The sequence below is a fragment of the Mucilaginibacter sp. genome, from assembly GCF_028287845.1.
Classification (GTDB): Bacteria; Bacteroidota; Bacteroidia; order Sphingobacteriales; family Sphingobacteriaceae; genus Mucilaginibacter.
On sequence record NZ_JAQBOW010000103.1, the window covers coordinates 1 to 50,123 of the forward strand.

Genomic DNA, 50,123 nt, shown 5'->3' on the forward strand with positions numbered 1-50,123 from the left:
TTTCGGCTGGGTGGCAGAACAACTCCTTTGTTTAATAAATCCATCTATTTAGAAGGTTTTTCTGCTTATGGAACTAAGGATCATATATTCAAATATTACTTTGGCAGCACCTTTTCTTTTAATCAGAAACCTTATTACCAGTTTCCAAATGATTATTTGAAAGTTAGCTACCAGTATGATACTGACATACCGGGCCAAAACTTTTTAATTCAAAAGTCGCAAAGTATACTTTTATCAATTCGGCGGGGGACGAGTGATTTTTGGTTGTATAATAAAATTTTTAGAGTCGATTATGTAAAAGATTTTGAAAATCACTTTTCCTATAATGTTGAATTTAAGAACTGGAATCAGCAACCTGCAGGTGCACTTAATTATCAGATCAATAATCAGGCTAACAGCCCGGTACAAAATTTAACCACTACTGAATTTGATCTGGGTCTAAGATATGCACCTAATGAACATATTATGCAGGGCACCATGTACCGGCATACTATCTATAGTAAATACCCCATTTTCAACATGCAGATTAACCACGGATTCAGCGGAATACTTAACGGATCTTATAGTTATACGAACGTAAGCGCAAGTATCGGTAAGCGTTTTTACCTATCTCAGTTGGGTTATACTGACATTACCCTTCAGGGAGGGATTTTACTTGGCCAGGTTCCGTTCCCCTTGCTGAATATAATTCCGGCTAATCAAACCTACCTGTATGACCCTAACGCTTACAATATGATGAACTTTTTGGAGTTTGTGAGCGATCATTATGCCGGGTTAAACCTGACGCATAGTTTTGGAGGGTTCTTTTTAAATAAAGTGCCATTGATTGATCATCTTAAATGGAGAGAATATCTTTCGCTTAAAATTTTATATGGGGGCCTGCGCAATGAAAATAATCCGCGGTATACCGCCAATTTATATCAGTTCCCAGTTAGTTCAAGTGGCGTACCGGCAACTTATTCGCTCGGTAATACGCCTTATATAGAAGCAGGAGTGGGCATAGGAAATATATTTAAATTAGTACGGATCGATTTGATCCGCAGGTTTAATTATCTTGATCATCCCGGTATAACGCCTTATGGCCTCCGTTTCAGTTTTAGTCCCGATTTTTAATAAAAAAAATATGCCACCCCAAATCGTTCAGCTAATTAGCTCTTATAGCTATCTGGCTTTATTTCTACTAATTTATTTACAGGAAATAGGCGTTCCTATCCCCCTACCCAATGAGCTGTTGATGTTATTCGCGGGTTATTTATCTTTTAAAGGGATACTTTTTTTTCCGGCAGTGCTGCTATGCATCATTACCGCGGATTTTACGGGAACAATTACCTTATATCTGCTGTTTTACTTTTGCGGTAATTACCTAATGGCACATAAACCCAAATGGATTCCTTTATCCGATTCAACCCTTGATAGGTTACAGCAAAAAGTTACCCAGGGTGGCTGGTGGGCTGTATTTTTGTGCAGGATCACCCCTTTTATAAGGGGTTATACTTCAGTAGTTTCCGGCCTTTTGCGCTTAAAGCCGAAATGGTTTATGCCGATAGCGGGCATATCCTCCATCCTGGTGTGCGGAACCTATATAACACTTGGAGAAATATCCGGCCCTTATTGGAATGAAGTCGCAATTAAACTTAATCATTTCAGGTATGAGGCTCTCGGCTTAGTATTGTTGATTATCTCCATAATCGGCATAACCAGACTAAGCACTATCTTAAAAGAAAAAAAGAAGGCAAAAGAAAAACTGCAATATGAAAAGGACCGGTTCATCAGGCTGCATATGGTATCAGAAACCGCCTGGGTTACGCAGGGACAAGGCGTACATACTGCCTATATAGAATTAATGGAACTACTGGCCGGCGACCGGGATATTATTCTCACTGTAAACGGGGAAGGAAAAGGAAATATTTTCCACTCCCATACTTATGGGCCATACTATTTCTGGAAGGGATGGGCCTACAAAGGCAGGCGCATCCTTACCGCGCATGTAATACCGGATTCCAGTAAAGGCACTATTCCTTTTTGGAAACAACTATTTCCGCTAACCAGCCTGTACTTAAAAATGGTTTATTCTTTTGCCGATGTCGTGATCGCTATTTCACCTACGGTTGAAAAGGCGATTAAGGATTTAGGTGTAAAATCTGACATTGTACGAATATATAACCCCGTATTGACGGAAAACTGGGCAAGAACACCCGAAAACAGGCAAATAGGCAGGAAGCTTCTGGGGATTAAACCAAATGAAAAATTGATATTGGGGGTTGGGCAGTTGCAGGAAAGAAAAGGAGTAGAAGATTTTATTGATATGGCAATAGCCATGCCTGATCAAAAATTTGTATGGGTGGGTGGCCGCCCCTGGGGAATGTTCACCGAAGGCGTCCAGCGGATAAACAACCGGATCGAAAACGCCCCCGCCAATATTTTCTTTACCGGTTTAAAGGCAATTGAGGATATGCCGCCCCTATATGCCGCAGCTGATGTTTTTTTATTCCCGTCCTATCAGGAAAATTGCCCACTGGCACCTTTAGAAGCGGCGGCGGCAGGTTTGCCGGTGGTATACAGGGATATTAAGGAATATACTACCTTATACCGGGCACCTTATTTGAGGGCTACTGATACGGCCGCATTTATAAAAACCGCGCAGCGATTGATTGACGATCCGGACTATTACTGTGAGTCTGTTAAGACCTCCTGTCAGCTGATAGCAGAATTTGATAAAGAAAAAATAAAAAATGAATTGATAAGCCTTTACAGGCAAACGCTTGATAAATATTTTGAAGAAAATAAGTGGGGCAGTATATCAAGCACGTGGGCGAAACATTAGCCCACTATATTTTAAAATACTAATTATTTCGATAATGCGAGGACTTACTTTGGTGATTGGTATCCTTTATATCCCTTAAGTCTGAAAACATAATACTTTTTACAAACCATTCCGCTTCTGTACTCGGGAAATATCAGGGCCATATCATGAGTTTTAAAACTGTTAAATACCTTATTAGAGGTTTTATAGCTAAATAAATTTGAAGGACAAATATAATAAGCATCATCTCCGTACTTTAATGATTTCTTGTAATTATTCATCAAATAATATTGATGCAAATCCCAAATATTACCAAAACCATAAGTTTGTTGCCCCGTAGGATGGGCCATATAGAAGTCGACATGGGCTCCGGGAATCCAATTGGTAATAATTATGGGAGCTCCGACAGGCATTGTTTTTTTTGCTACATCACTTTTATATAAAGAATCGTATTTTATTCCGGCTGTTTTCCAGCCATATATATCTAAAGTCAAATCATTCGCGCCAACTTTCATTCCTTGCTTTTCTGCCGATAATGTGCCTGGAAAATAGTTGATGAGCATCAACTGGGAGATGGCTATAAAGATGGAATAGCCTATGGCTGATTTTAAAATAGTTGGTAGTTTGCCTGCTATGCTTTTTTCCCGGGAAGCCAATTTAATGGCCGGTAAAATTAATAATAGGCTAAATGCCGGACCGGGCCAATGTGGTAATGTCTCCCGAAAAAGAGATAAAAACACCAAAATCACAATCAGCGGTAAACCGCAAAACAACAATATTTGAATATGTTTTTTATCAACTGTTGAATTGCCTTTCAAGACCCAATAAATACCGCTAAAGACCAGAAAATAATGAATTGGGCCGGTAGAAAAAATTACTTCTGACAGGGTTTTCAAAAACATTCCCACATGCCACCCTGCCCCTGCCAGGCTTATCCGACTGCTATGAAATTTATAAGTAATAAAATCATGCTGAATGTTCCAGATAATAATAGGAGAAATAATAATGAAGGTAATGCCAAGTGATAAGTAAACGTATAAATTTTTGAGCCGGCTACGATCAAACACCAAAAGGTATGAACCTATTCCAAACCATAAAAAAACACCATGAACCTTGCTCATGATACATAGTCCTGATACTATACCAAATAAACACCAAAGCAAAGGGTATTTGGGGTGATCCGGAGGCATCTGAATAATCTTTACCAGCAGCAATACGCCAGATAGCCAAAATATCATTTGAGGGCTGTCTGGTAAAATAAAAACCCCAATTTCAATACTTGAATAAATGGAAGTTGTATAAAGCAATGCGGCAAACCAGCCGGTTCGTTCATCTTTAATTAGCGTGCCTAATTTAAAGATGAGCCAGGTACAAACAGCACAAGACATAACAGCGCCTAAACGAACGAAGAGCTCTGCATGTATTAAATTCATGGTTGTTAGCCGAATGAGCCAGGCAACCATAGGAGGGTGATCAAAATAGTTCCATTGAAGCTTTGTTGATAAAGCCCAATAATAAACCTCTACATTGCCCAATTCCAAAGAGGATGCAACAATAAGCCTTACCAGGGTAGAAATGGCGATTAACCAAAAAAGCTTTTTTTGATAATTCAAAATGACTTGATTTATCATCAATTATAATAAAACAATTTGAATGCTTTTTGAAGTTATGGATTTCATGGTTGCAATAATTCTATGACTCATCAAACCATTGCCTTATAAATAATTGAATTATAATATGTTTACACTTTTAAATATCTCCAAACAAAATCAAAATAGGTTGCAAAATAGTATATCATAAATGACGGTATACTATGGTTTGCTTTCAGTTCAGAATTTCTTCTTCTTGTAAACGATTAGCTTTTATCAATAAGAGCAAGATAATAGTTAAGCTTTTGTAGAATAATATCAACCGGCAGGTCTGCATTAGGATCAATTTGCGTGGATTCATATTTATCTTTTGGTTTAGTAACCTGCCTCTGTTCCTGCAAGCTTTTATCAAGGCAAAAGCCCAGCATGAGCTTTTTACGGTTAAGCCATAAGTAGCCTATTTTTTTTCCTTTATAAGTAAAGAAAGGTATCTGAAACTTGCGTTCATGGCAAATATCAGGATTGGCAAATAAAATAACATCCTTCAGCGCCAGCAGACAGCTTTGATACGGCTCGGGTTTAGACAGGTAATAAGACTCGAGTATAGTGTGCATCTCCATTAAAACAACAGTATTTTCATTTACCCAAAACAATTCATTATTACAAACTGCACTCCGGCTTGAAGGTCAACCACAACGGTTATACGGTACTAGGCCGAAAAACGCCTTTTCCGGTAGTAAAATAGGAAAATAAACTTGTTTTTATCCAATGCGTCCAACCCGGAGCACAGTCTTTGTAACACTCAACTTCGGGTGTAAGACCTTCATGCTTAAACTTCAGATCTGTTACGCCATTATTTTCAGTGACATCAAAAATTAACTTGGTGTTAGCCCATTCCTTTTTATCCGCATACCAGGGCATGTTGCAATCGGTAACTAACCAAACAACTCTTTTACCGGGAATTAATTCTGCAACGGTAAAGTTAAAGAAGGAATCCCCGCCCATTTTTACTATAAATTGATCATTTTGTTTTTCGGAATTTCCACTAAAGGTTACTCCCCACCACTCAGGTAACTTGCTGATCATTTTGATCGCCTCGTCCGCACTAATTTTTGCAGAAATACTGCTTATAAAATCGTTCTTTTCCATCTTATTTTATTTTTTATACAAAGATAGGGTCATGGCATCCCTAAGTATTGTACAAATCGGAACTCAGCTCTTATATTGTTTGGTTGAGAGCTCATTCGTGCTGTTTTGAAGATCGGTTGGGGTAGATCCGGTGAACCTTTTAAATGCCCTAATAAAATGAGATTGATCGTGGTAGTTATGGTAAATTTGTTCCTTTAGGTTTTGTAATTTAACACCAGTTGAATACGCGTGGTAAAATTGTTTAAATCGGACGATCTCGGAAAGGTTTTTGGCACCTGTCCCCAAATGCTCCGAGAATTTTCGATGAAGCCAGCGCGAACTATAACCTGTTTCCTTTTCAAGTTGTGTAACAGTCAGCAAACCATCAGCACCCAATATTCGACCGATACAATAATCATAGATAGGGTCAGCCACCGTTTTCTCCAACTGTTTGATCAAAAAATTTTGCAGAAGCTGCAATTTCAGATTTATAGAATTTGCTTCAACAAGTTGTGATTGAAGTTCTTCCGCGTGTTTGCCAATCAGGTCGGCCAGCTCTACAATTTGATTTTTGACCTCAGCGTACGATACGTTGAAAAAACGATATGCCCCGAGTGGGTTGAATTCTATAATTATTGTGCCAGTCTGCGCGTCTTCCTGGGAATCAAGAATGACAGGCAAATCAATCAGGCCCGTTAAACTTAGTTTATTTTCAGCTTGAATAAAGGTCTTATCGCCGATGCCGGCCACGATCCCGTTACGATAGGTAAGCGTTAATTTAAAATTTGCATTCGGGACGATCAGTTTTCTTTCCTTGGCGGGAAGACGGCCACTGCTTTCAAATACGTATATTTTTGCAACATACTGGCTTAGTAAAGGATGTGGCGTGATAGGAATGAATCGGAAATCTGTCATTTGTTTCTCCTCGCAAAGCATCAATGCTCATTAAAGATAAGAGTAAGAAATGCTTTCTCCAATTTTTATTGCAGAACGTATTTATAGGTGCTATAATTTAGTCATTTAGTTTTAATGAAACAAAAATAACCGGAACATTTCCCTATAACCATTTGTTATAAAGTGAGTTTACAGACCTACGATATAAACCACAAATAAGGAGGCGTCTGATGAAAAGTAAAAGTTTTTTTCCTACAGTTATATTCTTCATAATTTTAGGAATAGGTTTGGCAATAACCTACTCCATGAAAGAGGGTTCAACTCCGACCGAAAGTACTATTGCGGCTGCAATTGTCCTGATAATCGCCTCATTTATTTCTTCGGCGATTCAAATTGCTAATCCCTGGGAAAAAGCGGTGGTTCTGCGGCTGGGTAAATTTCAATCGCTAAGGGGGCCCGGGCTTTTTTTTATTATCCCAATCATAGATATGATACCCTACTGGATTGATACCAGGGTAATCTCCACCTCTTTTAAGGCAGAAAAAACGCTTACCAAAGACACGGTTCCGGTTGATGTAGACGCGGTATTATTTTGGAAAGTATTGGACCCGAAAAAAGCTGCACTTGAGGTGGCCGACTATAACAATGCCATCAACTGGGCTTCACAAACTGCTTTGCGGGATGTGATCGGGAAGACCATGCTTTCGGAAATGCTTGAGGGAAGGGACAAGATCAGCGATGTGCTGCAAAAAATTATCGACGAACGCACGGAACCATGGGGGATCAATGTCAATTCTGTTGAAGTTAAAGACGTTTTGATCCCTGCCTCATTAGAAAGTGCGATGTCCATGCAGGCCCAGGCAGAAAGAGAACGGCAGGCACGTGTAATTCTTGGTGATTCTGAACGACAAGTGGCTGAAAAATTTGCCGAAGCAGCCGAAGCTTATACCAACAACCCGGTAGCCTTGCATTTAAGGGCAATGAATATGCTCTATGAGGGATTGAAGCAAAACTCAACACTTGTAATTGTGCCTAGTTCGGCAATAGATACCATGCAGCTTGGCAACCTGGCAGGGATAACTGCACTGGCAACCGGGGTAGAACAGAAAAACTTAAACCAGAAAGGTAGCAAAAAATAAAGAGTAAAGGCTGCTTTTCAGCCCAGTTGCTCAACTTACTTACTAATTAATTAGCTAATATACCACTTCCTGACCTGAAATTTACTTAAGAATACAGCGTTCATTTGTGAATACTATCAAAAATGGCTGCAAACAAACACTATAAAAAATCATCACTCCTATTGCTCGCTTTTATCATGGGTTCGGCATTTAAACCTGCAGAAAAAACTGATGCTATTTTATTTACTCATGTAACATTCATAGACGGTAATGGTGGCAAACCGTTGTATAATGCGGATGTGCTGGTTAAAGGCAACAAAATAGCCGCTATAGGTAAAAACTTAAAAGCTAATAATGCTCGCATTATTGACCTGACAGGGAAAACAATAATACCCGCCCTAATCAGCGATCACGTTCATGTCGGATTGATTCGTGGGCCGGATAATAAAACCAATCCTTACACCCGAGACAGGATTGTAAGTGAGCTTAAAAAATATGAAAGCTATGGGGTAGGTACAATTATGGTGATGGGTACCGATAGACCAATTATGTTTGATGGCGGCATCCGGGATTCGTCAATGTCCGAACTGCTGCCAGGCGCACGCCTGCATTCTGCCGGTTATGGTTTTGGTATGCCCGGCGGTGCGCCGCCGGTAGAAATGGGTATGACTAAAGTTTACCGGCCATCTTCAGCAGCGCAAATTCCCCAGGAAATGGACAGCCTTGTACAGGTTAAGCCTGACCTGGTAAAATTATGGATCGATGATTTTAACGGTAAGTATAGCACCAAAATGTCACCTGCCATTTATAAAGCTATTATTGATGAGGCCCACAAAAAAGACCTGCGTGTTGCGGCCCATGTGTTTTATCTTTCGGATGCGAGGCAACTGATCAATGACGGTGCGAATATCATCGCACACAGCATCAGGGATAGCGTAATAGATGACGCGCTGATGCAAAAAATGAAAGCAAATCACGTGGTATATATCCCTACACTATCGCTGGATGAATATGCTTATATCTATGCCCGCAGGCCCGATTGGATCAATGATCCTTTCTTTAAAGCATCTCTGGAGCCGGGTGTGTATGAACTGATCACTTCTGAAAAATATCAGAATAACCTCAAAAACTCGCCCGCTTATGCCAAAAATATGGCTGCCTTTAGCATTGCCTTAAAGAACCTCAAAAAGATCTACGACGCCGGCATCCTGGTTTGCCTGGGTACAGATTCTGGTGCGATGATGTTACGGGCACAGGGATTTTCGGAACACCTGGAACTGGAGTTAATGGTACAGGCGGGGCTGACCCCGTTACAAGCGTTAACTGTTGCCACTAAAAATTCATCAGAGATGCTGCACATCGAAAAGCAATTTGGAACACTGCAAAAAGGAAAAATTGCAGACTTCATTATTCTGGATGGCAACCCTGCCGTTAATATTAAAAATACCCGCAAGATTTTAGCGGTATACAAATCCGGCAAGGAAGTGAGCAACGGGCCATTAAGTAATTAATAGTTACATTCTGATTGCTCCGAATGAACCAACCAATTATTTTCTCATTTAACACCTATCCGAGTATCGCACAATGCGATACCTTACCATTTTCAGCATACACTAACTCAAGCTAAATTCAATTAATAGCTTACGGACCTGCCTGCTCCTTCTTGTTTAAGGACTCCTAATTTCGTGAAGTTCTGAGCCAATTAATTATTTATTCAGCTCAAGTATAAGTAAAACATGAGCCGATTAGTGTTTTTAATCGACTCATATTATTAGATATGTCCATCAAATTAAGGAATAACCACAAGTCAATGGTCAATTAACAAAATTAGAAAACCCGCACTTGCGCTCTTAAAAGGGACTTTTAAGCATAAAAAAACCTCCTAGTAGTGCTAGGAGGTCTGATTTTTTGTGGTATCAGCTGGGATCGAACCAGCGACACAAGGATTTTCAGTCCTTTGCTCTACCGACTGAGCTATGATACCGACCGTTTAAGGACTGCAAATGTAGCCTTTTTTTTATTTATAGGTATTTTTTTTTTGAAAATTCTGCTGCTTAATACATAGGCCGTAATTAACTATGCAGTAAATCAAATAATTACAGCTCCAAAAAAAACAAAAGAGTATGTAAATGTTTACTGGTATATTAATAGTTGATAGATAAAACTATCTTTGAGTAAATTACTATGCACGCATAATGATTGCACAGATCATCTTTATCTTTATATTAATATCAGCCATTTACCTGTTTAGTAAAAACGCGGGTAAAATTAGGCGCAATATTTTGTTGGGGAAAAACACCAATCGGGCCGACCAACCCGCCAGGCGATGGATGGTGATGGCAAAAGTAGCCCTGGGGCAAACCAAAATGGTTAAGCGCCCGGTAGCCGCTATAATGCACTTCTTTATTTATATAGGCTTTATCATCATTAATCTTGAAGTTTTAGAGATAATGATAGATGGTGTATTTGGCTCGCACCGTATTTTTTCAAATCCTTTAGGTAGTTTATATGGTTTGCTGATAGGTGGATTTGAAATATTAGCCATATTGGTACTTATAGCCTGTGTAGTTTTCCTTACCCGTAGAAACCTGATCCGTTTAAAGCGTTTTAGCGGCGCAGAGATGACCGAATGGCCAAAATCTGATGCCAACTATATCCTCATTATTGAGATATGCTTAATGACCGCCTTTTTAACCATGAACGCTGCCGACTATAAGCTGCAAGCTTTACATTTTGGTCATTATATTAAAGCGGGGAGTTTCCCGGTAAGTAGTTTAATAGCTCCGCTCCTATCGGCAAATACAAATACATTGGCCATTACGGAGCGTGTTTGCTGGTGGCTGCATATTGTTGGGATACTGGCGTTTTTAAATTATCTGCCTTACTCCAAACATTTTCATATACTGCTAGCTTTCCCTAACACATGGTATTCAAACCTGGAGCCTAAGGGCGAGTTTACCAATATGGCAGCTGTTACTAATGAGGTAAAAGCAATGCTTGATCCATCGTTTGTACCCGAAGGCAACGGCGAACCGGCCCGCTTTGGTGCGAAGGATGTAACCGACCTCACCTGGAAAAACCTGATGGAAGCCTATACCTGCACCGAGTGCGGCCGGTGTACCTCTGTTTGTCCGGCTAATATTACGGGCAAGCTACTATCGCCCCGTAAAATTATGATGGATACCCGCGACCGTATAACCGAAGTGGGTAATAACATAGATAAACATGGCAAGGAACACCAGGATGGTAAATCCTTGCTGGATGATTACATAACCCGTGAAGAACTTTGGGCCTGCACCACCTGCAACGCTTGTGTGGAGGCCTGCCCCGTAAATATAAATCCGCTGGAAATTATAACCGAAATGCGCCGCTATATTGTTATGGAAGAATCGCAGGCACCTGCAAGTTTGAATAATATGTTTGGCAATGTTGAAAATAACAGCGCCCCGTGGAAATATAGTAACGCAGACAGATTTAATTGGGCGGAGAAATAGTCAGTATATCATTGGGTCATTAAGTCATTGTATCGCGACTTAATGACCCAATGACGCAATGACCTAATGACTAAAAGAATGACAGAAATAAAAGTCCCCACCATGGCCCAAATGGCTGCCGAAGGCAAACAGCCCGAAATATTATTTTGGGTTGGCTGTGCAGGCAGTTTTGATGAACGCGCGCAAAAAATAACCCGCGATATCTGCAAAATATTGCAGCATGTTGGGATGAGTTATGCCGTATTGGGTACCGAGGAAAGCTGCACCGGCGACCCTGCCAAGCGTGCGGGTAATGAATTTCTGTTCCAGATGCAGGCCATGACCAATATACAGGTGCTGGATGGTTACCATATTAAAAAGATAGTTACCGGTTGCCCGCATTGCTTTAATACCATAAAAAATGAGTATCCGGGTTTAGGTGGTAATTACGAGGTGATACACCACTCGCAACTGATACAACAGCTCATTGACGAAGGCAAACTAAAAGCCGAAGGTGGCGAAAGCTTCAAAGGTAAACGCATTACTTACCATGACCCTTGTTATTTAGGCAGGGGAAATAATATTTATGAAGCTCCGCGCAAAGCATTAGAAATATTAGATACCGAGTTGGTTGAAATGAAACGTTGTAAAAGCAACGGCTTATGCTGTGGCGCAGGCGGCGGGCAAATGTTTAAAGAACCCGAGAAAGGCAATAAAGACATCAATATGGAACGTATAGACGAGGTAATAGCTATTAACGCGCAAGTTGTTGCCGCCGCTTGTCCATTTTGCATGACAATGCTAAGCGATGGCGTAAAGAACCATGATAAGGACGATAAAATAGTGGTGTTGGATATAGCAGAGATAACCGCGAGAGCAAATGGATTATAATCCCTTCGTCTTAAAATAATTTAACGCGTTGCGCAAACTATCCAGCCTTTCGGGGTCCATGTTTTTTACCGGGATACTTAAGACCATAGCCATCGAATCTACATTACCTTTTTTGTCATTATAGGTTTGTACAATAATGTCATCTCCCTTGGCTTTTAACTGCAGGGTGCCATTACTAACCGTACCCACGTAATCTATATCATCTAATTTTTGCAGGAAGAAAGAGAAATATTCCTGCTTACCATTCTGGTAAACTTTACGCATACGGATAAACGAATCATCTGTTAATACCAGCTCCCATTTTTTTAATTTAACGTCGGATGATGCATCGAAGGATTGCGCCAAACATTTGTTACCCCAGCTTAACCAGTCCTGGTCGCCCATACCCGCGACAAAGCAAAAACTAATCAAAACGGTTAGTATGACAGAAAAAATAATTGCTATTTTTTTGATTTTTAGCAGAACTGATTTTACCATGACAACAAAACTCTGCCCCTAAGTTAATAAATTGGTAGCTTTGCAGATGCAATTTTCTGAAAATTCAAGAGTATGGGTATATCAGTCGGATAAAAAACTGGCTGATGGGGTTGTACAGCAAATTCAGCAACGCTTAAACAGCTTTACTGCCGAGTGGACAGCCCACAATAATCAGCTTAAGGCCAAAGCCGAAATACGCTATAATCGTTTCTTTATATTGATAGTTGACGAAACGCAGGCGGGCGCTAGCGGCTGTTCTATTGATAAGTCGGTTAATTTTATGAAGCAATTGGAGCAGGAATTTAACATCAGCCTGTTTGATCGTTTTAATTTAGCTTATCGCGATGCCGGTGAGGTACTCTCCTTACCCCGTCATGATTTTGAAGAACTGCTAAAACAAGGCAGCATCAATACAGATACCATTGTATACAACAACCTGGTACAAAACCTTACCGAGCTGGAAACCAAATGGGAAGTACCATTTAAGGATAGCTGGCACATACAATTGTTTAGGGATTTGGTGAGTTAATCTAAATCGGGCAAAAACGTTTGTAAATCTTGTGAGCGCTCTTTTAATTTTACAACTCGAAATGAGAAGTGGGTTCAGGTGGGTTCAGGTAGCTCTGGGTAGAAATGGTTTATAATTTGTTGTCCATATTTTTCATTATCTTGGTACTATGGAACAATACGATCATCGCATTGACACGTATATAGGCAAGAAACCTGCCTTTGCTCAACCAATATTACAGCATTTACGCGCGCTGGTACATTCTGTATCGCCGCAGATAACCGAGACCATAAAGTGGGGCCATCCGTTTTTTGAGTATAATAACGGTACGCTTGCCAATATGGCTTGCTTTAAAGAGCACCTGGCATTTGGCTTATGGAGCAGTACAGCCATTGTAGATACGCATGGCGTATTGCAACGCCCGGGCGAAAAAGAAGCTGCGGGAAATTTCGGGCGAATTACAAAACTGTCTGATCTGCCTGCTGATGATATCATGATAGATTTCATCAAACAGGGTATGGCATTTATTGAAAAAGGCGAAAAATCTCCGGCAAGAAAAGCGTCCGCAGCCAAACCACCTAAAGCAGAGATTGCTACGCCCGATTATTTTTTAGAAGCATTGGCAAAAGACGAGAAAGCCGCAGCTGCTTTCTACAATTTTAGTCCGTCGCATAAAAGAGAATACCTGGAATGGATAATCGACGCCAAAACAGAAGCTACCCGCCAAAAGCGTATAGAAACCGCTATGGAATGGATGACAGAAGGTAAATCAAGAAATTGGAAGTATAAGTAGGAAATACAACTTGTCATTTCGAGCGATAGCGAGAAATCTATAGACACGCAAATAGCAAGTGTATAGATTTCTCACTCGTACCTCGTATCGAAATGACAAGTTTTTTTATTGAATAAAACTCTCCAATATTTTAAACCCACCGGTAGTTTCCAGCTCTATTTTATCAATTGTTTTTGGCAGCAATATACACTCGCCCATTTTAACCGGATAGCTTTCGCCGTTATAGTTAATGGTGTACTCGCCGGCAACACATACATGTATTACAAACGAATCAAGATTGCTGTAATCTTTACTGATGTTTTCGGTAGCATCCAATACACTGGTAGTAAAATACGGGCATTTAACCAGTTGAACTGTTTCATCCTTTTCGGGCGTGTATTTGGTTTTATAGTTTCCGTAGTATTTATAATCTATTGCTGCTAAAGCTTCCTCGGTATGCAGCTCGCGTTTGTTGCCATTGGCATCAACACGGTCAAAATCATAAATACGGTAAGTTATATCAGATGTTTGCTGTATCTCGGCCAATAGTAAACCGGCTCCAATAGTATGTACACGTCCGGCAGGTAAAAAGAAAACATCACCAGCGTTTGCGGTTTCACGATTCAAGATGTCCATTAAATGGCCGCTGTTGAATTTTTCTAAATACTCTTCCTGAGTTAATTCTTTGTTGAAACCCGCAATTAGCGTAGAGCCGGGATCAGATTCAATAATATACCACATTTCGGTTTTACCGAAAGAGTTATGGCGCTTTTTAGCTAATTCATCATTAGGGTGAACCTGTATAGAAAGATCCTCGTTGGCATCAATAAACTTTACCAATAGCGGGAAGATATTACCGAAATGCGCATATACCTTTTTACCCACTAATTCTTCGCCATGTTTTTCTAACAAATCAGCTAATGATTCGCCAGCTAAAGCGCCGTTGGCAACTATCGAAACATCGGTTTTTACGCCTGATATTTCCCAGGTTTCTCCGCAGTTTGGTAGTGAGCCAAAATCTTTATGCAGGTAGGTTTTTATTTTTTGACCACCCCAAATTTTGTCTTTGTAAATGGTTTTGAATTTTAGCGGATATAATGCAGACATAGCAGATATAATTTTGTGCTAAGTTAGGTATTTTGGGTAAGCCTGAAACAAGGTTTTGCTAAAAATGTCAAATAATGTAGCTATCGTATAATGTGGAATATAGACATATTCAATAAATACAAAAAGCCCTGACTTGTGCCAGGGCTTTTAATATTTAGATATTAGGTTATACTTACTTACCTAACTTCTTTTTCAAATTTTCGTCAATAGCTTCCAAAAATTCTTCGGTGTATAAGTAATCTGTACCGTGCTCAACTTTTGGTTTAATGGTTATGGCCAAATCTTTGGTCATTTTACCGCTTTCAACAGTTTCAATACAAACCTCTTCTAAAGCCTTACAGAAATCAATCAGCTCTTGGTTACCGTCCAATAAACCACGGAACTCTAAACCACGTGTCCACGCGAAGATAGACGCGATAGGGTTAGTTGATGTAGGTCGGCCTGCCTGGTGCTCGCGGTAGTGACGGGTTACGGTACCATGTGCCGCTTCTGCTTCCATTACAGTACCATCCGGAGTAACTAAGGTCGAGGTCATTAAACCTAACGAGCCAAAACCTTGCGCAACGGTATCAGATTGTACGTCGCCATCGTAGTTTTTACAGGCCCATACAAAATTACCGTTCCATTTTAAGGCGGATGCAACCATGTCATCAATTAAACGATGCTCATAGGTAATGCCAGCGGCAGCAAACTTGGTTTTATAGTCTGCCTGGTATATCTCTTCGAAAATATCTTTAAAACGGCCATCATATTTTTTAAGGATGGTGTTTTTGGTTGATAGATACAAAGGCCAGCCTTTCATTAATGCCTGGTTAAAGCACGCGTGTGCAAAACCACGGATAGATTCATCGGTATTATACATTGCCAAAGCAACGCCATCGCCTTTAAAGTTAAACACTTCAAATGATTGCTCAGGACTGCCATCTTCCGGCGTAAATTTTATGGTTAGTTTACCTTTTCCTTTAGTTAAGAAATCGGTAGCACGATACTGGTCGCCAAAAGCATGACGGCCAATGCAAATAGGTGCTGTCCAGTTTGGTACCAAACGCGGCACATTGTTCATTACAATAGGCTCTCTAAAAACAGTACCATCTAATATATTACGGATAGTTCCGTTTGGCGATTTCCACATTTGCTTTAAGCCAAATTCTTCCACACGCTGCTCATCAGGCGTAATAGTAGCACATTTAATACCTACACCATATTGCTTAATGGCATTAGCGGCATCAATAGTTACCTGGTCATTAGTTTCATCGCGATATTCTAAACCGAGATCATAATACTTAATATCCAGATCCAGATAAGGAACTATCAGTTTATCTTTTATAAACTTCCAGATAATGCGGGTCATTTCATCGCCATCCAGCTCAACTACCGGATTATTTACTTTAATTTTTGACATACCAGGTGCTCTATTTTTTTTATTATTAATGGCACCAAATATATAAAAATTGATTTTACCATTTAGTTAATTACCTATTCAAAACTAACAAGTTGGTAAATTTTACGTTACTATTGTTTTATTAACGTTTGATTGCACTTTTATCATTATTAAAATTAAAAAAAAAGCAACTATTATTTTAAAGCATTGTTTACCATACTGTTTAAAGTTACCCTAATTATTGCCTGTAAGTAACATACTAACATATTTCTATATGATAAATTGTTTAAAAATTACTTTTATAACAGTATGTAGCTGTTTGCTTTGTTATTCGGCCAAAGCACAGGTAGGTAATGATTATGCCCAATATGATTTAGGTATTGGCCTGGACATAAACAAAGCATATACCGCTGCGCAAACCGTTACACCTACCAAATCAGTTCATTTTAATTTTAATTATAATTCAAGCCCGTATGTTAATTACGTGTTTGAATTGCAGTTTGGCGAATTAAAGGGTGGCGATTCCTTGACAACCAGTACAGGCAGGCAATTTACCAATAACTTCGCAGCGGTAATATTTAGGGCACAGCTGCAGGCCGGCGAAATAATAGATTATTCGCAAAGCAAATTTGCCAATGCTTTAAAAAATCTTTATGCATCTACAGGTGTAGGGCTTGTTATAAATCACATGAAAGAAATAAACAGAGCTTCTATTCTGGATCCCGGATTCTATACACCCGGCGACGACAATAGTAGCCAAATACTTATCCCGGTAAGGTTTGGGTATGAAATTAAATTTTTTAATAGATATGATCAGCCCGGCTTTAAAATAGACCTGGGGTACCAATATAATTTTATAATGGGTGATGGCCTTGACGGTTTTACTGTTAGTAATCAAAAAGATTCCTACTCTCAATACTCCATCGGGATAAAATTTGCTGTAGGTGGAGTTGTATCCTCTAAAAAAAGGATTAATTTTTGATATTTAAACTGTTTTGGCAGGATTTTTTCTATATGTTTTATGTATATTTAATAAAACATTAGCCACATGAGCAATAATCCATTTGATAACGAAAACGACGACAGGGACAAAAGTCTTAAGGACGAGCTTGGCGAAACAGTTGACAAAGATCAATTGCGTTTTAACGCCGATGATAATAGCTATGAACTTGATGTAAAAAGTGATGATCCGAATTATGACCATCCTGACCCTTATAACACCTCACAAAAAAATGGGGCCGATATCAGCTCAACCTATGATGAAGCTAATCCTTATGATGTGATGGATGAGTATATACCAAATGAGTCATTAGAAACAGATGTTGACCGATTAGGTATGCATATTGACGATGGCGAAAGTGTAATAGTTGACCCAATTGACGAAATGCTTTCGCATACGCCCGAGGATGACAGGGATGACCTGGACGAAGAGGGTTATCCAAAAAACGATACACCTAAATAACAATCGGTAAAATAAAAAAATCGTAGGGGCGCAATATTTTGCGTCTCTTTTTATTTAATCAGAAAACTTAATAAAAATAGAGCTTTTATCTGCATCAATCAAAATCAAGGTTAAATCGCTTTTTAAGCTCGGCCAATTGTGGGTTTTTGGCTGCCATATATTGATATTTCTCCTGGCTGGTATAGGGGCGCTTAACTCTTACCTGTTCGTCTATCCTGGTATTTACCTCTATACTATAGTTTTTAAGGGTACTGCGTAAGTAATTAAGCAAAGGTGGTTTTTCATCACGAAATTCTTTTTCCTGCGATTTGTTTTCAACTAATACCTCAAACTCATAGGGTTTAAGCATTTTTGGCACCTCGGATATAAATATAGTGAATAGGCTCATCTTGCCTTCGGCTTTTACAGTGGCGGCAAATGTGTTCCAATGCTTCAAAAAATCGTCGAAACTAAAATCTTCTCTGGCATCTCCTTTTTGGTATGGGTCTTCTTCTTCCGCTATTGTTTCCTGTGCAGCATTCAGGTCTTTTAATGAGGGTATCTTTGTAGTGGCCCCATTTAAATTAGGGATAAAAACAGTTTTGGGCTTCTCTGCAACGGGCGTTTCCTTTACAGTCCCGGAAATTTCTTTTACTGGTTCTGATATTTTTGGTGTAGTTGTATAAATAGCCGGGGTATCGCTCATTATCGGCACCTCGTTATTGATAGTACCTGTTTGAGGAGAATTTATTGCTGAGGTATCAGGTTTTTTTTTTAGCTGCCCGCTGTTATCGGGCATTACGGTTAGCGGCGTGGCAGCCAGGTTAAATACCGAGAGCAGGTGGCACATTTTAAGCAGAGCCAGTTCAACCTGCAAACGCTGGTTCTTGCTCAGTTTATAATTCAGGTCGCACTGGTTGGCAATATTCATGGCCGATAGCAGGAACGACACATTTGCCGCCTGCGATTGCTGCAGATATTTAGCTTTAATACCCTCGCTTACCTCTAATAACTTTAAAGTTGATGCATCCTTAGTTACCAGCAGGTTGCGAAAATGCTCTGACAGCCCTGATATAAAATGCGCGCCATCAAAGCCTTTGGTTAATATCTCATCAAAACATAACAAGGTTTTGGCCGTATTTTCTCCCAATAAGCTATCAGTTATGCTAAAATAATAATCGTAATCAAGTATATTCAGGTTATCAATAACCGAGCGATAGGTAACATTAGCATCAGAGAAACTCACGATCTGGTCAAACATGGATAAAGCGTCCCTTAAACCGCCATCAGCTTTTTGGGCGATAATGTGCAGGCCGTCAACCTCGTATTTAATGCTTTCTTTTTGTGCTATTGATGCCAGGTGATGAGCCATATCATCAACGCTGATACGGTTAAAATCAAATATCTGGCAACGCGAAAGTATGGTAGGCAATATTTTATGTTTCTCGGTAGTGGCCAATATAAATATGGCATAATGCGGTGGTTCTTCCAACGTTTTCAGGAAAGCGTTAAAAGCCGCCTGCGATAGCATGTGCACCTCATCAATAATATAAACCTTGTAACGCGCGCCTTGCGGCGGTATACGCACCTGCTCTATCAGGCTGCGGATATCATCAACCGAGTTATTTGAGGCCGCGTCTAATTCATGAACATTAAAAGAGTTACCATTTTGAAAAGACTGGCAAGTGCTGCAAACGCCGCAAGCCTCGCCGTTAGGCTGTAAGTTTTCGCAATTAATGGTTTTGGCAAGGATACGCGCGCAGGTAGTTTTACCCACGCCCCGCGGGCCACAGAACAAAAATGCCTGCGCCAGCTGATTATTCTTAATAGCGTTTTTTAACGTATTGGTTATATGTTGCTGACCAACAACGGTTTCGAAAGTAGCCGGGCGATATTTGCGTGCCGAAACGATAAAATTATCCACAGCTACTAAGTTAGCAAGAAATTGCTTTACCTGAAAGTATCAGAAAAGGATTGTTGATAAAATTGGAATTTTACTTTTCTCTTCCGCAGTCTGTGTCCTCGCAGACCGCTATTGTAAAGTTGTCTGTGAGGACACAGAAAACGAATTTTCTTTTTTATTGAAGATCATCATCCGGCAAATGATCGTCGTCCGGGTTTGGGTTGGTAATATCGTACCCATCATCTTCGCCGGGTTCATTTATATCATCATCTACCTGTATGGCATGCAGATCGTCAAGGTCGGCAGCCCGATCATCAAAATCTTCATCTTCCTCATCATCTTCTATGTCGCTTTCTACATCATCAAAATCATCTCCCGGCGATTGAAAATAGATGGTATCATACATAAATGTAGTGTGGTTTGCTTTTTGGCTTTCAAGATATTCAAACTCCATGGCAGTAATATTTTGTTAATTAAAAGACAACCGAACTTAGGCTAATGTTTTGTATAGAATGTTAATTTGGTATTTTATTTTTATTAACAAAAGTTAGCTATTACATCACCTATAATGGTAGCATTACTATAGTGTGTTATTTTACTACCATTTCTGTTGGATAATTAAAAATAACTTACTACATTTGCAACCCCGAATTATCGGGTAATTAATTAAAAATCAAAGTATAATAATGCAACAGTACGAAATCGTGATCGTTCTAACCCCGTTGTTATCAGAAGAAACTGCTAAAGAGGCAATAGCCAAATATAGCAAAACCTTAACTGATGGCGGAGCCGAAATTGTCCAGGAGGATAATTGGGGTTTGAGAAAATTAGCGTACCCTATCCAGAAAAAATCTACAGGGTACTATCACTTAACTGAATTTAAGGCTCCAGGTGAATTAATTAACAAATTGGAAATCGAGTTAAGGCGCGATGAGCGTGTTTTGCGTTTCCTTACCATTGCTTTGGATAAACATGCCGTTGCATACAATGACAAAAAACGCACAGGTGCCTTTAACAAGAAACCAGCTGCTAAAGTGGAGGAAACCAAATAATGGCAAACGATCAAATTAAATACGTTACCGCCCCTAAAGTAGAGGACAACCGTAAAAAATACTGCCGTTTTAAAAAGAATGGTATTAAGTATATTGATTACAAAGACGCTAACTTTTTATTAAAGTTTATTAATGACCAGGGTAAATTATTACCCCGCCGTTTAACCGGTACTTCATTAAAATTTCAGCGCAAAGTGGCCCAGGCCGTTAAACGCTCACGCCACATTGGTTTATTACCTTATGTTACAGACTCATTAAAATAATCAGGAGGTAAGAAAACATGGAAGTTATTTTAAAACAAGACATAAAAAACCTGGGCGATAAAGACGATGTAGTAACCGTTAAACCAGGATATGGCCGTAACTACCTTTTTCCTAAAGGTTATGCCATATTAGCTACTGTATCTGCACGTAAAGTTTTAGCCGAAAACCTAAAACAAGCGCAGTTTAAACAAGAAAAAATACGCAAGGATGCTGATGCAATTGCCGCCCGTTTAGAAGGTGTGAAGTTGACTATCGGCGCTAAAGCCGGCGAAACCGGTAAAATATTTGGTGCCATCAACACAATTCAAGTTGCTGATGCATTGAAGAAAGAAGGTTTTGAAGTTGACCGTCGTAGAATTACTTTTGACCAGGAACCAAAATTTGTTGGTGATTACACTGCAATTGTAAACCTGCATAAAGAAGTTAAGGTACAAGTACCTTTCTCTGTAGTAGCTGAGTAATTTCGGGTAACCGAATTATTATAGAATTTAAAGGTGTTTAGCATTGCTAAACACCTTTTTTTGTTTTCACAGCTCTTGTCATTCTGAGCGATAGCGAAGAATCTTCTACGCGCAATGAGTACGGCGCTCTATTATCAATTATATAAGATTCTTCGCTATCGCTCAGAATGACAGGCGGAATAATAAATTCCGAAATCGAAATTCCGAAATCCGAAATAATTAAGATATTTTCGCCCTATGAAAGGTCTCGGCAAACTCATCTGGCGCATTGTTAAACTAACCCTGATTCTTTTCATTGGGATCACTGTGTTTTGGGTTATTATATACCGCTTTATAAACCCGCCTGTAACATGGCTAATGCTTACCCGTGGGTTTGAGCAAAGAGCCGCCGGCAAACCCTGGAAGATAGACAAGCAATGGCGCGACTTTGATGATATTGCCGACCCCATGAAACGCGCCGCCGTAGCCGCCGAAGATCAATTGTTCCTGGATCATTTTGGTTTTGATTTTAAAGCGATGGAACGGGCCATTGATAAAAACTCGCATTCGCATAAGCTCATAGGTGGCAGTACCATTTCACAACAAACGGCTAAAAACGTTTTTTTATGGCCGGGGAGATCATACATACGCAAAGGATTTGAGGCTTACTTTACCTTACTGATAGAAGCTTTCTGGAGCAAACGCCGCATTATGGAAGTTTATCTGAACGAAATTGAAATGGGCGACGGTATATATGGCGTAGAAGCAGCAGCGCAGGCATATTATCATAAAGACGCTTTCGACTTAAACCGCCAGCAAGCGGCTGCGATAGCCTCAATTTTCCCTGATCCGCTAAAATGGTCGCCAACCGACCCGACAGATTATGTGAGGCACAGACAGTATTTGATTATGAAGAATATGCGCAGGTTAGGGCCGATGGATTTTTAACCCCCTAATGGGGGAACAATAGCGAAGTAGCCTAATGACCAATGACGTAAGACTAATGACTATTTAATCTTTCACAAATCTCTCTTATAGATTTCCTTATCGGCTTAAACTCAATATTAACAGCGGCTTTAATTTTTGAGTTATCAAAATCACGTACCTGTGTAGACGACTTAGCAGCGATCTTATCCAACGCCGGCGATTTGCGTGTAATGAAAGCGATAACAGCCGCGCCGCGCCAGGCTATTTCCATCATCCAGGCTTTGGCTAATATGGCGGGTGGGGGCATGTTAAAACCTTTGGCTATTTCGGCAGTGATATCTTTGTAACTCCAATTCTCGGCATTAATAATGTAACGCTCTGCGGTAGTATCGCTTTCCATCAGTGCTATCATACATTTGGCCACATCTTCTACATCAACAAACCCTGCAGTACCTTCTGTATAAAACTTAAGTCCTTTACGTACCGTTTCAAACAATTGTCCGCTACCTAAGGTCCCGGCGTTGGCACCAATAATTAGTGACGGATTAACAATTACCGCATTCAATCCTTCGGCAATACCGCGCCACACTTCCATCTCGCTTTCCAGTTTTGATATGGCATAGCCATCATTTTCGGTAGACGATTCGAGGTGATGGTTCTCTGTTATCAGTTCGCCGGGCTTGGCGTGCCCTATGGCAGCTATAGAGCTTACGTGTACCAGCTTTATATCCCTGTCTAGACATAAGTTAACCAGGTTGGCCGTACCGGCAACATTGGTACTTATCATGGGCTCTTTATCGGCTTGCTTTAACGATACCCAGGCCGCGCAATGATAAACCTGCGTTACACCCTGCAGTGCATCCTCCAGCGCGAAAATATCCAGCATATCCGCATCAGCCCACTCTATCTGGCTATAAGGCACCAATAATAACGGAATAATAGAATTAGCGCGTTTGGTACAGCGTATCTGCTCACCTTTTTCGGCCAATTGCTTAGCCAGTTCTGATCCTAAAAAACCTGTTGCCCCTGTTATTAATATCATTTTAGATGTGCAGATACGTAGATGTGCAAATGTGCAGATAGATGCTCGGATATGCAAATGCGTGTATGTTTCATCTTGTTTCACTACTTCTAAAAAGTCTGTTTCACAGATAATTGATTGTCAGTATTTAACATTAAAAACATACATAAAAATACTGACGAATAAGTTGTTACATTTTGTTACATCACTTTTTCACAATAAACTCATAAACAATATTTTAAGTCAAAATCTTGTTTCACTTGTTACATTTTGTTTCACCATTTCGTGAAACAAACAATACCACTCAGTTGCATCCGTACACTTGCACATCTGCGCATCTATCTGCATATTTGCACATACGCACATCATTACATGTCCTTATCCGATTTCTTTACACCTATCGACCTTAAAAAGATCATTCCTAAAAATGGTTATTATACCAGTCATTTAGGTAGTAAGATAGATCATTACGTGGTTAACTTCCCTGAACTGGAACAAATGCATATTGCCATCATTGGTGTGCAGGAAGACCGTAATGCCATAAATAATCCCGGCTGTTCTTTAGGGCCAGATTATGTGCGCGAAAAACTATACCTGTTAAACGAAGGGTCATACGACACTAAAATTGTTGATCTGGGTAACATCCGCCAGGGCGAAACCGTTACCGATACTTATTTCGCGCTTAAAACCGTAGTTGCCGAGCTGATTAAAATGGATATTATCCCCGTGATTATAGGCGGTGGCCAGGATCTTACCTATGCTCAATACCTGGGCTATGAAACTTTAGAACAAAAGGTTGATTTGGTTATTGTGGATTCGCACTTTGACCTTGAGGACGACGAAAATATAGATAGTATTGAAACAACCTCAACATCGTATCTAAATAAAGTGTTTTTACACGAGCCTAATTACCTGTTTAACTACAGCAACCTGGGCTATCAAACTTTTTTTGCCAGCCAGGATAGCCTGCGGGTAATGGAGAAGCTTTATTTTGATGTACATCGTTTAGGCGAGCTAAGCTATAATGTTACGGTTACAGAGCCTATCATTCGTAATGCCAATATGGTAAGCTTTGATATGGGCGCCATTCGCGCGTCGGATGCTATGGGTAATGCCAATGCTACACCCAATGGTTTTTATGGTGAGGAGGCCTGCCAGATATGCCGTTACGCGGGCTTCAATGACAAGCTAACCTCTATAGGTTTTTATGAGTTTAACCCGGCTTATGACAGTAATGGCCAAACCGCTATGCTGTTATCGCAAATGATATGGTATTTTATTGATGGCGTTTATAACCGTAAAAAAGATTTCCCGCTTAATCCAAAATCGCAATACCTTATCTATAAAACCAGCCTGAAACATGATGCGCACGAGCTGGTATTTGTAAAAAGCAAAAAATCCGACCGTTGGTGGATGCAGGTACCTTATCCGACAGGTGGCTCAAAAAATGCACGTTTTCATTTGGTACCCTGCCGATACGAGGATTATAAAATTGCAACATCCGGCGAAATGCCCGATCTTTGGTGGCGCACATATCAAAAATTAAACTAACAGGCAATGCTTAAGCTATTTATACGTTAATCATCCTATATAGTATTCAATTTAATTCATGAAGAAATTATTTTTTTTAGCAATGGCTTTATTGCCATCAATCGTATTTTCACAAACACTAACTCAGAATTTTACAGTAAAAGGTAAAGTTGGTAATATAAATTCTCCTGCCGAGGCTTTCTTGTTTTACCAGATTGGTGCTAACCGGGTTATTGATTCGTCAATGGTTGTTAACGGTAACTTCAGTATTTCGGGCTTTATATCCAATCCGGTAAATGCTTATTTAATAATTGATCATAAAGGCGTGGGACTTCAAAAATTAGATAAAAATCCTGACGTAATAACTTTCTTTTTAGACAAAAGCAACATAGCTATAACCACCGCCCGCGATTCTGTATATACCGCTAAAGTTACCGGTTCTGTAATAAATGATGAGAATAACGATCTTGCCCTTCAGTTAAAACCAATTAACGAGGAAGCTAAAAAACTGGATGACGAACGAAATACTGCCATCAAAAACAAACAAAATACACCTGGTTTTCAACGCGATATTGAAGCAAAAGGCAAGGCCTTGCAGGATAAACAAAAATCTATCCTGCAAAATTTTATTGTAACCCATCCTAACAGCTATCTGAGCTTACTTGCGTTAAACGCGCTGGGTAAACAAGGAAAGGCCCCTGCAGAGATGGAAAGTCTGTTTAATGCTTTAACCCCTGCAATAAAGGATATGGAGACAGCTAAAATGCTGAAAAAATCTATCGATGATTCGAAAATTATAGCCATTGGCTCAATTGCTCCAGATTTCATACAAACCGATACAGGTAGAAACCCTATAAGGCTTTCATCTTTTAGGGGCAAGTATGTATTAATAGATTTCTGGGCATCGTGGTGCGGCCCGTGCCGCATGGAAAACCCTAATGTAGTTAAGGCTTATAACAAGTATAAAAATAAAAACTTTACCATTATCGGGGTTTCGTTAGACAGGGCCGATGGTAAAGCTGATTGGATAAATGCCATAAAAAAAGATAAGCTGGAGTGGACACAGGTATCCGATCTGAAATACTGGAGCAACCTGGTGGCTGTATCTTATTTTATTACCTCTATCCCTGCAAACTTCCTTCTAGATCCTAATGGAAAAATCATTGCCAAAGACCTGCGCGGCAGCGACCTGGAAGATAAATTAGCAGAGTTGTTTGGGAAGATATAAATTATTTCGCAACGCGCTTTCACACGCGTCATAGCGAGGAACGAAGCAATCTCTACGTAGGATATTCAACAGTGGAGGTTGCTTTTTTTATACAGCACAATAAGTATTTTTCATAATTAATTAGCGTGTGCAGTGATGGCTTATCGCCGCTTACTGCAAATACTTTCCAACTATAGGCATCCTTCTGCCCATGCCAAATGCCTTTGGTGATACCCTTAAAATCGGCGGGGTTTGATACCGCTTATGCTCTGCCAAATTAATAAGCTTTATTGCACGATGCACGGTTTGTTCGTCATAACCCATTTTAATAATCTCGGCTGCCGAGCAGCGGTGCTCAATATACTCGGCCAATATTTTATCCAGTATATCGTATTCAGGTAATGAGTCAGAGTCTTTTTGTCCGGGCCTTAACTCGGCAGATGGGGGTTTAATAATGGAGTTTTCAGGGATAATTTCACGATCCTTATTAATATGTCGCGCCAGCTCAAAAACCTGTGTTTTATAAACATCACCAATAACAGATATGCCGCCGCACATATCGCCATATAAAGTACCATAGCCTACCGCGGCTTCGCTTTTGTTGGATGTGTTTAGCAGGATGAAGCCAAACTTATTACACATAGCCATCAACAATACCGCACGACTGCGCGATTGTATATTCTCCTCGGCAATATTAAATGGCAGGTCCTTAAATTGCGGACTTAACGCGGTTTCAAATGCTTCGGTAATATTTTTTATGGCGACGGTTTCGCTCATACAACCCAGGTTACTTACCAGGTCCTCGGCATCTTTTAAGGAGTGGTCGCTTGAGAATTTAGAAGGCAATAATACAGCCATTACATTTTCTGCACCCAACGCCTCGGCAGCCAGCGCGCACACCACAGCCGAATCAATACCACCTGATAAACCTAAGATAGCACGGGTAAATCCCGATTTATAAAAATAATCCTGTATGCCTAAAATAAGCGCCTGGTGTATTTGCGCAATATCACTTTCCCGTTCTTTTTTAATGGTCGACCGATGATCAAAAGAAACAGCTCCCTTATCATCCAACGTATAATAGGTTAAGCATTCTTCAAAGTAAGGCAGCTCATCAATCAGGTTACCGCCATTATCAAATACTAATGATCCGCCGTCAAAAATAAGCTCTGTTTGCGCGCCAACGTGGTTAACATAAAATAAAGGCAAATTATAGCGTGCAGCATTATCTTTTAAAATAGCAATACGCTCTTCATCATGGTTATAAGCAAATGGAGAAGCGGCAATATTTATCATTACATCAGGCTGCTGCTTCATCAGCGTATCCATTGGCCTGGTTATGTATAACGGGTTTTCAATAGTGTTCCACAAATCTTCGCAAATAGTTAAGGCTATTTTATGTCCCTTAAACTCAATGCAATTAAATTCGGTCGATGGTTCAAAATAGCGGTACTCATCAAAAATATCATAATTAGGCAGCAGCGCTTTATTTACAATGGCTTTAACTTTTCCGTTTTCAATAAAATATGCAGAGTTATTAAGGTCCTTGCCCTCTGTTTTGTTATTAGGAATAGGCAGGCCAATTATACAGGCAATATCAGTACATACAGCGGCAATTTTTTGGGCCGCGGCAGCGCATTGGCTAATAAACTCGCTAAATTCTAAAAAATCACGCGCGGGGTATCCGCAAACACATAACTCGGCAAATACAACCAGGTCTGCACCATTCTGCCGTGCCTTTTGTATATTTTGGATGATTTTAGCCGTGTTCGACTCAAAATTACCTACGTGATAGTTAAGCTGGGCTAATGCTATTTTCATCAGAATGATTTGTTTTTAAATGGTGATGAAGCTATCATGAGTTTTTTGTAATTGCATCTCATGATGGTTTCATATATAATATTACAAGTACTTAACTTGCATCTAAATGCAAATAATAAATTATTTTTGTTGAAAGTATAAAAATGATACCAACCAATTACAAGTTCAAACAAATTTATTTATTTTTTATTGCCGGTTTACTGTTAACAGCTTGCAGCCGCAATAAAAAAATTGAAGTTAGCAATATACCAATTGAAGTTAAAATTGAGCGCTTCGATCATGATTTTGACGCCATGCGTACAAAACCAATGCTACAGCAGGCAAATTTCATGCAAAAAAAGTACGGCATTTTTTACCGCGACTATGTTGAACAGATATTGGAAGCAGGCAGCACTGCCGATACCGGCTATTTTAATGTATTAAAACCTGTATTTGCAGGACAAGCGTATTTAGACGTAAAGCATGACGTTGATGAAGCTTACCCGAACCTTGATAAACAAGAAACCGAGCTTACTGATGCCTTTAAGCGCATCAAGTACTTTTATCCCAAAAAAAATATACCAAAAGTATATGCTTACTTCTCTGGCTTTAAGGCACAAACAGCTGTTGGAAACGGATACTTTGGCATTGGGCTGGATTTGTTTTTGGGCGCTAATTCGCGGTTTTACCCTTCATTGACTGAAGTCTTCCCGCGTTATATATCCAGAAGGTTCACGCCTGATAATATTACCCCCCGTGTTATTGAAGGCATGGCCCGCGAGGATATGTTCCCCGAAAGTGACAATGACAAAACCTTATTATCTAAAATGATATACAGCGGTAAAATATTATATTTTATTGATCAAATTTTACCCGATGTGGCCGATACAATTAAAATTGGCTATACAACTAAACAATTAAATTGGTGCACTAATTCGCAATCAATTATATGGGGTTATTTTTTAGAACAAAATTTATTATACGAAACCGATTACGAGAAATTGCAGACTTATTTAGGCGAAGCGCCTTTTACGCCGCAATTAGGCGAGCGTAATGAATCGGCACCCAAATTGGGTATATGGACAGGCTGGCAAATTGTGAAACAATATATGGAGAAGCATCCCGAGGTGACCCTGCAACAACTAATGGTTAATAATGATGCACAAAAAATATTGAATGATGCTAAATATCATCCCAAATGATATACATCAACAGCTATAAGCAAAAAAAGCGTCCCGATTTCCGGAACGCTTTTTTTATATATTGAAATGTAAATTACTTAATTATAGTAAATATTGCTTTAAGACCCATACCTGCGCCAATTGCCAATATAAGATTGGCTACTGCCGAAGCATGTTTAAAATCAGCGAAGCGTAAATAAACGCCTGCCAAACCTATAACTATCGCTATAACTAAAAATATGTAATGGCGCTCTGAATTTGCTTCCTGCATTGAGTTCATATCCTGCTGTTTTTTTTGTTGGTACAAAAATAGAAATGTTTAGGTAATTTTCTAATAAGATTTTTAATTTAACTAAAATTTACGAAGTTTTAAAAAATTCTTAAATTTCCTTTTACACCTCACCTTCCCGCTTCCTTAAAAACCATTCGGCTCCTAACAAAGCTACTATCAGCACAAATATCCATTTAACATCTATCAGGTCGCTGTAGTGTTTGTCTTCGTATACCAGCGTCTTAATGTTTTCGTTTTGCTTTATCAGGTTCACCAATTTATTAATTTGTGTGGGTTGCAGCATTTCGCCGCCGCTTTGTTTAGCTATATTTCTAAGCAGCTGATGGTTGGCCGCGCTTTGGCGGATCTCTAAATTAAGCGGCTTAACAGTTAACTGCCCGCTGGCGTTAAACAAGCGGTTACCCAATTTGGTGTTAGCTGTGTAAGTATATTCGCCAACCGGCAATGTCCCGGCATCCAGCTGGTAGCTTTGCCCGTTCCGGGTAAATAAAAAACTGTAGTTTTTACCGTCGGTAGTTTTAAGGTCTATTTTTACATCGGGGGTGTTGGTTAGCTCAAGCGCGTCATTATATAGCTCGGCATTTAGCAATACATTCTCCCCCTCATCAAAAATATTTTTAGATGGATAGGCCCTAAAGCGCTGCCTGTTGGCATTTGCCGTAAGATATTGTATGCTTTGGTTAAATAATTCTTCCAGCGCATGGTGATTGCCGTAGGTTTGATACTCTGTTAATTGCCAGCGCCATAAACCCTCGGCAGTAAGCACGCCTATGCGCCTGCCATTGTCATCCCCAAATAAAAGTAAAGGATAGCTTGTTGCTACCGATCCTATTTTTTGCTTAAACAACACACCATTAGCAACCGCAGCAGTATAACTGCCAAATGGTGCCAATAAAGGCGGCATCCTGCTTAATTTTTGCAGAGTAGAGTCTGATAAGGTAAATGATGAAAAATCAGGCACGGGCTGGGCAAACGTTTCCTGCATCTCTTGCCGGGCAGTGCTTATCCGGATTAGCTTTTGCCGCGCATTAAAATTAAAAACATCAGCCTGCGCACCCAACATATACCAAATTGGTGTTTTGCCTTTGGCGATAAAATCCTTCAACGCGCCAAAGCTAATTGCAGATGGCTGATAAAGTATAACCAAACTATAATCACTCAGCTTTGATGAACCGATGTCGGCTGTTAGGCTTGTTTTAACTTCGTAATTCTTATTGCTTTCTATGGCCTGCCGTATTACGCTGATATCCGGATGCGGACCATCATACAGCAGCAATATCTTTTGTTTGGCATCCAGTACCTCTACATAAATAGTCTCCGAATTATTTTGAGTAGACAGCTCATTTTTAACCGGTGTTATACCGATGTTAAATTTATGGATGCCTTTCCTATCAGCATTTAACTTAATAGTAAGCAGCTTTTTAAATCCGTCGCTATTAACTGCAATGATCTGCGAGTTTACCTGCCGGCCATCTTCGGTAACGGTTAGGTGCATGGTTTCGCCTTTACTTTGCCAGGCCTCGGCCAAAACCTCTATCTCAAAATCATTGCCTAAAAAAGCGGTTTTGTTGTAGTTAACGTTGCCTATTAACAAATCGCGTTTAGCAATAGTATCGCCAAGCGCGACAGTGTAGATGTTAGTTTTAAAATTGCGCGCCTCGTATTGCGGGTCGCTGCCCTGGTTGTAGGAACCATCCGTAGCTAATATTAACGCACCTATGTTTTGGTTTACAAACCTGTCATTCAACTGGTGCAGCGCGGCGGCTATGTTGGTTTGCCTGGCATTAAAGCTTTTGGACAGGCCGCTATTAAGGTCGTGCCCAAAATTAAATTCCTGCACCTCGTAGCCATCGCCTAATTGTTGTTTGAGCTTGCCCAATTCATTAATAAATTGCGAAGTATTAAAACCTTTAGGTTCGAAGGTATTTACCGATTCTGAATTATCCTGCGCTATTAAAATAAGCGGCTTTTGGGGCTTGTAGTTGGTAGACCTTACCAATGGCGATACCAGCAGCAGCGCAATAAAAAACACAGCAATCGCCCTTACGGCAGATAAAATATAGCGAAACTTATCAGCCAGATGCACCGGCCGGCGGTACATCACCCAGGCATATAATATACCCAACAGCAGGCATACCGGCGCCCACCATCCCGAAATTGTTCCCCAGGTGATTGAAAATAAAAACAGCATATCTGTATTTCAAATATGCTGTTTTTTTATTGTAAAGGATAAAAGTAATCCTGTAAAATACTTAATACTAATCTCTAACTACAACATACCCCCATCAACAGGGATAACCTGCCCGGTGATGTAAGTTGCCATATCTGACGCCAGGAAAACACAGGCATTGGCTACATCTGTGGTTTCGCCGGCGCGTTTAAGCGGGATAACTTGTGCCCAGCCTTCAACAACTTTAGGGTCAAGCACCTCGGTCATTTCTGTACGGATAAAGCCCGGGGCAATAACATTAGTACGTATATTACGTGAGCCCAGTTCTTTAGCTATTGATTTGGAGAAGCCAATAATACCCGCTTTTGAAGCCGCGTAATTAGCCTGCCCCGCGTTACCATCAACCCCAACTACCGAGCTCATGTTAATAAACACGCCATCGCGGTTCTTCATCATAATTTTTGATGCCGCCTTGGTTATGTTAAAAACAGATTTTAAGTTAACCTCTAAAACATCGTCCCACTGCTCTTCGGTCATGCGCATCAGCAAACCATCTTTGGTAATACCGGCGTTGTTTACTACAATATGTAAAGTGCCAAAATCGGCTATAATATCATTGATGAGTTTTTCTGCCTCGTCAAATTTTGACGCGTCAGAGCGGTAGCCCTTTATTTGGGTGCCAAAGCTTTGTAGTTCCTGCTCCAGAGCCTGTCCTTTTTCAACAGATGATAAATAAGTAAAAGCCACATTAGCACCATGCTCTGCAAACTTCTCTGCTATTTTGCGTCCAATACCTTTTGACGCTCCGGTTATTAACGCGGTTTTTCCTTCTAATAATTTCATAAACTTTTTAACAAACAGTTTTGGGGCGTGAAGATAAGTATTTAGTATGAAAAGTTAATGAATGAGGATAATGGTATTGATAAACAGAAATAGACATGCAACAATTTCATTGCGGACAATGCCTTATTTATTAAATTTTATTAATTTGGCACTAACCATTATAACAACAAATTAATATCCGGCTCATGAAAAATAATCACCTATCCAGGCGCATGTTTATTGGCAGCAGTGCAGTTGCCGCTACAGGAGCGCTGTTGTTGCCTAAAATATCTTTTGCCCGCACAATTTTTAGCGGGGCCGACAAACCTAATTCGCTGGTGGGCGGTGTGCTGATAGGGGTAACAACCTACTCTTACGGCCAAATGAAAAACGTTACTGCCGAGGACATGCTGCAATATTGTTTACAAGACAACATCAGCGGGGTTGAGCTGCGGGGCGATGCTGCCGAGTTAACCGCGGGTGCGCCAAAACGCATAGCCGGGCAGTCGGGAGCCGACTTTGCTAAAGCCATGGCCGACTGGCGCGCCAGTGTATCAATGGATAAATTTAAAGCGATACGCAAAATGTATGATGACGCGGGTGTAAATATCTACGCTTACAAACCTGTGGTTTTTGGGGTTAACAATACTGATGAAGAAATTGAGTACGCCTTTAATGCCGGTAAAGCGCTTGGCGCAACGCACTGTAATTGTGAAATGCCGGACAGTGATGCCCAAACCAAACGCATTGGCGAACTGGCTGCCAAACATAAAATGCGCGTAGGGTATCATGCCCATACCAACGCCACGCCTACCTTATGGGACACCGCCATGAGCCAGTCTGAATACAACTGTATTAACCTGGATATTGGCCATTATGTAGCCGGTACCAGCACCAGCCCTATTCCGTTTATTGAGAAAAACCATGCTCGCATAACCAGCATGCACATTAAGGACCGCAAATTTAATAACGGCCCAAATAGGCCCTGGGGTGAAGGTGATACGCCAATTAAAGATGTACTGTTGTTAATGAAGAAAAATCATTACAAGTTCCCTGCTACTATTGAGTTGGAATATAAGATCCCTGCCGGATCTGATGATGTAAAAGAGGTTTTGATATGCCGCAATTTTGCAGCGGATATTTTGAAGGGATAAATCATCCTTACAACCTGTCTTTAATTACCAGCGTGCTTGCAATTACATCATGCAGGCATTGCTGTTGCTTGTTAAAATAGCAGTACAGGTAACCCATAAATAAAGTAAGGACAGAGAATATCTTGGCTGCATTCCTGCCGATGGCATGAGCGGGGGTTAACCTGTTGCCCTGCATATCGCAAACTTTTAATCCCGCCAATTGCTTGCCATAGGTGGCCTGTTTGACCAAGCTTTCCATAACTACCTGGTAAATAAACTTTACTACGGGTATCACCCCTAGCAGGCTGAAAGCAAAAGCCAACCCTACCACCATATTGGTTATAAATAAAGAAATTATAAACGCCGTGATGATACAAACTCCGGATACAAAGAACCAATCTAACGCGGCTGCTATAAGCCGCTGATCAAAGCTGCCGTAGTATTGAATAAGCACTTGTTTTTGAAAGCCGAATAGCTGACGCAGTTCAGCAACCTCGTGGGCCTCTTTGTAATCGTCCATATCGGGAGTCTTTACAAAGTCGCCGGGTTTTATCTTGCGTTCTTTCAGCTCGTTTAAAGTAAAAGGACCTTCGGGTTTACCGTTTATAACAAGTGTGTACATACTCATCGCGAACTAAAATTAAGATTAATCTTCCACACTAATTGCGGTTGATATTATCTTCTCTATATTTGCCTCAAGTTCTTTACTTTATTTCAACAGATAGGTTCCCGGTTATTTAGAGACCGGGATTAAAAAGGAACCGTGTGTAAATCACGGGCTGTCGCGCAACTGTAAGTAACATATAAAGGTTGATGCCTTACCCAAAATGTCCATTATTCGTATTAAAAGCGGATGAGAAGGACGGCATCAACGTTACAAGCCAGGATATTTGCCATTTGTTTAAGACAATGCTTTCGCGTAATGAAGCAGTAGTCAGAGCACGAAAAAAAGGAATTTATAGGGGTGTTGTATGCCCGTATATTTGCTGCGCGTGTCTTTTATTACCATTTCCACGAAAGCATACCGAAAACCGTAAGGAGCATTAAGTCAAATTAATGTTTAACCAAAAAAGTTTTATGCGTATGCTCAAAAACAATCTCGGCTACCCACGTGTGGGGGCCAATCGTGAACTCAAAAAAGCCAGTGAACAATACTGGGCCGGCAAGACCGGAAAACAAGAATTATTTGCCGCCGCCCGCGCCATCCGCGAGCAAAATTGTCTACTGCAGCAAGAGGCGGGTATCGACCTTATTCCCTGCAATGATTTTAGTTATTACGATCAGGTGCTGGATACCTCGCTTATGCTGGGCGTCATTCCGCAGCGGTACACGCAGGTACTAAGCAAAAACCCCGACAACTCAGAGATCGATCTGTATTTTGCCATGGCCCGCGGTTATCAAAAAGATGGCCTGGATATTACCGCCATGGAAATGACCAAATGGTTTGATACCAATTATCATTACATCGTGCCCGAATTTACGGCGAACCAGCAGTTTAGGATATTCTCTGACAAAGTGTTCGAAGAATTTAACGTGGTCAAAAAAGTAATCGGCAGCAATCCAAAAACGGTATTAATAGGCCCGGTAACTTACCTGCTTTTAGGCAAAGAAAAAGAACAGGGTTTTGAAAAGATCGACCTGATCAAAAACCTGGTACCGGTTTATATCGAAATCCTGAAAAAGCTAAAAAGTTACGGTGCCGAATGGGTGCAATTAGATGAGCCTTTCCTGGCGCTTGATTTGACCCAAAAAGAAAAAGAGGCTTATATATATGCTTATAAAGAGATAAGAAAAGCAACCGGCGGCTTAAACCTAATGGTAGCTACTTATTTCGAAAGCCTGCACGAAAACACACAGCTTGCAGTTAACCTGCCTATTAATGCTTTACATGTTGATTTGGTGCGTGCCCCGAAGCAATTAGATAAAATTTTAAGCCTGATACCTGATAGCCTAACGCTTTCTTTAGGCGTAGTTGATGGCCGTAATATCTGGAAGAATGATTATATGCGTTCATTAGGCTATATCAAAAATGCTATTGCGGCTATTGGCACCGATAGGGTGATGATAGCGCCAAGTTGCTCATTATTACATACGCCTTTTGATTTAGAGCTTGAAACTGCCATCAACCCCGAAATTAAAAACTGGATGGCGTTTGCCAAACAAAAATTGAATGAGGTTAACGAGTTGGCCCAGATCATAGACGGGAATAACGATTTGCTGCAAGCTAATTTAAAAGCCATATCAAGCCGTAATATTTCTAAGTTGATCCATAAGCCAGCGGTTAAATTACGCACCATGGCTATTACCGATGAGGATGCCAATCGCGTTAGCAAATTTGCCGAAAGACAGCAAATACAGCAGCAAACATTTGGGTTGCCACTTTTCCCTACAACTACCATTGGGTCTTTCCCGCAAACGGATGATATCCGCCAGCTACGTGCTAAATTGAAAAAAGGTAACCTTACCCAAGCCCAATATGATACTGAAATTGAAAAAGCCACCGTTGATGCCATTCGCTGGCAGGAAGAAATTGGGCTTGATGTATTGGTGCATGGCGAGTTTGAGCGTAACGATATGGTAGAATACTTCGGCGAGTTGCTGGACGGATTTTTATTCACCAAAAATGGCTGGGTACAAAGCTATGGCAGCCGCTGCGTTAAGCCGCCGGTTATTTATGGTGATGTAAGCCGTCCGGCGGATATGACCGTTAAATGGACGAGCTTCGCCCAAGCCAATACCCATAAATTGATGAAAGGGATGTTGACAGGTCCGGTTACCATACTGCAGTGGAGTTTTGTACGGGATGACCAACCACGGTCGGTTACAACCAACCAGATAGCTTTGGCTATTCGCGACGAGGTGGTTGCGTTGGAGCAAGCAGGCATTAAAGTGATTCAGATAGACGAACCAGCTATACGCGAGGGCCTGCCTTTACGCAAAGCGGACTGGGCCGCTTATTTGGATTGGGCGGTTAAAGCGTTCCGAATATCTGCCGCAGGCGTAAAAGACGAAACGCAGATACATACCCACATGTGCTACAGCGAGTTTAATGATATTATTAAACACATTGCCGATATGGATGCCGATGTGATCACGATAGAAACCTCCCGCTCGCAAATGGAACTATTGGAAGCTTTTGCCGATTTTAAATACCCTGCCGAAATTGGCCCGGGTGTTTATGATATCCATTCGCCACGTGTGCCTACGGTTGAGGAGATGGTAAGCTTATTGGAGAAAGCTGCTGCCCTGTTACCTGTGGGCAACATCTGGGTGAACCCTGATTGCGGCCTTAAAACCCGCAAATGGCCGGAAACTAAAGTCGCCCTGCAAAACATGGTTGACGCCGCCAAAGCTGCCCGCGAAATTTTTAGCAAGCAGCCTGTTAATTAATAATTTCAAGTTAATAGTGAGCCGTACGGAGAGATTCGTGCGGCTTTTTTGTTTACCTCATATCTCAGTAATTGTCATTTCGAACGAGTTACGAGGAGAAATCTTATACAAGCGGCAATAAGCATGGCGTATAAGATTTCTCACTATCGTTCGATGACAAATTATATTGGTTCAGAATGTTAATACACATACGCCAACGGCCCATCCTTCGATACCAACACCGACCAACCCGGTTTGGAGCCTGATGTGATCGATGCGATGAATTTTCCACGTATAGAAATGCCAACTTCTATCAAACCGTCATTTAATGATTCTGTCCATTCGCAACGAATATCACTTTCGCTTTCTACGGGTTTTATAGCGGCATTTTTTGCCAGGTATTCGATTGGATTTAGAAAAGGCATATCTTCTTCTCGCCAAAAAGAAACCTCCGGGGCTTCCTGCTGGTTATATAACCAAACATCGCCAATAATGTCTTCGCCTTCGTATAGGTAGGCGTAAGCAACCCGCCCGTCGTCCTTTATCACTATAGAATAATGACGGTCAAATTCGCAATGGATTTTTAAGGAAAATGTTGACATATTAGTTTATACTATTCAAAAATGGCAGGCAGACGCCTTAAAATAATAATACACATCATTAGGAGGCTCCCATGGAGCCTTTTCTAACTTTATAGCTTTCTATAAACAGGCGACTCCTCCGGAGTCAAATGCCCGCTTTGTTTTAGCAAATATTGGCTCCGGAGGAGCTCCCTGTTTGTAGAAAGGCAAGACAAACTCTATTTTGGCTCCTATTAGAAACTCCTTATATAGGCGATACGTTTTAAGTTATTTTTATGTACTTGCTCGTTTTTTTATCCGTTTATCCGTTTATCCGTTTATCCCCATCGCTTCCCTATACTCACCCTGCAAAGCCAGCAAACAAGCCGCGCACATACAACCCTCATAATTCTCACTGATGTATTGCACCTCGTTTAAAGTAAGCTGTACCACGCTGCACTGGCATTTGGTGTAAGCGTTTGCTTTACATTCAATGCGCGCGCCGCAACGATCGCAGGATATGATTTCGTGTTTGGTCATTGTTTTTTAGTCCATGGACCATAGTCGATGAAAGAAAGTCCATAGTCGATAGTCCATGGTTGCTATTGGCAAATATAACGCAAAAAGACTATGGTGAGAAAGTCCATAGTCTATGGTCCATGGTTGGTATTAAACAAATCCTAACGCAAAAGACCATAGCCATTGTCAGTTTGAATTTCTTCTTTTGACAAGAACTATGGTCTTGATATGTTAACTATGGTCTATCGACCATGGACTATCGACTAATTATCCGGAGCAGGTAACGCAACCTTCTTCCATGGAGCAGGTTGGTCCTGCCGGTATTTCGTCGGCAACCTGGTCAACCATCTCTGGTATAACCGGATCCATGTTTTTACCACCCTGGTTCTCTACGGTAAACTTAACAGCTTGCGAAGCAGCCTGTGTACGTAGGTAATACATGCCGGTTTTTAAACCTTTCTTCCATGCGTAGAAGTGCATTGAAGTTAATTTGGATGCGTTTGGCGAATTGATGAACAAGTTTAATGACTGCGACTGGCAGATATAAGCACCCCTATCGGCAGCCATATCTATAATATCGCGCATTTTGATCTCCCAAACGGTTTTGTACAAGTCTTTCAATTCTTGCGGAATTTCGGCAATACCCTGTATAGAACCATTTGCGGTGATAATCTTATCCTTCATTGTGTTATCCCATAGGCCACGGTTCACTAAATCGCGCAGCAAATGTTTGTTTACAATAATAAATTCGCCGCTTAATACTCTGCGGGTGTAGATGTTTGAGGTATAAGGCTCAAAACACTCGTTGTTACCCAATATTTGCGAGGTTGATGCAGTTGGCATTGGTGCAACCAATAAAGAGTTACGTACACCATGATTCATTACATCTAAACGCAGGTTTTCCCAATCCCAACGGTTACTGGTTGGTTTTACTTTCCACAAATCAAACTGGAACAGGCCTTTTGACAATGGCGAACCTTTAAAGGTTTCGTATGGTCCTTCTTTTATAGCCAGATCTTTTGAAGCGGTCATTGAAGCAAAGTAGATAGTTTCAAATATATCTATATTGAGTTGCTTAGCTTCGGGGCTTTCAAAAGGCATGCGTAATAGTATGAACGCGTCGGCCAATCCCTGTACACCCAATCCAACCGGGCGATGCCTCATGTTTGAATAGCGGGCTTCTTCAACCGGGTAATAATTATGATCAATAACTTTATTCAGGTTTAAGGTAGCCTGGTAGGTTACTTCATATAATTTTTCATGATCAAAAGCGCCATTGATAACAAAGCGTGGCAATGCCAATGATGCCAAGTTACAAACAGCTATTTCGTCAGGAGAAGTATACTCCAAAATCTCGGTACATAAGTTTGAACTTTTGATGGTACCTAAATTTTGCTGATTTGATTTGCTGTTAGCTGCATCTTTATATAACAAATAAGGCGTACCGGTTTCTACCTGGGCATCTAACACCGCGAACCAAAGTTCCTGTGCTTTTATCACCTTGCGGGCACGGCCCTCTTTTTCGTATTTTTTATATAGCTTTTCAAAGTCTTTACCAAAGCAATCGGCCAAACCCGGTGCTTCATGCGGGCAGAATAAGCTCCAGTCCTCATTAGCCTCAACCCGTTGCATAAACAAATCGGATACCCAAAGGGCGTAGAACAAGTCGCGGGCGCGCATTTCTTCTTTACCGTGGTTTTTACGCAAGTCTAAAAATTCAAATATATCCGCGTGCCATGGCTCTAAATAGATAGCGAAAGCTCCTTTACGTTTGCCGCCACCCTGATCAACATAACGGGCGGTATCATTAAATACACGCAGCATAGGGATAATACCATTGCTTGTACCATTAGTACCGCTGATATATGAACCTGTTGCACGTACATTGTGTATGCTTAAACCAATACCACCGGCGCTTTGTGAAATTTTAGCGGTTTGTTTTAAAGTATCATATATACCATCAATACTGTCATCCTTCATGGTTAACAAAAAGCATGATGACATTTGTGGTTTTGGCGTACCTGCATTAAATAAGGTAGGTGTACCATGTGTAAACCAACGCTCGCTCATCAGGTGATAAGTTTTTATCGCGCTTGCTATGTCTTCTTTATGAATACCCACCGCTACGCGCATATACAAATGCTGCGGGCGCTCGGCTATTTTACCATCTAGTTTTAACAGGTATGATTTCTCCAAAGTTTTAAAGCCGAAGTAATCAAAACCAAAATCACGATCGTATATAATGCTGCTATCCAGTTCTTCAGCATTTTTTTCAATTATTTCCCAAACATCATCAGCCAGTAACGATGCATTTTTTCCGTTTTTGCTGTCGACATAGTTGTACAACAGGCGCATGGTTTCTGAGAATGATTTGATGGTGTTTTTATGCAGGTTAGAAACCGCTATACGCGATGCCAGTAACGCGTAATCGGGGTGTTTCGTAGTTAACGACGCGGCAGTTTCGGCTGCAAGGTTATCCAGCTCAGAGGTGGTTACACCATCAAACAAACCTTCAATAACCTTTTTCGCCACATCAACCGGGTCAACCAGCGAGGGGTTTAAACCATAGCACAGTTTTTCAATACGTGCGGTTATTTTGTCAAATTTAACTGACTCTTGCTTACCATCTCTTTTTACTACATACATAATTTTGGCATTTAATGGTTAGTACTGGATACCAACCGGTTATTATTTATTACTGGATATTATTCTTAGTACTTAGCAGCTAGTATCAAGTATCAAGACATTAGCTATTTATTCTGTCGTAGTAATATCAATCTTGATACTTGATACTCACTACTTGATACTTTCTAGAAATCTTCGTCTAACGAAAACGATTTATTTTCCTGGTTATTTAATACACCGCTTTTTTGATAATCGCCTACCCTCTTTTCGAAAAAGTTGGTTTTGCCCTGCAGCGATATCATCTCCATAAAATCAAATGGATTGCTTGCGCCATATACTTTATCATAACCTAACTCGCCTAACCATCTATCGGCAACAAACTCAATATACTGGCTCATCATTTTGGCGTTCATACCAATCAAACTAACCGGAAGCGCGTCGCTAATAAATTCTTTTTCTATTTCAACCGCGTCTGTTATAATAGCCGTTGCTGCTTCTTTTGATAATTTATTATCCAGCATACGGTATAACAAGCAGGCAAATTCGCAGTGCATGCCTTCGTCGCGGGATATCAGCTCATTGCTAAAGGTGAGGCCCGGCATTAAGCCGCGTTTCTTTAACCAGAATATAGAGCAGAAACTACCAGAGAAGAATATTCCTTCAACCGCCGCGAAAGCAATTAAGCGTTCTGCAAATGTGCCGTTGTTTATCCAGCGTAATGCCCACTCTGCTTTTTTACCTACACAGGGTACGGTATCAATAGCGTGAAACAAACGATCCTTTTCGGCGGGGTCTTTTATGTAAGTATCAATTAACAGCGCATAGGTTTCAGAGTGGATATTCTCCATCATGATCTGGAAACCGTAGAAACAACGAGCTTCTGGCAATTGCACCTCGCTCATAAAATTTACAGCCAGGTTTTCGTTCACAATACCATCGCTTGCCGCGAAAAATGCAAGAATGTGCGACACGAAATGCTTTTCGCCTGAGTTAAGATTTTCCCAATGTTTCAAATCATCGGAAAGATCAATTTCTTCAGCAGTCCAAAAACTTGCTTCACATTTTTTATACATCTCCCAAATAGCGGGATATTTAATAGGGAGAATAACAAAGCGATCCTTGTTCTCTTTCAATAATAATTCTGTTTCTTCCGCCATGTGTTACAATTTTTAATATTTCAACTTCTAAAGTTTTTAAAACCTGCTACTGGTAATTTTAGCCGACAATGCCGCCGGGTAGTTGTTGTTAAATAATGATAAATACATTCCTATCACCTCCAACTACTCTAAACAATCACCCTCACTAATCCCTACTAAACTACTTAACAGTGTACATCAGCCCATGATTTCATCATGGTTTTCCATTTTTACAGGCAAGGATCACCGATAATTTGGATAGCTTTAAAGAACTTATAATCCAAAGATATGGTTTGTGATTTTTCATTGTTAGTGATAGTTTTACACATCCCCTATAAGTTATAAACAAAATTTTTGTGGAGAGTAGAAACTGGTGATTAGTAGCCTGTTAAAACAGCATTACCGAATTATAAATTAATAGACTAAATATTTGTTATGCTTTTGGAACAAATTTCATAGAAACAGAATTAACGCAGTGGCGGGTGTTCTTTGGGGTTAAAAATTCGCCCTCAAATACGTGCCCCAGGTGGGCGTCGCAATTAGCGCAAACAATTTCCACCCGACGTCCGTCCGCATCCGGTACGCGTTTAACAGCGCCCGGTATTTCATCATCAAAGCTTGGCCATCCGCAATGCGATTCAAACTTCGTTTCAGAAGTATATAATGGCGTATCGCATCTTTTGCAAACGTATAAACCCTCTGCTTTATTATTTAATAACGACCCGGTAAATGGCCGCTCTGTTCCTTTATGCAATATCACCCATTCTTCATCGGGTGTTAAATTATTGTATTCCATATTAATTATTAATTAAGTGAAATATTAGTTTCGCACTCATACAATATACGACAAATTAAGGGGATTGATTGTTTTGAAACGGATGTTGACACAGGTTTGACCTAAACAAAATTGGTGTCATGTTCGCTATTTATTTACTCACAACCTCCAAATGATACTCCTGTATCAACCCCGGTGTTTCCGGTGTTAGAGTAAACGCTACGCGGATGTTTGCTTTTTCGCCTTGCATAATAAAGTAGCCGCGCATTTGGTTTTCGGCCACTATTGGGCCTACGTTAACCATTTTACCTGCTTTAGCAAATGCATCTGTGGCGGCAATTTTTAACTGATCGGGAAAGTAATCCATAAAAAAGTTCATGGCAAATATGCCACTGGCTTTTGCGGTATTCCAGTCGGCAATTACTTTTAGCAGATCACTTTTGCGCTGCTCTAAAATAGCAGAAGCCGGTAATTGCCTTGTTTTTATTCCCGAAAGCGCAAGCAAGGTATCCAGCACCTGATTATTGGGCACCCCGGCCCTTGCGTAGGTTAAATTCGCGAAGCAAACTATTCCGATGCCATATTCGGGCATGATGTTCCACTGGCTGCCAAAGCCCGGCAAACCGCCGGTATGACCAATGTAAATGCGGTTATCGCAATCTTTTTCCCAACGTAAACCATAGCAATAAGCCGTAACATTAGGGCATGGCCTGCCGGTTGTTGTTTTTGCATTTGATGATAGCGCGTTTACGTCCCACGGGTATTGCATTTCTCGGATAGAGCTGCGTTTTATGGGGCCGGTCTCAGCATCATCCCTTGGCGGCCAGGCATCCAGGTGCGCAGCCATGTATTTACTAAAGTCTTCTATAGTAGTTATTAAACCACCCATAGCGCCGTAAGAGCCATCATGCAGTAAAGGCTGTTCTACCCATTTATTATCCAGCCAGCGGTAGCCGTGTGCCAGCTTATTTTTAGGCACTTTGGTATATTCCCAATAAGTATGGGTCATGCCCAGGGGTTTTAAAATATATTCGGTTATATAATCCTCATAAGTTTTGCCTGATACTTTTTTGATGATGTACCCCAAAGTTGCAAAGCCCAAATTACTATACTCATAGCCCAAACCCGGATTGTTGGAAAAAGATATACCTTTTTTGTAAAGCGCTATCAATTCGTCGTCGCTATCAGCCAGTTGCCTGTCGCCCCATGGATTATCTTCCGGATAGCCGGATGTATGGGTCAATAAGTTTTTTATGGTGATGGGTGTAGCGTCTTTGGTTAGATATTTCAATCCCTTCATTTCGGGGATATATAGATAAGCCGGATCATCCAGCTTCAACTTACCTTCATCACGAAGCTTTAATATGGCCATGGCTGTTAAGCTTTTGGTCATGGAAGCAATACGGAAATCTGAGCTGGCATCTGCCGGTATCTTTGCGTCAATATCGGTATAACCTATCCCACCGCTGTGTACCAGCTTGCCATCAACCACAATACCATAAGCCATGCCGGGCCAATGGTTCTTTTCGGCATAGTCTTTATATAGTTTATCTATTATAGCATAGGTTGATTCTATCTTTTTCAGACGGTCGGCATCCGCAAATACCGCAGGCTTGTAAGACTGTGCGGACGCTATTAAACTAACTACCGATAAGGTAATTGCAGCAATAAGTTGAGGTAGATTTTTAACTGTCATAAAGTACGCGATTGAGATATTCCAAGATACAAAATTTAATTATTGATTGATGGGATGAGTGAATTAGTGAATAAATTTTTTTGAACCATGATTTGTAAGATTTCAGGATTACCATGATTAACCTAATCAAAATCGAGAGATTCTTAAAGCTTATAAATCAAGGTTCAAACCAACAAAAAATCCCGGCCAAACTGACCAGGATTTTAATATCTACAAGCAAACCTTTTATCTTTCGCCTTTTACCTTTAACCTCGAACTAAGCTAATTTAGCCAATTCCTCGGCCATTGCAGCACCAATTTCGGCAGGCGATTCTACAACACGGATACCACACTCGCGCATAATTTTCATTTTTGCAGCAGCGGTATCGTCGGCACCGCCAACAATTGCACCCGCGTGGCCCATACGGCGTCCCGGAGGCGCAGTCTGTCCGGCTATGAAACCTACAACAGGTTTAGTGCCGTTTGCTTTTATCCAATGCGCAGCTTCGGCTTCCATGCCTCCGCCTATCTCGCCTATCATGATAATGCCGTGAGTTTCCGGATCATTCATTAACAACTCAACCGCTTCTTTGGTTGGGGTACCTATAATTGGGTCGCCGCCAATACCAATAGCGGTAGTAATACCTAAACCGGCTTTAACCACCTGGTCTACCGCCTCGTAAGTTAATGTGCCCGATTTTGAAACCACACCTACATTACCTTTTTTAAAGATGAAGCCCGGCATAATACCAATCTTGCTCTCATCGGCAGTAATAATACCCGGACAGTTAGGGCCTATTAAGCGACTATCTTTATCGGTTAAATATTCTTTTACCTGTATCATATCCTTTGTAGGGATACCTTCGGTAATACATACAATAACTTTTATACCGGCTTCGGCAGCTTCCATTATCGCGTCGGCTGCAAATGCAGGCGGAACGAAAATGATAGATACATCGGCGCCTGTTTGTTTAACAGCATCGGCAACGGTATTAAATACCGGGCGGTCTAAATGTGTTTGTCCGCCTTTACCCGGTGTTACACCACCAACAAGCTGGGTGCCATAAGCTATCATTTGCTCTGCGTGGTAGGTACCTTCATTACCTGTAAAGCCCTGAACTATAACTTTAGAATCTTTATTAACGAGTACACTCATTGGTCTTATTTCTTTTTGTAGCGCAAAGCTAAAATTATTTTTCGCCCCCTAAGTGTCTGAGGGGTGAATTTTTTGTTTGATGATGAAAAATTTACAAAACACAGGTAGTTATTCTTGCTCTCAACTTTCTGCACACCAAATACCAGCATCCACCCGCTCAATCGCCGCGGGAAGGCTTTGTTCTTTTCCTTGATGAAAAGAACCAAAAATCAAGTCAGCAAAGATGCTTCTTTGCGCACGAGGCCTTTGCCCTGCAAATCAGGTAAAACCTCGGACTGCATAATTTTGCTCCAGGTCGCACAGGCCATTCCCCGGGCAAAAGACGCTATGCCCCTCCCTATGCGCATGGCCACCAGTTTTTCCTGCTTTCGCCCGAAGCTTATTTGCTGACGCTTTAGGATAGAACCAACATCTTGATAATTATGAGCAATCAAAAAGAAGAGGTGGCCCGTCAGCCCACGCGGCCGGGAGTCTGGCCTGTGTAGTGGCAGCGATTGGGCTGACTTGATCTTTTGGTTACTTTTGTATCACAGACAAAAGTAACAGCCCTTCCCGCGGCGATTGAGCGGGTGGATGTTGACGCTGGGAATACAGGAGTGAAATACTTTGAAACAAACGGACGGTTATTTATTAAGTGCGATTGCAAACTCAATACCCGTAATTACAAATATTAAAAGGCATATCGATACAAACATCCAAATCGCTTTTTTCATTTTTACCTTATCTCCCCCAATTCCCGGCCAAAAATAAATGTTGAAAATTACCATCCCTACTATTATTATGGTTGCCTTAAGTATTGTCAAAAAAATATATACATACAACTACCCACTAATCTCCGGACTAATAAACTCCCCCTCACTCTTAGCAATCACAATAGTAGCTACGCCGTTGCCAATTACATTGGTGATGGCCCTCGCTTCCGACATAAACCTGTCCACCCCTAATAATATTGCCACACCTTCAACAGGGATAACTTTGATGGCTGCCAGGGTTGAGGTTAGCACAATAAAACCGCTGCCAGTTACGCCTGCCGCGCCTTTGCTGGTGATCATTAATATACCGATAATGCCCAGTTGCTGCTCTATTGATAGCGGGATATGAAATACCTGCGCCAAAAATATTACCGACATGGATAAATAGATAGTTGTGCCGTCTAAATTAAAAGAATACCCTGCCGGGATAACCAAACCAACTACCGACCGCGAGCAGCCAAATTTCTCCAGCTTCTCCATCATACCCGGTAATGCCGATTCTGATGATGAAGTACCCAATACAATCAGTATTTCTTCCTTAATGTGTTTTAGGTACTGCCACAAACTAAATTTATAGATACGGCAAATAATGTTCAGCACCACAAAAATAAAGAGTATCATGGTAATATAAACAGATGCCATCAGCAAAGCCAGCGGTTGCAGGGTTTTAATACCATAGGTGCTTATGGTATAAGCCATTCCGCCGAAAGCGCCTATCGGGGCAACTTTCATCACAATATGCATAATATTAAAGAACACTTTAGATAGCTTTTCGAAGAAGTCGATAACTATTTTGCCGCCATTACCCATGCGGCTTAGGCCGTAACCAAATAGTATGGCAAAAAACAATATCTGTAAAATATCGCCTTTGGCAAAAGCATCAAAGGCATTGGCGGGTACAATGTGGGCTATAAAATCGCCCCAATGCATCTCTGCCGCAGCCTTTTGGTAAACCGCAAGCTTGGAGGTATCGGCCTTAACGGTACTTACAAAGCCTTCGCCGGGTTTAATTAGGTTGGCTACCGCTACACCTATAATTAGGGCAAACGTGGTAACTATCTCAAAGTAAAGCAATGCCTTGCCGCCTACCCTGCCTACCTTTTTCATATCACTCATGCCGGCAATGCCCAGTACAATGGTGAAGAAAATAATAGGCGCTATAAGCATGGTTATCAGGCTGATAAATACTTTACTAATGAGCTGCGCCGTTGGCGCAAATGGCTTAAAATATAGCCCTACAATAATGCCCAGCAAAATTGCAATAAGTACCTGGAAGGTTAGGTTGGTAAATAATCGTTTCATTATAGCAATAATACGATTATACAGCAAAAAAAAAAGACTTACGAGGTTAAAATATTTCGTAAGTCTTGATCTTAGTTAGATGAGATATATTATCTCCAATGTCCCGGTACCCAAACATAACCCCGTGGGCGATTAGCCCAGTGGCCTGATACCCACATTCCACCCCGATGTGGGGCTACGGCCCAATATCCCGGGCGTTCAACATAGGTTCTGCCTCTGGGGGTCCATTCGCTTTCAATCCAAACATGGTTTGCCGAAGGGCGGGCAGGACGAACAGTTACCGTACGATGATGTACCATGCGGGTTCTTACTACAACTTGGGCACTGCTATTTGCTGTTGCAAATAGCACCACAGCTGCTGATGCAAATAAAATTCTCCTTAGTGTTTTCATAATGGTTGTATTATATTACTAAAGACAGCACACAAACAAAAAAGTTTAATTTTTTGGGCAAAAAATCGCCCAAATATTACATGCGGAGCAATCAATTTTTGAAGTGCTGTTATTTATTTCCAATGACCGCCTATCCAGGTGTATCCTTTTGGGGTTTTACTCCAACGCCCCTGTATCCATATTGCTCCCGCACGCGGGGGAAATCCCCAAAAGCCGGCCGAATAGTTCTTATTATACGGTTCCCATTCGGGTGCTATCCAAACGTATTTAGGCGAAGGCCGGGGAGCCCTTTTTCTTACAGGGACAGGTGGAATCTTAGACACATACATTTGTGCGTTACTTGCTGTAATTCCAAGCACAAACAGCATACTTAATGCTAGTAAAAATTTAGTAGTTTTTTTCATAAAATAATTTAATAATTGGTGTTTCAAATCTAAAAAAAAATCAAAAAAATCAAATATTTGAAACTTCAATTTATGGGTGGAGCGGTAGGTGTTTAAATAAAAAAGCATTCCTCATTAATCAATTTATTATCTTCGCTTCATGTCACCGGCAGAAGCTAAAAAACAAATAGAAACCTTATCGGCAGAGTTAAAACAGCATAGCTATAATTACTATGTATTGGCTATGCCTGCCATATCCGACTTCGAGTTTGATAAAAAACTGGAGGCGCTGAACGCGATCGAGCAGCAATTTCCTGAATTTGCTGATCCTGATTCGCCAACGCAGCGGGTAGGTGGTTTTATTACCAAAGAGTTTAATACGGTTAAACATCGCTGGCCAATGCTATCATTAGGTAATACCTATAATGAGCAGGAGCTGCTTGATTTTGACCAACGTATACGTAAAGCCATAGGCGATAATTTTGAATATGTATGCGAGCTAAAGTTTGATGGCTTGTCTATGAGCCTAACCTACGAAAATGGTAAGCTTGCGCGTGCCGTTACCCGCGGCGATGGAGTAAAAGGTGATGAAGTAACTACCAATGTGCGCACCATACAAAGCATCCCAAAGCAATTAAAAGAAGGCAACTACCCGGATGAGTTTGAGATACGCGGCGAAGTATTTATGCACCTTAAAGCTTTTGAAAGACTTAACGGGGAGCGCATAGAAAATGGCGAACCACCTTATGCCAACCCCCGTAATTTCGCGTCGGGTACTATAAAGCTGCAGGATTCGGGCGAGGTTGCCAAGCGCCCTTTGGATTGCTTTTTGTATTTTTTATATACAGAAAAACCGCTGTTTAAAACGCATTGGGAAAGTCTGCAAGCTGTTAAAAGCTGGGGCTTTCATGTTAATGAGCATAGTAAGCTTTGTAATAATATAGATGACGTATTAGCCTTTATTACCGGGTGGGATAAAAAACGCTTTGGCTTAAGTTACGATATTGACGGCATAGTAATTAAAGTAAATAATTTTGGCCAGCAGGAAGAGCTGGGCTTTACCGCCAAATCGCCGCGCTGGGCCATATCTTATAAATTTAAAGCAGAACAGGTACAAACCCAACTGCTAAGCGTAAGCTACCAGGTGGGCCGTACCGGTGCAGTTACACCAGTTGCCAATTTAAAGCCGGTATTGCTGGCGGGTACCACGGTAAAACGTGCCACCCTGCATAACGCTAACGAAATGCTGCGATTGGATCTGCACGAAGGCGACTGGGTTTTTGTAGAAAAAGGCGGCGAAATTATCCCGAAGATTATAGAAGTAAATTTAGAGAAACGTGATCCATCGGCACCCTCCATTGATTATATAACCGAGTGCCCCGCATGTAGCACCCCATTAAAGCGCCAGGAAGGTGAGGCTGCTTTTTATTGCCCTAATGATGAGGGTTGCCCGCCGCAAATAACGGGCAAAATGCAGCATTTTATTGGCCGTAAAGCCATGAATATTGATGGACTGGGTGATGAAACTATCGAGACCTTATATCAGAAAGGATTTATAAGGCACATAAGCGATCTGTATAAACTGCATGAACATGCTGATGAGTTGAAGCAGATGGGCCGGTTTGGCGAAAAATCTATCAGCAACATGCTGGAAGGTATTGAAAAGTCTAAGCAAATGCCTTTTGAAAAAGTACTGTTTGGCTTGGGCATTCGTTACATTGGCGAAACAGTAGCTAAAAAACTTACCCATTATTTTAAAAACATGGATAACCTGATGGCCGCCACGCTTGATGAACTGATAGTTGCCGAAGAAATTGGCGAACGCATTGCCCATAGTTTAATTGAATATTTTGGCAATGAGAAACATCGCGAAGAAATTAAACAATTAAAGGCACAGGGGTTACAGTTTGTAAGCGACGAAAAAGAAGTGGTGCTACAAAGCGAGGCATTATCAGGAAAGACTTTCATTATATCCGGCACTTTTGAAAGATCAAGGGACGAATTAAAAGATATTATTGAGCAAAATGGTGGCAAAATTTTAAGCAGCATATCAGCCAAACTAAACTACCTGGTAGCCGGGGATAACATGGGCCCGGCTAAACTGGAAAAAGCACAAAAGCTGAATATCCCTATTATTAGTGATGCGGAGTTGATGG

General features: G+C 40.9%; 45 protein-coding genes, 1 tRNA gene and 1 riboswitch. Of the genes, 20 read left to right on the forward strand and 26 right to left on the reverse strand.

All coding sequences use genetic code 11. The annotated features are described in order from the left end of the window. On the forward strand, nucleotides 1-1,113 hold a 1,113-nt coding region (locus JWP71_RS10010; protein WP_299499263.1), incomplete at its 5' end, for a DUF5686 family protein. A gap of 10 nt (nucleotides 1,114-1,123) precedes the next feature. Beyond that, a complete protein-coding gene (locus JWP71_RS10015) occupies nucleotides 1,124-2,824 on the forward strand; it encodes a glycosyltransferase (protein WP_299499265.1) in 1,701 nt (566 codons plus the stop codon). A gap of 44 nt (nucleotides 2,825-2,868) precedes the next feature. Here the strand turns inward: JWP71_RS10015 and JWP71_RS10020 are convergent, their stop codons facing one another. The 4 genes from JWP71_RS10020 to JWP71_RS10035 form a co-directional block, all read right to left on the reverse strand. Continuing rightward, nucleotides 2,869-4,434, reverse strand: coding sequence for a glycosyltransferase family 39 protein (locus JWP71_RS10020; protein WP_299499267.1), 1,566 nt, complete (start codon nucleotides 4,432-4,434; stop codon nucleotides 2,869-2,871). Between the two features lie 224 nt (nucleotides 4,435-4,658). Next, nucleotides 4,659-5,006, reverse strand: a complete 348-nt coding sequence (locus JWP71_RS10025; RefSeq protein ID WP_299499269.1) for a DUF1801 domain-containing protein — start codon at nucleotides 5,004-5,006, stop codon at nucleotides 4,659-4,661. A gap of 85 nt (nucleotides 5,007-5,091) precedes the next feature. Continuing rightward, nucleotides 5,092-5,541 carry an SRPBCC domain-containing protein gene (locus JWP71_RS10030; RefSeq protein WP_299499271.1) on the reverse strand — a complete coding sequence of 150 codons (450 nt, stop codon included), beginning with the start codon at nucleotides 5,539-5,541 and terminating at the stop codon, nucleotides 5,092-5,094. Nucleotides 5,542-5,604: 63 nt separating this feature from the next. Further along, nucleotides 5,605-6,435: a helix-turn-helix domain-containing protein gene (locus JWP71_RS10035; RefSeq protein WP_299499272.1), complete on the reverse strand. Its 831-nt coding sequence runs from the start codon at nucleotides 6,433-6,435 to the stop codon at nucleotides 5,605-5,607. 209 nt (nucleotides 6,436-6,644) lie between these two features. Here JWP71_RS10035 and JWP71_RS10040 point away from each other — a divergent pair, with 209 nt between their 5' ends. Together JWP71_RS10040 and JWP71_RS10045 are read left to right on the forward strand one after the other, a co-directional pair. Further along, nucleotides 6,645-7,553 carry a slipin family protein gene (locus JWP71_RS10040; RefSeq protein WP_299499274.1) on the forward strand — a complete coding sequence of 303 codons (909 nt, stop codon included), beginning with the start codon at nucleotides 6,645-6,647 and terminating at the stop codon, nucleotides 7,551-7,553. A gap of 122 nt (nucleotides 7,554-7,675) precedes the next feature. Continuing rightward, entirely contained in the window at nucleotides 7,676-9,043 is a 1,368-nt protein-coding gene (locus tag JWP71_RS10045; protein ID WP_299499276.1) for an amidohydrolase family protein, read from the forward strand. Between the two features lie 400 nt (nucleotides 9,044-9,443). Here the strand turns inward: JWP71_RS10045 and JWP71_RS10050 are convergent. After that, nucleotides 9,444-9,516 (reverse strand) — tRNA-Phe (locus JWP71_RS10050). A gap of 211 nt (nucleotides 9,517-9,727) precedes the next feature. On the opposite strand from JWP71_RS10050, the gene JWP71_RS10055 reads away from it, so the two are divergent. After that, nucleotides 9,728-11,026: a (Fe-S)-binding protein gene (locus JWP71_RS10055; RefSeq protein ID WP_299499277.1), complete on the forward strand. Its 1,299-nt coding sequence runs from the start codon at nucleotides 9,728-9,730 to the stop codon at nucleotides 11,024-11,026. Between the two features lie 66 nt (nucleotides 11,027-11,092). After that, on the forward strand, nucleotides 11,093-11,896 hold the full coding sequence (locus tag JWP71_RS10060; protein WP_299499279.1) for a (Fe-S)-binding protein: 804 nt from the start codon (nucleotides 11,093-11,095) through the stop codon (nucleotides 11,894-11,896). On the opposite strand, the gene JWP71_RS10065 is transcribed toward JWP71_RS10060, so the two are convergent. Next, on the reverse strand, nucleotides 11,891-12,373 hold the full coding sequence (locus JWP71_RS10065) for a hypothetical protein (protein ID WP_299499281.1): 483 nt from the start codon (nucleotides 12,371-12,373) through the stop codon (nucleotides 11,891-11,893). The two genes, JWP71_RS10060 and JWP71_RS10065, sit on opposite strands and share 6 nt — an antisense overlap. Nucleotides 12,374-12,419: 46 nt before the next feature. On the opposite strand from JWP71_RS10065, the gene JWP71_RS10070 reads away from it, so the two are divergent. Next, nucleotides 12,420-12,902, forward strand: coding sequence for an ABC transporter ATPase (locus JWP71_RS10070; protein ID WP_299499283.1), 483 nt, complete (start codon nucleotides 12,420-12,422; stop codon nucleotides 12,900-12,902). A 148-nt stretch (nucleotides 12,903-13,050) separates the two neighbouring features. Continuing rightward, complete coding sequence (locus JWP71_RS10075; RefSeq protein WP_299499285.1) at nucleotides 13,051-13,674, forward strand: YdeI/OmpD-associated family protein; 624 nt, start codon at nucleotides 13,051-13,053, stop codon at nucleotides 13,672-13,674. Between the two features lie 105 nt (nucleotides 13,675-13,779). Here the strand turns inward: JWP71_RS10075 and JWP71_RS10080 are convergent, their stop codons facing one another. After that, the gene (locus JWP71_RS10080) at nucleotides 13,780-14,760 is read right to left on the reverse strand and encodes a type I phosphomannose isomerase catalytic subunit (RefSeq protein WP_299499287.1); all 981 of its coding nucleotides are present in this window, start codon (nucleotides 14,758-14,760) and stop codon (nucleotides 13,780-13,782) included. A 172-nt stretch (nucleotides 14,761-14,932) separates the two neighbouring features. Continuing rightward, complete coding sequence (locus tag JWP71_RS10085; RefSeq protein WP_299499289.1) at nucleotides 14,933-16,162, reverse strand: NADP-dependent isocitrate dehydrogenase; 1,230 nt, start codon at nucleotides 16,160-16,162, stop codon at nucleotides 14,933-14,935. A 253-nt stretch (nucleotides 16,163-16,415) separates the two neighbouring features. Between JWP71_RS10085 and JWP71_RS10090 the strand changes: the two genes are divergently transcribed. Continuing rightward, complete coding sequence (locus tag JWP71_RS10090) at nucleotides 16,416-17,123, forward strand: hypothetical protein (RefSeq protein ID WP_299499290.1); 708 nt, start codon at nucleotides 16,416-16,418, stop codon at nucleotides 17,121-17,123. A gap of 66 nt (nucleotides 17,124-17,189) precedes the next feature. After that, the gene (locus JWP71_RS10095) at nucleotides 17,190-17,603 is read left to right on the forward strand and encodes a hypothetical protein (RefSeq protein ID WP_299499292.1); all 414 of its coding nucleotides are present in this window, start codon (nucleotides 17,190-17,192) and stop codon (nucleotides 17,601-17,603) included. Nucleotides 17,604-17,697: 94 nt separating this feature from the next. Here the strand turns inward: JWP71_RS10095 and JWP71_RS10100 are convergent, their stop codons facing one another. Then, nucleotides 17,698-19,506 (reverse strand): DNA polymerase III subunit gamma/tau, encoded by a 1,809-nt coding sequence (locus JWP71_RS10100; protein WP_299499294.1) that lies wholly within the window; start codon nucleotides 19,504-19,506, stop codon nucleotides 17,698-17,700. A 154-nt stretch (nucleotides 19,507-19,660) separates the two neighbouring features. After that, on the reverse strand, nucleotides 19,661-19,939 hold the full coding sequence (locus JWP71_RS10105) for a hypothetical protein (RefSeq protein ID WP_299499295.1): 279 nt from the start codon (nucleotides 19,937-19,939) through the stop codon (nucleotides 19,661-19,663). Between the two features lie 232 nt (nucleotides 19,940-20,171). Here JWP71_RS10105 and rpsF point away from each other — a divergent pair, with 232 nt between their 5' ends. The 4 genes from rpsF to mtgA all read left to right on the forward strand — a co-directional run bounded on the left by rpsF (nucleotide 20,172) and on the right by mtgA (nucleotide 22,188). Next, nucleotides 20,172-20,537 (forward strand): 30S ribosomal protein S6, encoded by a 366-nt coding sequence (rpsF, locus tag JWP71_RS10110; protein ID WP_299499297.1) that lies wholly within the window; start codon nucleotides 20,172-20,174, stop codon nucleotides 20,535-20,537. Then, complete coding sequence (gene rpsR / locus JWP71_RS10115; RefSeq protein WP_191162967.1) at nucleotides 20,537-20,800, forward strand: 30S ribosomal protein S18; 264 nt, start codon at nucleotides 20,537-20,539, stop codon at nucleotides 20,798-20,800. Before rpsF ends, rpsR begins: the two co-directional genes overlap by 1 nt. A gap of 17 nt (nucleotides 20,801-20,817) precedes the next feature. After that, the gene (rplI, locus tag JWP71_RS10120; RefSeq protein ID WP_299499302.1) at nucleotides 20,818-21,261 is read left to right on the forward strand and encodes a 50S ribosomal protein L9; all 444 of its coding nucleotides are present in this window, start codon (nucleotides 20,818-20,820) and stop codon (nucleotides 21,259-21,261) included. 237 nt (nucleotides 21,262-21,498) lie between these two features. Continuing rightward, a complete protein-coding gene (gene mtgA, locus JWP71_RS10125; RefSeq protein ID WP_299499304.1) occupies nucleotides 21,499-22,188 on the forward strand; it encodes a monofunctional biosynthetic peptidoglycan transglycosylase in 690 nt (229 codons plus the stop codon). Nucleotides 22,189-22,240: 52 nt separating this feature from the next. Here mtgA and JWP71_RS10130 read toward each other — a convergent pair whose 3' ends face one another. Then, entirely contained in the window at nucleotides 22,241-23,209 is a 969-nt protein-coding gene (locus tag JWP71_RS10130; RefSeq protein ID WP_299499306.1) for an NAD-dependent epimerase/dehydratase family protein, read from the reverse strand. Nucleotides 23,210-23,560: 351 nt separating this feature from the next. Between JWP71_RS10130 and JWP71_RS10135 the strand changes: the two genes are divergently transcribed. Both JWP71_RS10135 and JWP71_RS10140 read left to right on the forward strand, forming a co-directional pair. After that, nucleotides 23,561-24,739: a formimidoylglutamase gene (locus JWP71_RS10135; RefSeq protein WP_299499364.1), complete on the forward strand. Its 1,179-nt coding sequence runs from the start codon at nucleotides 23,561-23,563 to the stop codon at nucleotides 24,737-24,739. Between the two features lie 58 nt (nucleotides 24,740-24,797). Further along, nucleotides 24,798-25,946 carry a TlpA disulfide reductase family protein gene (locus tag JWP71_RS10140; RefSeq protein ID WP_299499309.1) on the forward strand — a complete coding sequence of 383 codons (1,149 nt, stop codon included), beginning with the start codon at nucleotides 24,798-24,800 and terminating at the stop codon, nucleotides 25,944-25,946. Nucleotides 25,947-26,096: 150 nt separating this feature from the next. Here the strand turns inward: JWP71_RS10140 and JWP71_RS10145 are convergent, their stop codons facing one another. Beyond that, nucleotides 26,097-27,746, reverse strand: coding sequence for an NAD+ synthase (locus JWP71_RS10145; protein WP_299499311.1), 1,650 nt, complete (start codon nucleotides 27,744-27,746; stop codon nucleotides 26,097-26,099). A 143-nt stretch (nucleotides 27,747-27,889) separates the two neighbouring features. Here JWP71_RS10145 and gldB point away from each other — a divergent pair, with 143 nt between their 5' ends. Then, a complete protein-coding gene (gene gldB, locus JWP71_RS10150; RefSeq protein ID WP_299499313.1) occupies nucleotides 27,890-28,927 on the forward strand; it encodes a gliding motility lipoprotein GldB in 1,038 nt (345 codons plus the stop codon). A 73-nt stretch (nucleotides 28,928-29,000) separates the two neighbouring features. Here gldB and JWP71_RS10155 read toward each other — a convergent pair whose 3' ends face one another. From JWP71_RS10155 to fabG, 3 genes are all read right to left on the reverse strand, one after another. Continuing rightward, nucleotides 29,001-29,186: a hypothetical protein gene (locus tag JWP71_RS10155; RefSeq protein WP_299499316.1), complete on the reverse strand. Its 186-nt coding sequence runs from the start codon at nucleotides 29,184-29,186 to the stop codon at nucleotides 29,001-29,003. Between the two features lie 112 nt (nucleotides 29,187-29,298). Beyond that, nucleotides 29,299-31,389, reverse strand: coding sequence for a hypothetical protein (locus JWP71_RS10160; RefSeq protein ID WP_299499319.1), 2,091 nt, complete (start codon nucleotides 31,387-31,389; stop codon nucleotides 29,299-29,301). Between the two features lie 78 nt (nucleotides 31,390-31,467). Continuing rightward, nucleotides 31,468-32,211, reverse strand: coding sequence for a 3-oxoacyl-[acyl-carrier-protein] reductase (gene fabG, locus JWP71_RS10165; RefSeq protein ID WP_299499322.1), 744 nt, complete (start codon nucleotides 32,209-32,211; stop codon nucleotides 31,468-31,470). Nucleotides 32,212-32,396: 185 nt separating this feature from the next. Between fabG and JWP71_RS10170 the strand changes: the two genes are divergently transcribed. Beyond that, a complete protein-coding gene (locus JWP71_RS10170) occupies nucleotides 32,397-33,344 on the forward strand; it encodes a TIM barrel protein (protein ID WP_299499325.1) in 948 nt (315 codons plus the stop codon). A 7-nt stretch (nucleotides 33,345-33,351) separates the two neighbouring features. On the opposite strand, the gene JWP71_RS10175 is transcribed toward JWP71_RS10170, so the two are convergent. Further along, nucleotides 33,352-33,945 carry an RDD family protein gene (locus tag JWP71_RS10175; protein ID WP_299499328.1) on the reverse strand — a complete coding sequence of 198 codons (594 nt, stop codon included), beginning with the start codon at nucleotides 33,943-33,945 and terminating at the stop codon, nucleotides 33,352-33,354. Nucleotides 33,946-34,029: 84 nt separating this feature from the next. Next, nucleotides 34,030-34,236: riboswitch (cobalamin riboswitch) on the forward strand. Nucleotides 34,237-34,406: 170 nt separating this feature from the next. On the opposite strand from JWP71_RS10175, the gene metE reads away from it, so the two are divergent. Then, nucleotides 34,407-36,713: a 5-methyltetrahydropteroyltriglutamate--homocysteine S-methyltransferase gene (gene metE / locus JWP71_RS10180; RefSeq protein WP_366143530.1), complete on the forward strand. Its 2,307-nt coding sequence runs from the start codon at nucleotides 34,407-34,409 to the stop codon at nucleotides 36,711-36,713. A 179-nt stretch (nucleotides 36,714-36,892) separates the two neighbouring features. On the opposite strand, the gene JWP71_RS10185 is transcribed toward metE, so the two are convergent. The 10 genes from JWP71_RS10185 to JWP71_RS10230 form a co-directional block, all read right to left on the reverse strand. Then, a complete protein-coding gene (locus JWP71_RS10185; protein WP_299499334.1) occupies nucleotides 36,893-37,294 on the reverse strand; it encodes a hypothetical protein in 402 nt (133 codons plus the stop codon). Nucleotides 37,295-37,582: 288 nt separating this feature from the next. After that, a complete protein-coding gene (locus JWP71_RS10190) occupies nucleotides 37,583-37,792 on the reverse strand; it encodes a cysteine-rich CWC family protein (RefSeq protein WP_299499337.1) in 210 nt (69 codons plus the stop codon). A 246-nt stretch (nucleotides 37,793-38,038) separates the two neighbouring features. Further along, nucleotides 38,039-40,417, reverse strand: a complete 2,379-nt coding sequence (locus JWP71_RS10195) for a ribonucleoside-diphosphate reductase subunit alpha (protein WP_299499340.1) — start codon at nucleotides 40,415-40,417, stop codon at nucleotides 38,039-38,041. 164 nt (nucleotides 40,418-40,581) lie between these two features. Further along, nucleotides 40,582-41,553 (reverse strand): ribonucleoside-diphosphate reductase small subunit, encoded by a 972-nt coding sequence (locus JWP71_RS10200; protein ID WP_299499342.1) that lies wholly within the window; start codon nucleotides 41,551-41,553, stop codon nucleotides 40,582-40,584. A 412-nt stretch (nucleotides 41,554-41,965) separates the two neighbouring features. Then, the gene (locus JWP71_RS10205; RefSeq protein WP_299499345.1) at nucleotides 41,966-42,328 is read right to left on the reverse strand and encodes a methionine-R-sulfoxide reductase; all 363 of its coding nucleotides are present in this window, start codon (nucleotides 42,326-42,328) and stop codon (nucleotides 41,966-41,968) included. 130 nt (nucleotides 42,329-42,458) lie between these two features. Continuing rightward, nucleotides 42,459-44,003: a serine hydrolase domain-containing protein gene (locus JWP71_RS10210; protein WP_299499347.1), complete on the reverse strand. Its 1,545-nt coding sequence runs from the start codon at nucleotides 44,001-44,003 to the stop codon at nucleotides 42,459-42,461. Nucleotides 44,004-44,259: 256 nt separating this feature from the next. Continuing rightward, the gene (gene sucD, locus JWP71_RS10215; protein WP_299499350.1) at nucleotides 44,260-45,138 is read right to left on the reverse strand and encodes a succinate--CoA ligase subunit alpha; all 879 of its coding nucleotides are present in this window, start codon (nucleotides 45,136-45,138) and stop codon (nucleotides 44,260-44,262) included. Nucleotides 45,139-45,959: 821 nt separating this feature from the next. Further along, nucleotides 45,960-47,192 (reverse strand): C4-dicarboxylate transporter DctA, encoded by a 1,233-nt coding sequence (gene dctA / locus JWP71_RS10220; protein ID WP_299499352.1) that lies wholly within the window; start codon nucleotides 47,190-47,192, stop codon nucleotides 45,960-45,962. A gap of 89 nt (nucleotides 47,193-47,281) precedes the next feature. Beyond that, nucleotides 47,282-47,584 carry a YXWGXW repeat-containing protein gene (locus tag JWP71_RS10225; RefSeq protein ID WP_299499355.1) on the reverse strand — a complete coding sequence of 101 codons (303 nt, stop codon included), beginning with the start codon at nucleotides 47,582-47,584 and terminating at the stop codon, nucleotides 47,282-47,284. A gap of 113 nt (nucleotides 47,585-47,697) precedes the next feature. Further along, complete coding sequence (locus JWP71_RS10230; RefSeq protein ID WP_299499358.1) at nucleotides 47,698-47,988, reverse strand: hypothetical protein; 291 nt, start codon at nucleotides 47,986-47,988, stop codon at nucleotides 47,698-47,700. 139 nt (nucleotides 47,989-48,127) lie between these two features. Between JWP71_RS10230 and ligA the strand changes: the two genes are divergently transcribed. Then, nucleotides 48,128-50,123: NAD-dependent DNA ligase LigA (gene ligA / locus JWP71_RS10235; protein ID WP_299499361.1), on the forward strand; the 1,996-nt coding region annotated here is incomplete at its 3' end.

Bases quoted from the DNA above. Each gene is read 5' to 3' on its own strand.
- JWP71_RS10015 (WP_299499265.1), top strand. From the start codon at position 1,124: ATGCCACCCCAAATCGTTCAGCTAATTAGCTCTTATAGCTATCTGGCT.
- JWP71_RS10020 (WP_299499267.1), bottom strand. From the start codon at position 4,434: ATGATAAATCAAGTCATTTTGAATTATCAAAAAAAGCTTTTTTGGTTA.
- JWP71_RS10025 (WP_299499269.1), bottom strand. From the start codon at position 5,006: ATGCACACTATACTCGAGTCTTATTACCTGTCTAAACCCGAGCCGTAT.
- JWP71_RS10030 (WP_299499271.1), bottom strand. From the start codon at position 5,541: ATGGAAAAGAACGATTTTATAAGCAGTATTTCTGCAAAAATTAGTGCG.
- JWP71_RS10035 (WP_299499272.1), bottom strand. From the start codon at position 6,435: ATGACAGATTTCCGATTCATTCCTATCACGCCACATCCTTTACTAAGC.
- JWP71_RS10040 (WP_299499274.1), top strand. From the start codon at position 6,645: ATGAAAAGTAAAAGTTTTTTTCCTACAGTTATATTCTTCATAATTTTA.
- JWP71_RS10045 (WP_299499276.1), top strand. From the start codon at position 7,676: ATGGCTGCAAACAAACACTATAAAAAATCATCACTCCTATTGCTCGCT.
- JWP71_RS10055 (WP_299499277.1), top strand. From the start codon at position 9,728: ATGATTGCACAGATCATCTTTATCTTTATATTAATATCAGCCATTTAC.
- JWP71_RS10060 (WP_299499279.1), top strand. From the start codon at position 11,093: ATGACTAAAAGAATGACAGAAATAAAAGTCCCCACCATGGCCCAAATG.
- JWP71_RS10065 (WP_299499281.1), bottom strand. From the start codon at position 12,373: ATGGTAAAATCAGTTCTGCTAAAAATCAAAAAAATAGCAATTATTTTT.
- JWP71_RS10070 (WP_299499283.1), top strand. From the start codon at position 12,420: ATGCAATTTTCTGAAAATTCAAGAGTATGGGTATATCAGTCGGATAAA.
- JWP71_RS10075 (WP_299499285.1), top strand. From the start codon at position 13,051: ATGGAACAATACGATCATCGCATTGACACGTATATAGGCAAGAAACCT.
- JWP71_RS10080 (WP_299499287.1), bottom strand. From the start codon at position 14,760: ATGTCTGCATTATATCCGCTAAAATTCAAAACCATTTACAAAGACAAA.
- JWP71_RS10085 (WP_299499289.1), bottom strand. From the start codon at position 16,162: ATGTCAAAAATTAAAGTAAATAATCCGGTAGTTGAGCTGGATGGCGAT.
- JWP71_RS10090 (WP_299499290.1), top strand. From the start codon at position 16,416: ATGATAAATTGTTTAAAAATTACTTTTATAACAGTATGTAGCTGTTTG.
- JWP71_RS10095 (WP_299499292.1), top strand. From the start codon at position 17,190: ATGAGCAATAATCCATTTGATAACGAAAACGACGACAGGGACAAAAGT.
- JWP71_RS10105 (WP_299499295.1), bottom strand. From the start codon at position 19,939: ATGGAGTTTGAATATCTTGAAAGCCAAAAAGCAAACCACACTACATTT.
- rpsF (WP_299499297.1), top strand. From the start codon at position 20,172: ATGCAACAGTACGAAATCGTGATCGTTCTAACCCCGTTGTTATCAGAA.
- rpsR (WP_191162967.1), top strand. From the start codon at position 20,537: ATGGCAAACGATCAAATTAAATACGTTACCGCCCCTAAAGTAGAGGAC.
- rplI (WP_299499302.1), top strand. From the start codon at position 20,818: ATGGAAGTTATTTTAAAACAAGACATAAAAAACCTGGGCGATAAAGAC.
- mtgA (WP_299499304.1), top strand. From the start codon at position 21,499: ATGAAAGGTCTCGGCAAACTCATCTGGCGCATTGTTAAACTAACCCTG.
- JWP71_RS10130 (WP_299499306.1), bottom strand. From the start codon at position 23,209: ATGATATTAATAACAGGGGCAACAGGTTTTTTAGGATCAGAACTGGCT.
- JWP71_RS10135 (WP_299499364.1), top strand. From the start codon at position 23,561: ATGTCCTTATCCGATTTCTTTACACCTATCGACCTTAAAAAGATCATT.
- JWP71_RS10140 (WP_299499309.1), top strand. From the start codon at position 24,798: ATGAAGAAATTATTTTTTTTAGCAATGGCTTTATTGCCATCAATCGTA.
- JWP71_RS10145 (WP_299499311.1), bottom strand. From the start codon at position 27,746: ATGAAAATAGCATTAGCCCAGCTTAACTATCACGTAGGTAATTTTGAG.
- gldB (WP_299499313.1), top strand. From the start codon at position 27,890: ATGATACCAACCAATTACAAGTTCAAACAAATTTATTTATTTTTTATT.
- JWP71_RS10155 (WP_299499316.1), bottom strand. From the start codon at position 29,186: ATGAACTCAATGCAGGAAGCAAATTCAGAGCGCCATTACATATTTTTA.
- JWP71_RS10160 (WP_299499319.1), bottom strand. From the start codon at position 31,389: ATGCTGTTTTTATTTTCAATCACCTGGGGAACAATTTCGGGATGGTGG.
- fabG (WP_299499322.1), bottom strand. From the start codon at position 32,211: ATGAAATTATTAGAAGGAAAAACCGCGTTAATAACCGGAGCGTCAAAA.
- JWP71_RS10170 (WP_299499325.1), top strand. From the start codon at position 32,397: ATGAAAAATAATCACCTATCCAGGCGCATGTTTATTGGCAGCAGTGCA.
- JWP71_RS10175 (WP_299499328.1), bottom strand. From the start codon at position 33,945: ATGTACACACTTGTTATAAACGGTAAACCCGAAGGTCCTTTTACTTTA.
- metE (WP_366143530.1), top strand. From the start codon at position 34,407: ATGCTCAAAAACAATCTCGGCTACCCACGTGTGGGGGCCAATCGTGAA.
- JWP71_RS10185 (WP_299499334.1), bottom strand. From the start codon at position 37,294: ATGTCAACATTTTCCTTAAAAATCCATTGCGAATTTGACCGTCATTAT.
- JWP71_RS10190 (WP_299499337.1), bottom strand. From the start codon at position 37,792: ATGACCAAACACGAAATCATATCCTGCGATCGTTGCGGCGCGCGCATT.
- JWP71_RS10195 (WP_299499340.1), bottom strand. From the start codon at position 40,417: ATGTATGTAGTAAAAAGAGATGGTAAGCAAGAGTCAGTTAAATTTGAC.
- JWP71_RS10200 (WP_299499342.1), bottom strand. From the start codon at position 41,553: ATGGCGGAAGAAACAGAATTATTATTGAAAGAGAACAAGGATCGCTTT.
- JWP71_RS10205 (WP_299499345.1), bottom strand. From the start codon at position 42,328: ATGGAATACAATAATTTAACACCCGATGAAGAATGGGTGATATTGCAT.
- JWP71_RS10210 (WP_299499347.1), bottom strand. From the start codon at position 44,003: ATGACAGTTAAAAATCTACCTCAACTTATTGCTGCAATTACCTTATCG.
- sucD (WP_299499350.1), bottom strand. From the start codon at position 45,138: ATGAGTGTACTCGTTAATAAAGATTCTAAAGTTATAGTTCAGGGCTTT.
- dctA (WP_299499352.1), bottom strand. From the start codon at position 47,192: ATGAAACGATTATTTACCAACCTAACCTTCCAGGTACTTATTGCAATT.
- JWP71_RS10225 (WP_299499355.1), bottom strand. From the start codon at position 47,584: ATGAAAACACTAAGGAGAATTTTATTTGCATCAGCAGCTGTGGTGCTA.
- JWP71_RS10230 (WP_299499358.1), bottom strand. From the start codon at position 47,988: ATGAAAAAAACTACTAAATTTTTACTAGCATTAAGTATGCTGTTTGTG.